Raw genomic sequence first — 56898 nt, forward strand, 5'->3', positions numbered from 1 at the left:
TGCGCAGCAGCCAGTGGGAGGCAGGTACACGGCTCGACAGCTGGCTGTTTCGGATAATGAAGAATGCGTGGATCGACGAAGTGCGCAGCCGCATCCGGCGTGACCGTGTTTTTGCGCCGGAGGAAGCAGGCGAGCACGTGGGCGATGATTTCGCCGAGGCGCACCAGCAGCGGCTTGCGATCCAGAAGGCCATCAGCCTGCTATCGGAAGACCACCGCATGGTGATCGGCCTGGTGCTGGTGGACGGGCTGCCCTACAAGGAAGCGGCCGAGGTATTGGAAATACCGATGGGAACCTTGACCAGCCGGCTGGCGCGTGCGCGCGAAGCCCTGCAAGGATTGTTGTCCGATGAGGCGAGGACCATGACATGAAATTTGCTGACGAAATACTGATGGCCTATGCCGATGACGAACTGGGCGAACCGCAGCGCAGCGAGCTCGAACGGGCGCTTCTGTCAGATACTGAACTGGCAGCGCGCGTTGCCCGGCACCGGGCGCTGCGCGCCGACGTCTTCGGCGCCTTTGCCGGTGTGCTGGACGAACCGGTCCCGGCGCGGCTGACAACGCGCGCTGGCGCAGTCGACTCGGCGCAGGAGAAGGTCGTTCAGTTCGACGTTGCCCGCCAGGCGCGGCGTACGCCGCCGTCGCCGTCGCGCTGGACCTGGGCGCAGTGGGGCGGCATGGCCGCGTCGCTGGCGATCGGCGTGCTGGCCGGCAGCCTCGGCCTGCGCGGCTTGCAGGACCAGCCTCAACTTGCGGCACTGTCCACCAGCAACGGCACACTGGTTGCCCAAGGCCAGCTGGAACGCGCCTTGTCGCAGCATCTGGCAAGCACCGCCGCCGCGCGCGACGCGGTCCGGATTGGCGTCAGTTTTGTCGACAAGGGCGGCAACTTCTGCCGCAGCTTTCAGCTCGGCGGCTCCGCCGGACTGGCGTGCCGCGACGGCGCGCAGTGGCAGCTGCAGCTGCTGGCCCAGGGCGAGGGCGCTACCGGCGGCAACTATCGTCAGGCGGCCAGTGCGATGCCGCCCGCCGTGCTCGACGCGATCGACGCGCGCATCGCCGGCGCGACGCTCGACGCCAGCGCCGAACGGGCAGCGCTCCAGCGCGGCTGGGCGCGGTAGGCAGACGCGGTGTTGTCGGGCAAAGTTGCGAGTGCCGCTACGCCGCCTCGCATACCCAGCGTTGCCAGCGCGCGGACATAAACTTCACGTTGCAGAGTTTGATATTAAACAAACCGAGGTAGCGGCACGCGCTTAGTATTTTCCGATAGGCATTTCTCGTCGGTTCACTTAGCGCAGGCGCTACCTCCTTATGACTTCTACTCTCGCAGGGCAAGTTTTGTCGGCGCTCGCCGATTTCTCGAGCCAGACCAGGCTCTATGAGGTCACCTTCAGGGACCAACGCAAGGATCCCGGGCTGCTGGTGGAGGCGTTTGCAGCGGACGAGCAGCTGATGGGAACCGGTGGCTTCGACGTCATCGCGTTGTCGATTCGGTCGAAAATCGCCCACGCGTCCCTGCTTGGTCAGGAAGCGTGCCTTCAGATCAGCTTGGCGGACGGCACCCGTGCCCGCTACAGCGGCTACGTCAGCAAGATAGCGTCGCTCGGCAGCGATGGCGGGCTGTCGCGCTACCGGCTGCAATTGTCGCCATGGATCTGGCTGCTCAGCCAGACGCGCAACAGCCGCGCGTGGCAGGATAAGACGGTTGTCGACATCATCGATTCGGTGTTTGCCGAATACCAGCCGTATGCGCAATGGGCGTGGAGCGGCGACGTCAACTTCTTCATGAGCGACGCGCTCGCGCGCAGCTACTGCTGCCAGTATCGCGAAACCGATCTCGAGTTTGTCATCAGGCTGCTGACCGAAGAGGGCCTTGGCTGGCGCTTCGAGGAGCACGAGGGCGGCAGCCGGATGGTGCTGTTTGCCGACAGCAGCTACCTTAGCGCCGCGCCGCACGACCCTGGCAGTGAAGATGGCGGCGGCATTCGCTACCACGCCGCCAGTTCGGTCGAAAAGAGCGACAGCATTCAGTACCTGCAAGCGTTCCGTAAGCTCGGCGTCGCTGTGGTGACGGTGCTCAGCTACAACTACAAGACGAAGCAGACGGTGTCGGTCAGCGTGCCGACCAAGTATCCCATCGGCGGAAAGAATGCCCAGGCGGTCGAACGTTTCGATTCGCCGGGCCAGTACGCCTACGCGGACGCACGCCAGGCGCGCCGCTATGCCGGCCTGAAGATGGAAGCGCATGAGGCGCGTGGCTTCGTTTGGCAGGGTAGGTCGACCGTGCGTACCTTGCGCCCTGGCACGCGCATCTGCATCACCGACATTCCGATGAAGAAGTATCGCCATGATGCGCCCGAGTTTGTGCTGACGCGGGTGGCAAGTATCGGCGTGAACAACCTGCCGGTCACTGCCAAAAATGGATTGACCGAATTGTTTGGATCACTGCCGGAGCTGCTCGAAGAGTCTACCAGGGGAATTCCCCTTGCCGAATTTGACCGGGCAATAGAGCAGGCGCAGAAAAGCGGCTATGCCAACTGCTTCGAGGCCATCCCCGCCGAGCGCCCGTGGCGGCCGAAGATGGAAGTGAAGGCAGTCCCGACTGCGCACGGTAGCCAGACCGCAATTGTCGTCGGCCCGGATGGATCGGACGAGCCGAACGGCGCCGATGAAATCTATTGCGACAAACTTGGACGGGTGCGGATCCGCTTCCACTGGCAGGAGAGCGATGCCGGCTGCTGGGTGCGCGTTGGCCAGCGTTCAACGGCTTGCCAGTTCCTGCCGCGGATTGGGCAGGAAGTGCTGGTCAAGTTCATCGAAGGCGACATCGACCGCCCCGTGATCGTCAGCGCGTTGTACAACGGACGAGGCGAGGGCGGTGTTTTGCCGACCCCGGGCGGGGTATCAGACCGCGACAGCAGCAGCGCCGCCTTTGAACGCGCGCACGATCATATGCCATCGGGGCAGGTCAACCTTGCTGGCGGCAACAGCCCGGTATGGCACGGCGCGTCGGCGAGCAGCGCAGGGCATCGCAACAATTCGGCGCAGTGGGGCGTGCGCAGCAAGGAGTTCGGCGGCCGCGGCTACAACCAGTTGCTGTTCGATGATACTGACGGACAGGGCCGTGTGCAGCTCAAGACCACACACGCTACAACCGAGCTCAACCTCGGCCACTTGATTCACACAGCAGATAACTATCGCGGCAGCTTCCGCGGCAGCGGCGCCGAACTGCGCACCGATGCATACGGTGCCGTACGCGCCGGCGCAGGCCTGCTGATATCCAGCTACAAGGTCAGCCATTCTTCTGCGGTTCGCGAAGCGGCCGGCGAGAACGCAGCCGGCAACGCTTTGTTGAAGCAGGCGATGAAACTTGCCGAAAGTTTTAGCGCCGCCGCCAAGACCCACGAGACGGTCGGTCTCGCAGGCCACCTCGGCGCGACCAAGGCTGCAACCAGCACGATCGACGACGAAGCAGCGCCGCTGAAGGCGTTGTGGACAGCATCAGCCGGAATGCTCAGCAAAAATAGCATTGACGAGGCGCGCTCAGACGCCGGATCCAGAAATGTCGAGGCTGGTACCGACAAGTTGCCTCACGTCGGCGCTCCAATGATCGGCATTGCCGCGAAGGCGGGGCTGGGCGTGGTGGCTGGCCAGGATGTCCAGCTGTCCACTGGCGAAACCGTGACGCTTGCGAGCGGAGCCGACACTCAGTTCACTACCGGCGGCCAGATGCGCGTCCACAGCGGCCAGGCCATCGGCGTACTCGCCGGCGCCGAAAAAGCCGGCGAAGGCAACGTCGGCTTACAACTCGTCGCCGGCAAAGGCGCGGTCTACTACCAGGCGCAGGCGGACGAACTGAAGGTGCAAGCGCGCGACGAGATCAACGTCATCAGCGCCAACGCCCACATCGACTGGGCCGCCGCAAAAAGCATTAGCTTGTCGACCGCCGGCGGCGCCAACATCACGATCGACGGCGGCAACATCACCGTCCAATGCCCCGGCAAGATTACGGTTCACGCGGGGGTGAAAAAGTTTAACGATCCGTATAAGTTGAGCTATCCGATGCCTGCGCTGCCCCGAAGCATCTGTGTCGAGTGTCTCAAGAAGTCTCTGGCTGCCGCTCCGGCTTTCACCATGGTGGAATGAATATGCTGATCGATATGTATGACGAGCGTTGGCTCGACCATTTGAACGTTGCCGCTGATGGCGCGACCAAGTACCTGTTGATCGATGGCGCCTTCATTCCTGGCATCCACCGCCAGTTCTCTGCGGCATTGCCATCGGCCCAGACTGCGACACTGCTGTTCGAAACCTTGCCGTCGTGTACGGACAAGACGCGGGACGTATCGCCCTTCATCGCGCCATATCACGTGTCAAACAAAGGTTTGCAAAGCCTGCTGGAGCGGTGCAGCGGTTGGCCAATGATCACTGCGATCGAGACGGCGGAAACCCAGGCCGATCTGAGCGCGCGTCTTGCAGCCTGGTGCGTGGTCGAAATCGCCGACCATCGCTTCAACTTGCGCTTTCCTGATACGCGCCGGCTACCGGCCATCTTCGACTCACTGACGACGACGCAACGATCAGAATTCGCCGGGCCGGCTACGCGCTGGTCGTATATAGACCGGGGTGGGCGGTGGGCTGAGCTCAATGTTCCGGCCTCATTGAGCGCGATAGCAGACCGTCCAAGTCTGGATGATCAGCAATTTGCTCGTTTGGTTAGCGAAAGCGAAGTGGATGAGGTCATCTCGATTCTCCGGCACCGAAGTAATCAGAGGACTCAGAAATACTCGGAAATCTATGCCGTACTTGAAGTCGCGCTGAGGGCGGCAAACCGACGAACAATCGACATGGCGCTGAAAGTCGAGTGGTGCGAGTCGTGTCTGCGTGAGGCCCTGCTGAATGACATATCGGAGGCTGACGAATGTCTCAGGACGTGGCTCGAACAAATTGAAAATTTGCCGCCAAACGAAGGAATCCCTAAATGAATATCCATCCATTGAACTGGTTGAAGTTGCGGGGCGTCGTTTGCGCGATTTTATTCATTTCTCCGCTCCTTGCCGCATGTTCGAAACCACTGCCTGTCAGCATCCATGGCGTGAACTACACAGTGGAGCCGTTTAGTTACGTGCTCACTGATCCAAATGATCCCAAGAACACTGGCGGTGGCGAGTTAATCGACTCGTACGCCGCTGGGGGCACGATGTGCTGCTATGACTTGCCACGCAAATGGCAGCCGGGGATCAAAGTGTCGGTCCGCGTGGCGCATTGGAAGGGGAAGTATGAGGAGAAGAGCCTGCAACAGATTGTCTCGACGCATCTAGCAGAAGTGCCGCGCTATGCGGATGGCAAGCCCGGCGAGCTTTGGGTACTTCGCTCGGCGGATGGCAGCATAGATCTCGTTTCGAGCGACTTTCAACCGAACCACCCGCAGTGGCCGGGTAAGGTGAAGGGCTGGCCAGTTCCCTCCTTGTCATATAAACGCGAACGCTGGGATATATATATCCGCGAAGAACAGGGTACGGTTAGACTTTACCAAAAGCTGTTATCCGAATTTATGGAATCCCCAATTTTTAGGGCGAAAGAAGCGTGGGATTTTTCGGTTAAAAATGATCGAAAATCGATAGAGGGGTACAGCGGGCCAGACGATATCAAATACCTCGAAGCGCTGCGGCGGGATTATGAAAATGGGCTCGTTCGCTCCAAGCAGGATTTGGTCAAACTGGAAAAAGGGGCGGCCATGAGTACGTTTTTGTGCCCACGTTTGCCAATAAGCTATTCTAGCGCGGCTGTTTTCGAGGAGTGTTTTGATAAACTTGAAAGTAAGACAGTTCTTGACTATAAAGAGCGTGAACGACCGATCTTGAACGTCGCGAGTGGTTCGTGTAAAACGAATATATTTTTTGGGTTCTTCTTCGACGGTACGCGAAATAACTATGTGCTCGCTGAAAAAAGGCTGAACCATTCTAACGTGGCGCGACTATACGACTGCTATCCCGGCCTTAGCGTCCCCAATGTGCTGCCAAAAAGTACGGACTGGGAGGACAAGGATTCAAAGTATTCCCACTACTTCAAAACCTACATACCCGGTGTCTCGTCGCCGTTTAAGGAAGTCAATGACAGTGGCGATGGGGCGGAAGGCACTCGGGGTGCAGCAATGGGGTTCCGGGGCGAAGCGCGCATTATCTGGGCATTGCTCCAGTCGATAAATAATATTCATCGATTTTTTTACCATGCACCGTTGGTATCGGCGGCGGAAGCGACAAAATTAGCTATGCTGGTCGACCTAGGTGCCCACCGGCGCCGAGCGATGGACGTACGATCGTCGTTGCCAACAGCCGGTTCAAATGAGGATGGTAGAACACGTGATGAGTTTGCGAAAATCTTAAGGAGGCTTCACTTTGCGCTTGCGCAGCACTGGCCAGATAAAAAAACAGGATGGCCGAATAAGTTTGCTCCTTCAATTGTGCAAACAATACACGTTTCGATATTCGGATTTTCGCGCGGTGCTGCCCAGGCTCGTGCGTTCGCTAACTGGTTAATCGAGTTGTGCAGGCTTGACGCCCAGTTGTCCGGCCGCGGCGACGCGATGACTTTGGGCGGATTCAAGCTGGAGATCGACTTTCTCGGGTTGTTCGACACAGTTGCTTCGGTAGGTGCGGGCAATACATTTGGCAATAGCTGGCTAGGCAGGCTGTTTGACGGGCATGGGACTTGGGCCGATACGGAAGGGAGCTTGCGTATCCCGCAGGGAATCCGATGCGTTCATCTTGTCGCAGCCCATGAAATTAGGCGCAGCTTTCCACTCGACTCGATCGCGGTAGGCCAGGTCACACCGGAAAATTCCGAAGAGGTGGTTTTTCCTGGAGTGCATTCCGATCTAGGCTGCGGGTATAGTCCCCGGGAGCAAGGCCGTGGTCTTGATGTATCTGGTGAGGACATGCTCGCCCGTATTCCGCTGCTCTATATGTACAAAAAAGCCCGGTTAGCGGGGGTGCCATTAAAACTCGAGGAAGCGAGCGGGATCGCAAAGAAACGTTTCGAGCTTACGCCGTCCACAATTCATGCTTTCAATGCCTACTTGGCTCAATCGACGATCAAAGTCGGTACTTTGACGGCAATCATGCGTGAGCAAGCCAGACTGCAGATGGAGTGGCGCTTGGCCCGTCGCTCCAACGCCGCCATGCCGCTCGAAACCAGTCGCAGTTTCGAGCGCGCCAGCATATTCGATCAGAACGATCTGCACAGCGCCAATCTAGAATTCGACAACGAAGTCGCGGCCTTCGAAAACTGGCGAAAGCAGAAGGGCCCAAGGTTTGTGCCGGTGGCGCAACCGGCCGGCTTCGCCAACGAACACGACAATGAATGGGAAGAGATCGCAACATGGTGGGACAAGGCACGTGCGCCGCATCCAGCTGTTTCAAACTTTTTTGATGAGTATGTGCACGACTCGCGCGCCTGGTTCAAGCTGATTCCAGGCAACCCTGACAACGAACCAGACATGATTGCAAAGTTGGCGAACTGGGCGAAAACGTGTCAAAGAGTTAAAGAAAGCAATCTTCGGGAACAAAAGAAATATGAGGAAAATCAGCGGTCTATGCATCGACTTTTTGCTCGAAAGCCAGATGCCAGTGCTGCTCAATTCCAGCCGATGCACGATGGTCTAACGGATGATCAGCGTCGGGCAGCCGAGGAATACTCCCGCACCGGCAAGATCCCGCGCATGCTCACCGAAGGGCGCGAACCATTCAATCTGGTCGCGATCGCCGGTAGAGCCGGCTACCTGCGCTTTCGCAAGATCTACGGTGGCCATGATAGCGTCCTTATCTCGCAGGCGGAGGAATCCGACCCGAACCGCAAAGAAATGGCATGAAACGCCGCGTAAACAAAAAGCGCCGGGGCTAGCCCGGCGTTTCTGTTCGGCGTTGCAGGAATCTTTTACGCCGCCTCGCGCACCGGGAACATTTCCTTGTCCTCTTCCATGTGGGTCGGATGCTTCAGTTCGCGTTCGAGGCGATCATGGTCGAGCTCCTTCTCCCACTTCGACACGACGATGGTGGCCACGCCGTTGCCGATGAAGTTGGTCAGCGCGCGCGCTTCGCTCATGAAGCGGTCGATGCCGAGGATCAGCGCCATGCCGGCCACCGGCACGCCAGGCACCACGGCCAAGGTCGCGGCCAGGGTGATGAAGCCGGCGCCAGTAATGCCGGAAGCGCCTTTCGATGTCAGCATCGCCACGCCGAGGATGGTCAGCTGCTGGCCGAAAGTGAGATCGGTGTTGGTCGCCTGCGCAACGAACAGGGCCGCCATCGTCATGTAGATGTTGGTGCCGTCCAGGTTGAAAGAGTACCCGGTCGGCACCACCAGGCCGACCACCGATTTGGAGCAGCCGAGCTTTTCGAGCTTGCGCATCAAGGCCGGCAGCGCGCTTTCCGATGAGCTGGTGCCGAGCACGATCAGCAGTTCTTCCTTGATGTACGAAATGAAGCGGAAGATCGAGAAGCCGGTGAAATAGGCAATCGTGCCGAGGACAACGAAGATGAACAGGGCGCACGTCAGGTAGAACGAACCCATCAGCTTGGCCAGCGGCAGCAGCGACGCGATGCCGAATTTGCCGATGGTGAACGCCATCGCGCCGAACGCGCCGATCGGGGCCGCTTTCATGATGATGCCGACCACGCCGAAGATCGCATGCGAGAGGTCGTCGATGAACTTGGTGATTGGCTTGCCGCGGTGGCCAAGGCTCGACAGCGCCACGCCGAACAGGATCGCGATCAGCAGCACCTGCAAGATGTCGCCTTTGGCGAACGCGTCGACGAAGGTGTTCGGGATGATGTTGAGCAGGAAGTCGACCGTGCTCTGCGACTTCGCTTTCAAGGTGTATTCGGCGATGGCCTTGGTGTCCAGCGTGGCAGGGTTGGCGTTGAAGCCGTCGCCCGGACGGATGACGTTGGCGACGACCAGGCCGATCGCCAGCGCGATCGTCGAGACGATCTCGAAGTACAGCAGCGCCTTGCCGCCGACCCGGCCGACCTTCTTCATGTCCTGCATGCCGGCGATGCCGGCGACGACGGTACAGAAAATGACCGGTGCGATGATCATCTTGATCAGCTTGATGAAGCCGTCGCCGAGCGGCTTCATGTCCACTCCCAGCTTCGGATAAAAAATGCCGAGCAGGACGCCGAGCACAATGGCGAACAGAACCTGTACGTATAGAATCTTATAGATGGGTTTTTTCATGGTTGTCTCGCGTTGGTGTTTTTTGGATGTATCCATTATTGCTGAATTCGCCACGACCTTCTATTGTGGATTTCCACACCAACCGGGCAGGCAATTTTTGCCGCCGTCATAGGGGCGCGCGAAAAAGCGCCACACGATACGAATAACTGTTGTTATATTTGAATCGGCAAAATATACTCAGCGCTAATAAGTATTGATGATGTGCATCTTTCGGTTTGACACGGAAGGCGCGTGATGCTGTGCTTCCATACGAACTTGCGAACCGATCTATGACCCGACACCTGCATGAGCCAGCCAACGCGCTGCTGTACCGCGCGCTCGACCTGCCGACCGATCAACGCCAGCAGTTCATTGCCGATGCATGCGAGGGCGACGCTGAGCTGCTCGCGCTGGTCAGAACGCTGCTGGCGCGCATCGAGGAACTCGACGATTTCATCGAGTCGCCGCTCAACGTGCTGGCCGTTGCGCCGGCGATGCAATCGGCTGCGCCGCTGTTGGCCGAGCCGGCGGCGCTGCAAGCCGACGCGCCGCCACCGGCGCAGTTCAGCGCGCCCGACATCACGCTGGCCGCACAAAGCGCCATTGAACATGCACCAGTCGAGCCTGCCGTTGCCGTCCCTGAGCGGGGCATGTGGCAGCGCCATCCGTTAGGGATGACCACGGCCGCGGTGTGCGCTTGCGCGCTGGTGCTGGTCACGTCCGCCGCGCTGTGGCATGCACGCCAGTCCGACCTGGCGCGCACGAGTGCCGAGCAACGCGTGCAAGCACCCGGCAAACCGGTACGTGGCGCGCAGTCCGATGGCAGCGCTGCGCTCGACAAAATTCCCGTTGCCGCGCGCGACCGGTTCGTCAACACTGCGCAGGCGTATCAGAGCCAGCTGGCCGAAGTACGCCGCGCCGGCGGCGACCTCGACGGTGCGTTGCAGGCAGCGCAAGTGTCGCTCGGTTTCGCCGAGCAGCAGGCGAGGGCGCATCTGGCAGAGGTGCGCTGGCGCGTCCAGCTCGCCGCCGTGCGTGGCCAGATCGGCACCATCCTCGTCGAGCAGGGCCGCACCGCGGACGGGCTGGCCGAGTTGCGCAAGGCGCTGGCGTTGCGGCAGGAAATCGCCACTAGGGACGCCGGCAACGAACAGTTGGCGCGCGACGTTGCCGATGCCAACGCGGCGATCGGCAACGCCTTGATGGCGACGATGGACAACGCCGCCGCCGAGCCGGCATTCGCCGCGGCGCGCGTCACGTATGCGGCGCAACTGCGCGACACGCCGGGCGCTACGGTGCTGCAAGCCGGCTTGATCGACCTGGAACTGGCGCGCGCCAATGTGCAGAACCTGCAGCGCCACGGGCGCGACGCGGTTGCCACGCTGGCCTCGCTGAAGGCGTTGGTGCGCGACGCCGGCAAGGCTGGCGCCGATCCGTTCCTGGCGGTGCGGGTGGCCTTGCTCGACGCCCATATTCAGCCGCGCGGCACACCGGCCCAGGCGTACGCCGCGGGCCAGCAGGCCTTGTCCGAGCTGCTCAAGCAGACCGAGAAGGATCCGCTCGACACGGCGCGATTGCGCGAGAGTGCGATCGCATGGCAGACCATGGGCGAAATCGGCCTGCGCGCCGGACAGACCGAGTCCGCCTGTCGCTACCTGGGCTTGGCGGTGAAGCGCTACGAGGAGCTGGAAAAATCGAAGCGCCTGAATGCGATCGACAAATTGCGGCTGGGGCAAGTACAGGCTCAGCGCAAGGCTTGCGGTTAACTTCCTTGCGCTTGCTGCTCATTTCTTTGTTCTAAGGGGTGACCAAGACAGGAATCTGTTCTGTTGCGGTGGCCATATTCCCCCTCAAAAAAATCGTGCATGCACTTACACGACCAGTTTACGTGAATCGGAGCGCACTTCAATCGCGCTTCGACACCGGCCGTTGAGGTTCCTTAAGCAGAGCGTGTGATCACAGGTGTCGCAGCTTTTCGATCAACTGGTCGACAAGCATGATCTGGTGGAAGTCGTGCGCCGTCCCCTCGAGCTTGGCGTGCACCTCGGCGGCGCTGGCAAATGGCGCGGCGATCGCGGCGTAACGCTGCTGCAGAAGCGGCTCATTGGATAACTCCAGGAACCGCAAGTGCGTGTACAGGTGAATCAGATCCTTCGTGTGATGAGTGCCGATACTGGTGCCGCCGATGTGATACGCGCTGCCGGCGCCGTCCGCGTCGAGCTGCGTCACGCCGAGTCCGTCCGCGTAGGCGAGGGCCAGCAGCACGTGCAGCGTGTCGTAGAAGACGTGATAGCTCTTCATCGTGGCGCCGTCGCGCAGGCCGATGCTGGCCAGCCGGCTGCGCGCCGGCTCGGGCACCTGCCGATACGGCTGGGCGCCGACGCCATATTGCGCCATGAGCCGCTTGAACACGTCGATGCGCAAGTACAGGAAATGCGTCAGCGGGTAGATCCAGCGGCCGTCGCTGCTGGCGTCCTTGTATAGACACAGCAGAAAATCCTGGTCGTCGAAACGCAGCTGCTGCAAGATGGTGCGGTCGAAAACGTACAGGTCGTGGTCGAGCACGCCAAAGTCATGTTCGCTGTGTTGCACCAGCAGGTTGATCATCGCGCCGTGGTTGACGCTCGAGTTCGGCAGCGAGGCGACGCGCATTTGCGGCATCGACGGAAAACGTTCGCGCAGCAAGTCCGCTTCCCAGCGACGCGCGCCGTTGAGCAGCAGCAACACGCGCAGGTCGGCAGCTACCAGGCGCAGGCACGGCAGCAGGAAGTGCAGCGTCTGCGGCATGACAATGACGTAAAAGATGCCGTCCAGCGAACCCGGCTGGCGGGCGAGGAAACGGCGAAAGCGCGCCGGCGTTACCCAGCGCTGCAGCACGCCGTCGTTGACCGCGTACGCCAGTTTCCGGTACGCGCGCAATCCGACTGCCTGCGGCATGCGCCGCAGCAGCACGTCCCAGTGCGAGTGGCCGCGCGCGCTCAGGCGCTGGTACAGCAGCCGCGCCGCGCGCGCATTGGCGCGAAGTTGGGTCAGCAAGGCCATCGCTATTGGCGGCGGTAAATGACTCCGCCTTTCATGACGAAGCCGACGTTGCGCACCGCGGCGATATCGGCGGTCGGGTCGCCATCGACGGCGACCAGGTCGGCCAGCATGCCCGCTTTTAATTGTCCCAGGTCTTTCGACTTGCCGAGGATGGCGGCGCTGACCGTGGTTGCCGAGCGCAGCGCTTCGGTCGGGGTCATGCCGAGCCGCACCATCCACTCCAATTCGCGCGCGTTGGTGCCGTGCGCAAAGACGCCGACGTCGCTGCCGTTGCCGATGATGACGCCAACCTTGCGCGCCAGCCGGAATGCTTGCGCTGCCTGCTGCATGGCGGCCGTTGGCGCGCCGCCGCGAACGTGCTTCTGGAAGTATTCGCCGATCGCTTCGGACGCGGTCAGGGTCGGCACGTAGGCGGTGCCGCGCTCGGCCATCAGACGGAAGGTGGCCTCGGTGATGCCGTAGCCGTGTTCGATGGTATCGGCGCCGGCCAGCACCGCCATCCGGGTCGCCTCGTCGGTGCTGGCGTGGACGGCGACCTTGCGGCCAGTCACGTGCGCCGCCTGGACCATCGCCTTCATCTCCTCGGACGTGAATGTCGGGCGGGCGCTGCCGTCGATGCCGGTGCGGTAGTCGGCGTAGAACTTGATCCAGTCGGCGCCGCGCGAGGACTGCTCGCGCACCGCGCGCGTGACGCCGTCGACCCCGGTCGCTTCCTGCGCGCCGTGCGGCAAGTCCATGTCGGGACGGAAGTTGCGCCCGGCCGGGCCGTAACTGCTGCTGGCGACGATCGCCAGCGTGGCGATGTACAACCGCGGGCCGGGAATGGCGCCGTCCTCGATGGCGCGCTTGACGGCGACGTCGGCGTAATTGGCGCCCTCGGTGCCCAGATCGCGCAAGGTGGTGAAGCCGGCCTGCAGGGTGGCGGCGGCGTGCTTGCCGGCCAGCAAGGTGCGGTATTCGACCGCTTCCTTCATGACCTGGTCGTCCCAGCTCGTCTCGTTGTACGGGTGCAGCAATACGTGCGAGTGCAGGTCCATCAGGCCCGGGATCAGCGTCTTGCCTGGCAGGTCGATGCGCTCGGCGTCGGCCGGCGCGGCCACGCTGGCCACCGGGCCGACGGCCTGGATGCGGCCCTGCGCCACCAGCACGGCCCAGCCCGTGTGCGCGGCGCCATCGCCGGTCCACACGCGGTCGGCGGTCAGCAGCACGGGGCGCGGGTCGGCCGCGTGCGTGGTCGCCGCGATCAGCGCCAAGGCGGCGAATGACAGTTTGGACAGGATCCGCATCGGTGTATTCCAGGAGATTGGGAGGAGGCAATCATATAGGAAGAAGTGAAACAACGCAGCGTGACTTTTCGCGCATTTTGCGGGCCGCGCGGGCTGCTAGAATGGGTATTCTGCAAATTGCCGAAGGAACCACGTGCGCCTACTTCACCACGCCTTGCTCGCTGCCGTCTTCGCCACCGCGCCTGTTGGGGCGGCGGACCTGAGCAGTTACTTTCCGCCGCGCGATGCGGCGCAATTCCTCGTGGCCAATTTTGACCTGGCGTCGATTCGCAGTTCCTTCGGTCCGAAGCGTACGCTTGCGCAGCGCAGCTTTGCTTCGCTGGGATTGGTGCCCACGAAGGTGACCCAGGACGAAGTCGAATTCGATGGCGCCGACTGGTACTACAGCGTCAAGGTGCTGCGCCGGGGCGACCTCAACCGCGACGGCATCGAAGACCTCGAAGTGTGTTTCGTCGACAAGGCGAAAGGTGCGAGCTACAACAGCCAGCAGGCGTTGCTGGTGATGCGCTATTCCGACAGTTCACTGGCGGTCGCGTTGAGCTTCGAGGTCAGCGGCTGCGAAACGTTCGCCCAATAACATGAAGTGCGGGAGAATGATCCCGAAACTGCGCGAACAAAGCCCCGGGCAGGCTACTGTGCCGCCCAGCCGCCGTCCATGTTCCATGCCACGCCGCGCACCTGGTTGCCGGCCGGGCTGCAGAAGAACACCGCCAGAGCGCCGAGTTCTTCCGGCGTGACAAATTCGCCCGACGGCTGCTTTTCCGCCAGCAGCGCCTTCTTGGCGACATCGTTGCTGCTGCCTTCGCGCGCGGCGCGGTCGTCGACCTGCTTTTGCACCAGCGGCGTCAGCACCCAGCCCGGGCAGATGGCGTTGCACGTCACGCCGGTCTGCGCCGTCTCCAGCGCGGTAACCTTGGTAAAGCCGACCAGGCCGTGCTTGGCGGCGACATACGCCGACTTCTGCGCCGAACCGACCAGTCCGTGCACCGACGCCAGGTTGATGATGCGGCCCCAGTTCTTTTGCTTCATGCCAGGCAGCGCCAGGCGCGTGGTGTGAAACGCCGACGTCAGGTTGATGGCGATGATCGCATCCCACTTTTCAGCCGGGAAGTCTTCGATGTTGGCCACGTGCTGAATGCCGGCATTGTTGACCAGCACGTCGACGCCGCCGAATTTTTCGGTGGCGAACGCCATCATCGCCTCGATTTCGGCCGGCTTCGACATGTCGGCATTGTGATACGCGGTCTGCACCCCAAAATTCTCGCCGATCTCGGTGTAGAGCTTTTCGATCTGCTGGGCATCGCCAAAACCGTTGAAGACGATGTTGGCGCCCTGTTCGGCCAGCGAACGGGCAATGCCCAGGCCGATGCCGGAGGTCGATCCGGTGACGAGTGCTGTCTTACCGCTTAACATGCTGCTTTTCATTGTTTCCTCTATAAAAAAATGGAGATGGCGAAGGTGGGCAGCACGACAGGCTACACTTGCCCAAGATTTTAATCGCAACGACCGGTAAAATGTCGGTTGTAGACAAAATTGAAGCATCGCGTTGAATCTGGGAGCCGGCATGACCGCAGCAAGAATCAAATCCGTTCAGTGCATTTCGCCCGCCGGGCTGCACCATATGGCCTACAAGGAGTGGGGCGCGCCCGACAATCCGCGCGTGCTGGTGTGCGTGCACGGGGTCACCCGCGTCGGCGACGACTTCGACGCACTGGCGCGGGCGCTGTCCGACCATTACCGCGTGGTGTGCCCCGACGTGGTCGGGCGCGGCCGCTCGGGCAAGCTGGGCAACCCGCAGCTGTACCAGATTCCGCAGTACGTCAGCGACATGGTCACCCTGATCGCGCGCGTGACCGCACACTCCGACGAGACCGGCCAGGTCGACTGGTTCGGCACGTCGATGGGCGGACTGATCGGCATGGCGCTCGCTTCGCTGCCCGGCAATCCGATCGGCAAGCTCGTTCTCAACGACATCGGCCCGACGCTCGATCCGGTCGCGCTGCAGCGCATCGGCGACTATATCGGCCAGGATCTGCGCTTTGCCAGCTTCGCCGAAGGGGCCGCCTTCGTGCGCGAGGTATCGGCCTCGTTCGGCACCCATACCGACGAGCAATGGCACAAGCTGGCCGCCGACGTGCTGCGCGAAGGCGGCGACGGCCAGTGGGTGCGCCACTACGACATGGGCGTGGCCGTGCCGCTGCGCGGCGCCACTGCCGACAAGGCCAAGGCCGACGAAGCGGCGCTGTGGGCGGCCTACGACGCGATCCGCTGCCCGACCTTGCTGGTGCGCGGCGCCAATTCGGACCTGCTGTCGCGCGCGACGGCCGAGCAGATGCTCAAGCGCGGACCGCACCCGCAGCTGGTCGAAATCGCCGACACCGGCCACGCGCCAACCTTCATTAACGCTGACCAGATTGCGATCGCACGCAAGTTCCTGGTCGGCTAAAACAACAAAAGGCTTTTGAATACCATGGAAATTACCCGACTGCACGTAGGCAAGCGATTGTCCGAAGTGGCGATCCACAACGCAACTGTGTACGTGGCCGGCCAGATTGCCGACGACACCACCGCCGACATTGGCGGCCAGACGCGCGAAGTGCTGGCCCACGTCGACCGCTTGCTGGCCGAGGCCGGCAGCGACAAGAGTTGCATATTGATGTGCCAGATCTACATCGCCGACATGGCCGATTTTCCCGGCATGAACGACGTGTGGGACGAATGGGTGCCAAGCGGCCACACGCCGCCGCGCGCGACGGTCGAAGCGAAGTTGGCCAATCCGGCCTGCCTGGTCGAAATCGTCGTCACCGCGGCATTGCGCTGAATTCCCCGTGGTAGCAATTGCCGCGCTGGGCAGCGCAACAGCTGAACTCGTACAAGGCCTCGGACCCGAGGACGCCGCGCGCGTACAGGCAGCGCTGGCCTACGCCAGCGAAGTCTACCAGGACAGCGTGTGCAGTTCCGGCCAGGGCGCGCTCGAGTTCTCGGTCGGCGTCGCCAGCACCCTGGCGTTTCTGCGCAGCGACGCCGAAACGCGCATAGCCGGCCTGCTGTTCGAGCTGGCGGTGATCGATCCGGCTGCCGCCGGCGGGCTCGAAACGCGCTTCGGCAAGGAAGCGACCGACCTCGTCACCGGCGTGCGCCAGCTGATGCGCCTGCGCGACATGACGGTCGGCCACCAGGTCGCCGGTCCGCAGACCGGCCGGCTTGCCAAGGGCGCCGCCCAGCAGGCGGTGGCCCAGGTCGAAACCTTGCGCAAGATGCTGCTGGCCATGGCCACCGACATGCGCGTGGTGCTGGTGCGGCTGGCCTCGTGCGTGACCACCTTGCGCTACTTTGCCGAACTGCGGCTGTTCAACGAGATGACGCGTGCGTACGGGCGCGAGACGATGGACCTGTACGCGCCGCTCGCCAACCGGCTCGGCATCTGGCAACTGAAGTGGGAGCTGGAAGACCTGTCGTTCCGCTTCCTGGAACCGGAAACGTACCGCCGCATTGCCAAGATGCTCGAAGAAAAGCGCATGATGCGCGAAGGCTTCGTGCAGTCGGCCATCACGCGGCTGGAGAATGAACTGGCCGCGGCCGGCATCAAGGCCGAGGTATTCGGCCGGCCCAAGCACATCTACAGCATCTGGAACAAGATGCGCGGCAAGGAGCTCGACTTCACCGAGTTGTACGACGTGCGCGCGTTTCGCGTGATCGTCGAGGACGACCGCACCTGCTACGCGGTGCTCGGCCTGGTGCACAACATCTGGACGCCTATCCCGAAAGAATTCGACGACTACATCTCGCGGCCGAAGCCGAACGGCTACCAGTCGCTGCACACGGTGGTGACCGCCGACGACGGCCGGCCGCTGGAAGTGCAGATCCGCACCCAGGAAATGCACAACTTTGCCGAGTACGGCATCGCCGCGCACTGGCGCTACAAGGAAGAGGGCGGCTCGAACTTCAAGGGCCAGAAGTACGACGAGAAGATCGCCTGGCTGCGCCAGCTGCTGGCGTGGAAGACCGACGTCGCCGACGCCGTCGTCGGGCAAGACGACATCCAGCGCGAGTGGGTCGAAAAGCTCAAGTCGGCGACCCTGGACGATCGCATTTTCGTGCTGACGCCGCAGGCGCGGGTGCTCGAGTTGCCGGTCGGCGCCACGCCGATCGACTTCGCCTACCACCTGCACAGCGAAGTGGGCCACCGTTGCCGCGGCGCCCGCGTCGACGGCGTGATGGTGCCGCTCAACACGGCGCTGCGCAATGGCCAGACGGTGGAAATCATCACCGCCAAGGGGGCCCCCGGCAGCGCCGGTCCGTCGCGCGACTGGCTCAGCCCGGAATATACGGTCAGCACGCGCACGCGCGCCAAGGTGCGTGCCTGGTTCCATGCGATCGATCTGGAAGAAACCCTGGCGCACGGCCGCGCCCTGGTGGAAAAATCGCTGCAGCGCGAAGGCAAGACTGCGGTCAATCTGGACACGCTGGCGCACAAGCTTGGCTTCTCCAAGGTCGACGACTTGTTCGTGTCGGTCGGCAAGGAAGAATTCAGCCTGCGCCATGTCGAGCAGGCGCTGCACGATACCGGCGAAGTGGTGGTGCCGGACGACGAGGTTGTGCTCGGCAAGAGCCGGGCCTCGAGCGTCGAGTCTGGCGCCAAGTCGGGCGTGCTGGTGGTTGGCACCGAAGGGCTGATGACGGCGCTGGCCAAGTGCTGCCGGCCGGCGCCGCCCGACGGCATCGTCGGCTTCGTCACGCGCGGCAAGGGCGTCTCGATTCACCGCGCCAACTGCAAGAACTTTGCCGAGATGCGCACCAAGGCGCCGGAGCGGGTGATCCACACGGACTGGGGGCGGGCCGGGCAGGACACTGTGTATCCGGTCGACGTGTTCATCCTCGCAGGCGACCGCCAGGGCTTGCTGCGCGATATCTCCGAGGTGTTTTCGCGCGAGAAAATCAACGTCATCGGCGTGAATACGGCGACCACCAAGGGCCAGGCGCGCATGACGTTTACGGCGGAGATCAGTTCCACCGCGCAGCTGCAGAAGGCGCTGCTGGCCATCGGCGAAGTCACCGGCGTGCAGGAAGCGCGCCGGCATTGACCTCGCACGGCCGGGGTCAGGTCTGACATTCGACCATTTCAGCGACAAAATGTCCGAATGTCAGACCTGACCCCTGGGTTATCATTCGGGCATGCGCGCCAATTCCTTCCTTTACACCAAGCCGAGCCAGTGGGGCCGATGGGCCACGCACAAGGCCGCCAGTTGGTGGCGAATGCTGTTTCTCGGCGCGATTGCCCTGGTGCTGGCGTTCTCGCCGTCGACCTACACGCGCGCGCACCGTGTCGCCACCGCGCGCCAGATCTACCTAGGCGCCTGGCAAGTGCTGCCGTGGTTCACCGCGCTGTCGGCGCTGGTCAGCCTGGTGATCATCCGCATTGTGCTGGTCACCGCGTTCAGCTACGGGCTGTCCGGCTTCGCGCTCGAGATGGTGGTGCGCGTGCTGGTGCTGGAACTGATTCCGCTGTCGGCCGCGCTGTTTGTCGCACTGCGCGCCGGCATGGCGTTCAACACGGCCGCGCTCGAACCGCTGGCCGCCGATCAATCGTCCGATGCCGCATGGCGCCTGCGGCGCGATCTGGTGGCCGAAGTGTCCGGCAACGCGTTCGCCGTGTTGACGCTGGCCATGGTCAGCAGCGTCGTCGTGCTGGTGCTGGCCTATCTGAACGTTTACGGCCTGTCGCCATATGGCGTGGACGACTACACGCGCACCGTCGGCCGTGTCTTCGAACCGGCCGTGACGGTCGGTTTCGCCATCAAGACGGTGCTGTTCGGCCTGGCCGTGGCGGTGATTCCGGCCGCCGCGATCCTCGAAATCCAGCGCTTCGGGCGCGACTCCACTTCCACCATGCAGCCGGGCGCGGTGCGCCTGTTGTTCGTGCTGCTGGTCATCGAGGCCGGCTCGCTGGCCGTCAAATATTTCTGAGAGAATGCAACCCATGACCATACCCGAGCCAGAATCGCCGCCCAAAGTCGAGGTCAAGGCCGTCATCCTGCTGGTGCTGATGGTGTCGCTGGTGACCGGCTTCCTGCTGTACGTGATGTACGCGCGCGGCGTGTTCGAAGTCACCCAGCGCCTGGTGCTGGTGTCGGACGACTCCGAAGGGGTGCGGCCAGGCATGGATATGACCTTCACCGGCTTTCCGATCGGCCGCGTCAGCCAGGTCGAGCTTGCGCCGGACGGCAAGGCGCGCATTCTGCTCGACGTGCCGAAAAAGGATGCCAAGTGGCTGCGCATATCGAGTGTCTTCACGCTTGAGCGCGGTCTTGTCGGCGAGACGCGGATCAAGGCTTACAGCGGTATCCTCACCGATCCACCGTTGCCCGACGGCGCCGAGCGCACTGTGCTGCGCGGCGACACGGCCGCCGAAATTCCGCGCCTGGTCGCCACCGCGCGCTCGCTGCTGGAAAACCTCGAATCGATGACGCGCAGCGATTCGAGCATCAATGCCAGCCTGGCCAACGTGCAGGCCGCCACGGCGCGCTTTGCCGGCAAGTACGGCTTGCTCGGCGGCGCCCTCGGCAGCGACGAAGAGGCGAAAAAGCTGATGATCACACTCGACCGCGTCAACGCCTTGCTGGCCAATGCCGACAAGCGCGTGTTCGGCAAGAATGGTGTCATGGACGAGACCCAGGCTGCCGTCATCCAGCTCAATGTTGTACTGAAAGACGCCAGCGATACGTTGAAAAAAGTCGACGCCGTGCTGGTCGAAGCCCAGGCGGTCGGCAAGAATGCGCGCGTGGCCACCGATGACCTCGGTGCGCTGCGTGCCGAGGTGGACAGCAGCCTGCGCAAGGTCACGCGGCTGGTCGACGAAATCAACCGCAAGTGGCCTTTTGCCAAAAAGACGGAGCTGAAACTGCCATGAACAAGACCCTTTCCGCGGCCCTGATCGCGCTGGTGCTGGCCGGCTGCGCGAGCAAACCGGTCGAGCCATCGTGGCGCAGCAACGCCGTCAGCGCGCTCGATAGTTTTCGCGATGCCTACCTGAAGGGCGACACCAGCATTGCCGCCAGCGACTTCGCCCGCGCGCGCTCCGAACTGGCCAGCACCGGCCGCGCCGACATGGTCGCCCACGCCGAGCTGGTGCGCTGCGCCGTGTACACCGCCAGCCTGGTGGTGGGCGAATGCAGCGGTTTCGCCGCGCTGGCGGGCGACGCCACGCCGGCCGAGCGCGCCTACGCCGCCTACCTCGCCGGCCAGTGGCGGGGACTCGACGTGACGCTGCTGCCGGAGCAGCACCAGGTCATCGCGCGCGGCGGTCCGCTCGCTGGCGTTGCCGATCCGCTGTCGCGGCTGGTTGCCGCCGGCGCCATGCTGCAGGCGGGACGCACCGCGCCACCCGACATCGTCATCGCCGTCGACACCGCGTCGAGCCAGGGCTGGCGCCGGCCGCTGCTGATGTGGCTGGGCGTGTCCGAGCAGCGCGCGCGCGCCGCCGGCGACACCGCCGAAGTGGAGCGCATCCAGCGCCGCATCGCGCTGGCGTCGTCAAAGTGAAGTGCCAATGAAGATTTCCAGGATTCTGCACGCAGGCTATGTTTTCGAACATGGCGGCACGACGATCGCGTTCGATCCGATATTCGAAAATCCCTTCAGCCGCAATTGCCACGCTTTTCCCGATGTGCGCTTCGATCTTCAGCAGATCGGCCAGCTGAAGCTCGATGCGGTGTTTATCTCGCATTTTCATGACGATCATTGCTCGCTCGAGAGCCTGGATCACCTTGATCGAAATACTCCGCTGTATATCTACTGCCTGTTCGACGAACTGTTCGCCATGGTCAGGGAACTGGGCTTCGCCAACGTCGAGCAGTTGAAGACGAATGTACCGGTCGTTGTCGGGCCGTTCGACGTAATTCCGCGCGAAGCGCTTGATGCGGATGTCGACTCGATGTTTCAGGTCAAGGCGGGTGGATTGAATGTGCTCAATGTCGTCGATTCGTGGATCGATCCCGACGCACTGGTGCTGCTCGCGCGCGATGCGCCGTGGGACATCGTGCTGTGGCCATTTCAGACGATGCGCGAAATCGACGTGCTGTCGCCATCGCGCGCTTCGCCCGCGCCCACTGAATTGCCGGCCGAATGGTTCGAACAGCTCAGGCTGTTAAATCCGCGCTACGTGGTGCCCAGTTCGTGCCAGTTCCAGCAGGAGCCCTGGTCCTGGTACAACCAGGCGTTTTTCCCGATTGCCTATCGCCAGTTTCAACAGGAAGTCGAGGCTGCGCTGCCCGGCGTGCAGGTGGTGCGGATGAATCCCTCGGTATCGATGGAGTTGGACGCCGATACGTTGACGCCCTCTGCGCCGCTTGGCTGGGTCGTGCCGGTCGGCGAGCAGGACGTTGATTATCGATACGATCCTGGCGCGAAGGCGCCGCCGACGGCGGAAATCGCGCGTCGCTTTTCGCCATTGGGCGACGCGCAGGCCGAGCGGGTATTCGACTACTGCCGGTCCGGCCTGCTGGAAAAATACCGTGCGATGGAGCTGCCCGAGGACAGCTTTTTTGAAAATGCGCGCATCTGGCGCTTATCGGTTTTCGCCCATACGGGCGCGGAGTCGCAATTTCATTATCGGCTCGAGGGCGACGCCATCACTGTGCTGCCTGGCGCGGTCGATCGCCTGGCGTGGACCACCGAAGTGCCGATTTCAAAATTCTACGCGGCGCTGGAATTGGGCGAGTCGCTCACGTCGATGTACATGCGGATCAACGACGCGGTGTTCGCCGCCGATATCGAAGCCGATCAGGCGGCGGCCGACATCGTCGACGATCCGCTGATTCGCTGCCTGTTCAACGATGTCTTCGGCGCTTACCAGGCCGCGCAATTGCGCCGGCTGAAGGATCGTTAACCGTCCTGGAGCGCGACCGCAAAGGTTTGTCACTCCTGTGTTGTGCCGTTTATGGTTTTGCAGCCGGCAATGCAAGTGGCCGGTCCTGTGGAATGGTAGTTTCGGGCTTGCCGCGGCGCGCGCGGCTTGCGGCGACCACGTCGACACCCAGCAGCGCCAGGCCGAGCATGGTTCCGACCGACGGCGTTGCCAACCAGCGCAGCGGCTGGCCCGGCACCTCGGATGGCTCCTCCGGCTGCGGATCGGACTGTGCCGCAAGCCGCTGCCTGATCACTTCGGGCTCGCCGGCCAACATGGGCACCATTTCACGGGTAACTGCGGCAATGTCCTGCGATCCTCTGCTAGAGAGCCAGTTGCCGTCGCGCACGCCGTTTCCCAGCCAGTTTTTTGAGCGCGCTCATGGCATCCTCCGATTGACATACTTCTCCATACAGAGTTGGCCGGCCATTGTTCAGTTCCTTGACATTCGACCGACGTATGTCGGCGTCCTTGCGACACAAGACATTGAAGTTGCCGAGACCTGTGTGTCGCCACCGATCCGGTGATCGTCAACGGTGAAATGGTCGCGGAATATCACAAGCTGTTGGCTCGGCGGCACTAACTGACGTTGGCGATCGTTGCCTGCATGATCGCCACCACTTTCCATTCCGCGCCCGTCAGCGCCCGCACTTCGCCGGTGCACACTGTCAGCTGTTTGCCGGCGTTGACCACTTTGCCGATCGCGAGGAAACGTTCGCCCACTGCCGGCCGCACGAAGTTGACCTTGAATTCGGCGGTGACGACCTCGCACCCGGGCGGTGCCAGGCTCAGCGCAGCGTAGCCGCAGGCATTGTCGACGATGGTGGTGATAGCGCCGGCATGGACGAAACCGTGCTGCTGCGCGACGTGGGTCGAGAACGGCAGCGCAATATGCACCTCGCCATCGGCAACCGAAACGAGTTCGGCGCCGAGCGTTGCCATCAAACCCTGCGCGTTGAAACTGAGCGAGATTCGCTCGTGCATGTCATTCATGTGGAATAGCCCGGCCGCGGCAGTTGACGTGAGCTGGCCAGTATAGCAACGTCGGCTCAGGCCTTGGGCCGCAAGGTCCACGGCAGGGTGTTGTGGATGCGCGTGGCGGCGACGGCGGCCTGGCCGGTGGCGACGCTGATCTGGTTCAGGCCGAGCACCACGTCGCCAATTGCGTACAGGCCGGGGACGCCGCTGGCCTGGAAAGCGTCGACCACCACGTCGCCGCAATCGGCCGTTTCGGCGCCGAGTGCGGCTGCAAGTTCGGAGCGCGCGGTCTCGCCCAGCATCGGATACATGACGTCGAATTCGTAGGACTTGCCATTGCTGGTGTTGAGCACCGGCTTCATGTCGGCGGTCATGGTGACGCCGCACACGGCCGAGCTGATGTAGCGCACCCCGGCCGCGTCGAGCTGCTGCTGCTCGTCCGGGCTGAGGATAGAGCCGTGGCTGCGGTCGAACAGCGTGACGTCGGCGCTGAAGGTGCGCATGAACATGGCATGACCGGTCGGGTTGGTTTCCGACGACACCACGGCGATGCGATTGTCCATGACGTCGTAGCCGTCGCACACCGGGCACAGGCGCACCGCGCCGCAGGCCACCGCCGCGCGCCAGCTTTCGACCGGCAACCCCATGTCCTGGATGCCGGTCGCCAACAGTACCGTCAAAGCGCGTACTTCGCCACCGTCGTACTCGCCGACAAAGGCGCCATCGTCGATGCGCAGGCGCACGATCTCGGCGTTTGTTACTGAACCGCCGTAGCGGGCGAGCTGGCAGCGCAGGTTGTTCAGCAGGTCAGTGCCGGCGACGCCATCCGGAAAGCCCGGGTAGTTGTGCGACACGGGAATCCAGCTGAGGCGGCTGTTGCCTTTGTCGAACAGCGCGACATTGCGGGTGAAGCGGCGCAGGTAGATCGCGGCGGTGAGGCCGGCCGGTCCGCCGCCAATGATCAGCGTGTCGTAGACGAGGGGAGAAGATTGAGTAGACATTGTGAGATTATTGCAACATATGCCTGGCTGGTATATCGGGATTCGCGCCGAGCGCGGGTAAGACAGAGCTTACATGGCGTGCGCGCGGGCGTCCGGCGTTTCCGGTTGCAGCGTCACGTGGTCGATGCCGTGCTTGGCCAGCAGCATGTCCTGCACCGCGCGCAGCACCTGCGGCCAGCGCGCCAGGTCGGCAATTTCCAGGTGGCCGATCAGCGCCGGCTCGCCGGGCGACATTTCCCAGATGTGCAAGTCGTGCACCGACTTGACGCCGTCGAGCGCGGCCAGGTCGGCGCCGACCTGGACGTAGTCGATCTGATCGGGCACGCCTTTCATCAGGAAGTGGTATGACTCGCGCAGCACGCCGATGGTCGACTTCAGGATCAGCAGTGAAACGAACACCGACAGCAGCGGGTCGATGCGTACCCAGCCGGTGAAATGGATGACCGCGCCGGCCACCACCGCGGCGATCGAGCCGAGCAGGTCGCCCATGACGTTGACCATTGCCGCGCGTGTGTTCATGTTCTGGTGGTCGCGCGACAGCATCCACGCAACGAGCAGGTTGATGACGATGCCGACGGCGGCCACGCCGAGCACAATGGCGCCTTGCACCGGCTGCGGATCGGCGAAGCGGCGCACCGCCTCGTACACGATCCAGCCCACCAGGGCCAGCATCGCCAGGCAGTTGACGAACGCGGCGAGCGCCTCGGCGCGGCCGAAGCCGAACGAGTGGCGCGCCGACGGCGGGCGCTTGGCGATCAGCTGCGCCAGCAGCGCCAGGCCAAGTGCGGCGGCGTCGGTAACCATGTGGCCGGCGTCGGAAATGAGCGCCAGCGAATTGGAGATGAAGCCGGTGACAACCTCGATGACGGCAAACAGCAGCGTGAGCACGAGGGCGCCGGCCAGCGCCTTCTGGCTGCGCGCTTCGATGAAGTGGGCATGCTTGGCGTCGCCGGCGCGGTGGGCGTGCAGGTGGGCGGAGGAGGGGGCGGGAGATTCTGCGTTCATGGACGAAGTATATTAGAAATCGGACACCAGCCTCGGGCGCGCAAAATACCCCTTGTCATTCCCGAACCGGCTATCTATAATGCTGGTCTTCGGGCGGTTAGTTCAGCTGGTTAGAATACTTGGTCGACATCCAAGGGGTCGGGGATTCGAATTCCTCACCGCCCACCAGAATTTAGCAGTAAGCAATGTAAGAGCGAGAAAGGCACCATGGTTATGACACCGCGAACTACGACGGAGTTGTTCCAGCGACGTTAGTCGAGGTGGATTCTTTCGCTCAACGAAAAGATCAAGCGCGGCTAGCCCGCGTTTTTTTTCGTCCGCATTTTTGTTTGTGCATTTTTGTACCCTATTATTCGTAATTATTCGGCGCCCCGCGCCAATGGAGAACAGCATGGTTTCAGTCCGCCTTCCCGATGGTTCCACCCGTGAATTCGACGGTCCTGTCACCGTGGCCCAGGTTGCCGCCAGTATCGGCGCCGGCCTGGCCAAGGCGGCGCTGGCCGGCAAAGTCGACGGCAAGGTGGTCGACACCTCGCACCTGATCGAGCAGGACGCCGACCTCGCCATCATCACCGACAAGGACCCGGAAGGGCTGGACGTGATCCGCCACTCCACTGCCCACCTGCTGGCGCACGCCGTCAAGGAACTGTTCCCGGAAGCGCAGGTCACGATCGGCCCGGTGATCGAAAACGGTTTCTACTACGACTTTGCGTACAAGCGCCCGTTCACGCCGGACGACCTGGCCGCCATCGAAAAGAAGATGGTGGAAATTTCGAAGAAGGACGAAAAAGTCTCGCGTTCGGTCATGCCGCGCGACGAAGCGGTCGCCTACTTCAAGTCGATCGGCGAAGCCTACAAGGCTGAGATCATCGCGTCGATTCCGGCCGGCGAAGACGTGTCGTTGTATGGCCAGGGCGGTTTCACCGACCTGTGCCGCGGCCCGCACGTGCCGTCGACCGGCAAGATCAAGGTGTTCAAACTGATGAAGCTGGCCGGCGCCTACTGGCGCGGCGACTCGAAAAACGAGATGCTGCAGCGCGTCTACGGCACCGCCTGGGCCAAGAAGGAAGACCAGGAACTGTACCTGCACAACCTGGAAGAGGCGGAGAAGCGCGACCACCGCAAGCTCGGCAAGCAGCTCGACCTGTTCCACTTCCAGGACGAGGCGCCTGGGCTGGTGTTCTGGCATCCGAAAGGCTGGACCATCTGGCAGCAGGTAGAACAGTACATGCGCCACAAGTACCAGGTCAACGGCTACCAGGAAGTCAAGGCCCCGCAGATCCTCGACCGCACCTTGTGGGAGAAGACCGGTCACTGGGAAAATTATCGTGAGAACATGTTCTCGACCGAGTCGGAAAACCGCTCGTATGCGTTGAAGCCAATGAACTGCCCGGGCCACGTGCAGATCTACAACGCCGGCATGAAGAGCTACCGCGACTTGCCGCTGCGCTTTGGCGAATTCGGCCAGTGCCACCGCAATGAGCCGTCCGGCGCGCTGCACGGTATCATGCGGGTGCGCGGCTTTACCCAGGACGACGGCCACATCTTCTGCACCGAAGAGCAGATCAAGCCGGAGGTGATTGCCTTCCACGCGCAGGCGATGGAGGTGTACCGCGATTTCGGCTTCGAGAACATCGACGTCAAGATCGCCTTGCGTCCGGATAACCGGATCGGCTCGGACGAAGTGTGGGATGAAGCTGAAGCGGCATTGCGCGCGGCGCTGTCGGCCTGCGACGTCAAGTGGACCGAGCTGCCGGGCGAGGGCGCATTCTACGGCCCGAAGATCGAATACCACCTGAAGGACAGCCTCGGCCGTCCATGGCAGGTCGGCACGATGCAGGTCGACTTCTCGATGCCGGGCCGCCTCGGCGCCGAGTATGTCGCAGTCGACAATTCGCGCAAGGTGCCGGTCATGCTGCACCGCGCGATCGTCGGGTCGATGGAGCGCTTCATCGGCATCCTGATCGAAAACTTCGCCGGCGCACTGCCGCTGTGGCTGGCGCCGGTGCAAATTGCCGTTCTGAACATCTCGGACGCGCAGTCTGAATTTACGCAACATGTCACCGACCAGTTGAGGAAAGCCGGGTTCCGCGTTCACGCTGATTTGCGAAACGAGAAAATAACCTATAAAATACGTGAACATTCCGTGCAAAAATTGCCATATATCCTAGTGATCGGCGATAAGGAGCGGGATGCCAACACTGTGGCCGTGCGAGCACGTGGCAATGTCGATCTGGGCGTAATGTCCGTCGAAGCCCTCGTGGAGCGTCTCAAGCAAGAGATTGCATCCAAAGCTTGAAGCAGCATGGCCGAATACCAAACTTTATAAGGAAACACCATAGCTACTGACAAGTCGCATCGCATCAATGGCGAAATCACTGCCCCCGAAATGCGTTTATCCGGGGTAGAAAACGAGCCGCTCGGCATTGTGAGCCTGGCCGAAGCATTTCGTCTGGCCGAAGAGGCCAACGTCGACCTGGTGGAGATTGCGCCGACCGCGCAGCCACCGGTATGCCGCCTGATGGACTACGGCAAGTTCAAGTATTCGGAGCAGAAGAAGGCCCACGAAGCGAAGCTGAAGCAGAAGATCATCCTCGTCAAGGAAGTCAAATTCCGTCCGGGTACCGATGATGGTGACTACAACATCAAGCTGCGTAACCTGATCAAGTTCCTCGACGAGGGCGACAAGACCAAGATCACGCTGCGTTTCCGTGGCCGCGAAATGGCGCACCAGGACATTGGTTTCCGCATGCTCGAACGCCTGAAGGCCGACCTTGAGCCGTATGGCCAGGTCGAACAGTTCCCGAAGATGGAAGGCCGCCAGATGATCATGATTCTGTCGCCGAAGAAGAAAAAAGCATAACGCTGGCCGGCCTCTCGGCTGGCGAAACAACAAGGGCGGGTGAGTTTTCTCACCCGCCCTTGGTATTTGCGCGGGGATGTATGTTAAAATCCTCGGCTTCCTTCCCCAGCGGAATGGAAACAATGTGAAAGCAGGCATCTAAGCGCAGCGAGTTGCTGCCACCTGCAATCCTATAATGGAGCTGTCCGACAGGACATAACTGCTATGCCTAAAATGAAGACCAAAAGCTCTGCGAAAAAACGTTTTCGCGTGCGTCCAGGTGGAACCGTCAAGTCGGGCCACGCTTTCAAGCGTCACATCCTGACCAAGAAAACGACCAAGAGCAAGCGCCAGCTGCGCGGTATCACGAATGTCGATAAGGCAGACGTCAAGTCCGTGTTACGCATGATGCCATCGGCTTAATCTCACACTCAATTTAAGGAGTTACTATGCCTAGAGTAAAACGTGGGGTTACAGCTCGTGCCCGTCATAAGAAAATTCTTGTCCAAGCTAAAGGCTACCGTGGTCGCCGCAGCAAGGTATACCGTGTTGCCAAGCAAGCAGTCATGCGCGCTGGCCAGTACGCGTACCGTGACCGCCGCAACAAGAAGCGCGTATTCCGCCGCCTGTGGATCGCCCGTATCAACGCCGCTTCCCGTGAGCATGGCGTAACGTACAGCGTATTCATGAACGGCCTGAAAAAAGCATCGATCGAACTGGACCGTAAAGTCCTGGCCGATATGGCAGTGATGGACAAGCCGGCTTTCGCCGCGATTGTCAACGCCGTCAAGGCAAAGATCGCTGCGTAAGCAACGATGTTGCCAAGCGCTGCCTCCGGGCGGCGTTTAAAGAGCGGGGCAGAGGTTCAAACCTGTGCCCCGTTTTTGATTGTGGCGCGACACGCGCCGCACCCAGACAGGAAACCACACACGCATGAACTCCCTGGAAGAACTCGTCGTTGCCGCGCAGGCTGACTTCATCGCCGCCGAAGACGCTGCCGCACTGGAAAATGCCAAGGCCAAGTACCTTGGCAAGACCGGCCAGATCACCGAACAGATGAAGGGCCTGGGCAAACTTGACCCGGACCAGAAGAAGGCGCAAGGCGCGTTGATCAATGCGGCCAAGATGCAGATCGAGACCGCGCTCACCGCGCGGCGCGACGCGCTGGCCAACGCCCAGCTCGAAGCGCGCCTCGGCGCCGAGGCGATCGACGTCACCTTGCCAGGCCGCGGGCGCTCGATGGGCGGCATCCATCCGGTGATGCGCACCTGGGAGCGGGTCGAGGAAATCTTCCGCTCGATCGGTTTCGACGTGGCCGACGGCCCCGAGATCGAAAACGACTGGACCAATTTCACCGCGCTCAACAGCCCGGAAAACCATCCGGCCCGCTCGATGCAGGACACGTTCTACATCGAAGGCAACGACAGCACCGGCAAGCCTTTGCTGCTGCGCACTCATACCAGTCCGATGCAGGTGCGCTACGCGCGCACGCACACGCCGCCGATCAAGGTGATCGCCCCTGGCCGCACCTACCGCGTTGACAGCGACGCGACTCACTCGCCAATGTTCCACCAGGTCGAAGGCCTGTGGATCGCCGAGGACATCAGCTTTGCCGACCTGAAGGGCGTGTACCTCAATTTCGTCAAGGCCTTCTTCGAGACCGACGACCTGCAGGTGCGCTTTCGGCCCTCGTACTTCCCGTTTACCGAGCCGTCCGCCGAGATCGACATCGCGTTCGGCAGCGGCCCGCTGAAGGGCCGCTGGCTGGAAGTGTCGGGCGCCGGCCAGGTGCATCCGACGGTGGTGCAAAACTTCGGACTCGATCCGGAAAAGTTCATCGGCTTCGCGTTCGGCTCCGGCCTCGAGCGCCTGACGATGCTGCGTTATGGAATCAATGACCTGCGCCTGTTCTACGAAGGCGATCTGCGTTTCCTGAAGCAGTTCAACTAATAACACTACGTCGCAAGGCACGCATATGCAATTTTCCGAAAAATGGCTCCGCACGATGGTCAATCCGGCGATGACGTCGGATGAACTGTCCCACCTGCTCACCATGTCCGGCCTCGAGGTCGAGGAAGTGGAGGCCGTGGCGCCGCCGTTTTCGAACGTGGTCGTCGCGCAAGTGCTGGAAGTGACGCGCCATCCGAACGCCGACCGCCTCAACGTGTGCACCGTCGATGTCGGCACCGGCACGATGCTCAACATCGTCTGCGGCGCGCCAAACGTGCGCGCCGGCATGAAGGCGATCTGCGCGATGGCCGGCGCCGTGCTGCCGCCTGGCGCCGACGGCAAGCCGTTCGAGATCAAGGTCGGCATGCTGCGCGGCGTCGAGTCGCAAGGCATGATGTGCTCGGCGAAGGAGCTGAAGCTGTCGGAAGAAAGCAGCGGCCTGATGGAACTGCCGGCCGACGCACCGGTCGGCCAGAACATCCGCGACTACCTGGCGCTGAACGACCTGAAATTCACCATCAAGCTGACGCCGAACAAGGCCGATTGCCTGTCGGTGCTCGGCGTGGCGCGCGAAGTGTCGGCACTGACCGGCACGCCGCTGGTGCAGCCTGCCGCGCGCATCGTGCCGGTCAACAGCGACGAAGTGCTGCCGGTAAAAATCAGCGCGCCCGAGCTGTGCGGCCGCTTTTCGGGGCGCGTCATCCGCGGCCTGAACGCGCGCGCGCAGACGCCAGGCTGGATGGTCCAGCGCCTCGAGCGCAGCGGCCAGCGCTCGGTGTCGGCGCTGGTCGACATCTCGAACTACGTGATGCTCGAGCTGGGCCGGCCGTCGCACGTGTTTGACCTCGACAAGATCCACGGCGGACTCGACGTGCGCTGGGGCGTCAAGGGCGAGTCACTGACACTGTTGAACGGCAATACCGTCGCGGTCGACGACTGGGTTGGCGTGATCGCCGACGACCAGCAGATCGAGTCGCTGGCCGGCATCATGGGCGGCGACGCCACCGCCGTCACGCTCGACACCGCCAACATCTACCTGGAAGCGGCGTTCTGGTGGCCGAATGCGATCCAGGGCCGCGCGCGCCGCTTCAATTTCTCGACCGATGCGGCGCACCGCTTCGAGCGCGGCGTCGACTTCGCCACCACCGTCGAACACCTCGAGCGCATCACCGCGCTGATCGTCGAAATCTGCGGCACCGGCGCCACCGTTGTCGGCCCGGTCGACGACCAGGCGGTCAACCTGCCGCAGCGCTCGCCCGTGGTGCTGCGCACCGCGCGCGCCCAGAAGGTCATCGGCGTGCCGCTGACCGATGAACTGATCGCCGATATCTTCACCCGCCTCGGCCTGGCGTTCACGCAAGAGCCCGGCAAGTTCGCGGTGACGGCGCCGTCGTTTCGCTTCGACATCGAGATCGAGGAAGACCTGATCGAGGAAGTGGCGCGCGTCTACGGCTTCGAGAACATCCCGGCGCTGCCGCCGGTGGCCGCCAGCGCGATGATCGTCGCGCCGGAACACATCCGCTCGCTGTTCGCGCTGCGCCACCGCATGGCCGACCTTGGCTACCAGGAAGTGGTCAACATGAGCTTTGTCGAGTCGTCGTGGGAAACGGATTTTTCCGGCAACACCGACCAGATCAAGCTGCAGAACCCGATTGCCAGCCAGATGAGCGTGATGCGCTCGTCGCTGATCGGCAGCCTGGTGGCCAACGTGCGCTACAACCTGAACCGCAAGGCCGGGCGCGTGCGCGTGTTCGAGGTCGGCGCCATCTTCCTTCGCAATCCGTACGCGGTCGACGGCGCGTTGTCGATCGCCGGCTTTGACCAGCCAAAGCGGCTCGCCGCGATTGCCTACGGGCCGGCGCAGGACGAGCAGTGGAGCGTGCCGTCGCGCCCGGTCGACTACTTCGACGTCAAGGCGGACCTGGAAGCGATGTTCGCGCCGCTGCCGCTGCGCTTCGTCAAGACCGAGCATCCGGCGCTGCACCCGGGGCGCTCGGCCGTCGTCGAGCTGGACGGCAAGGCGGTCGGCTTCATTGGCGAACTACACCCGCGCTGGTTGCAAAAGTACGAACTGGCGCAGGCGCCGGTGCTGTTCGAGGTCGACGCCGCCGCGCTGCAGCAACGGCCGGTGCCGAAATACGACGAGATTTCGAAGTTTCCAGGCGCTACCCGCGACCTCGCCATGGTGGTGCAAAGCGGCGTCGCGGCGCAAGATCTGCTCGACGCTTTCTTCGCGCAGAAACATGTCAATCCTGCCGGAAACATCGTGCAAGCCATTGTTTTGTTTGATGAATATCGCGGAAAAGGTTTGCAGTCGGATGAAAAAAGTCTTGCATTCCGCTTTAGCTTGCAAGATACTCAAACCACCTTGCAGGACGATGTCGTCGACGCCTTGATGTCGGCGATGGCGGATGCTGCCAAGCAAAAACATAACGCAACCATGCGTACGTAAGTTTCTCCAAAACGCAGCTAGAATTAAAAGGCAGGGCTGGAAAATTAATAATAACGACGTTGATTCGGCCGTACTCCAATCGGCATTGGCGGCCGACCTGCATCGCGCGATGCTCGTCGCCAAGGTGCGCCAGGACGCCGAGAAGGACTTGCCGACCCTCACCAAGGCCGAGCTGGCCGAGTTGCTGTTCGAGCAGGTCGGCCTGAACAAGCGCGAAGCGAAAGACATGGTCGAGACGTTCTTCGACGAGATTCGCAATGCGCTCGAACGCGGCGAAGCGGTCAAGCTGTCGGGCTTTGGCAACTTCCAGTTGCGCGACAAGCCGCAGCGGCCGGGACGCAATCCGAAAACCGGCGAAGAGATTCCGATCACCGCGCGCCGGGTCGTCACTTTCCACGCCAGCCAGAAACTTAAAGGCATGGTCGAAGCGACCAGCCCGCTAGCCCGCGCGGCGTGAACCATCCATGAACGATCGTCCGAGCAAGACCGATCTCATCGTGCTGCCCGCTATCCCGGCCAAGCGCTACTTCACCATCGGTGAAGTCAGTGAGTTGTGCGGTGTCAAACCGCACGTGCTTCGCTACTGGGAGCAGGAATTTACTCAACTGAAACCTGTCAAACGACGAGGGAATCGGCGTTACTACCAGCACCACGAGGTGCTGTTGATCCGCCGGATTCGCGAGTTGTTGTATGAGCAGGGCTTCACCATCAGCGGCGCGCGCAACAAGCTCGACAGCCGCGGCGGCGAAGCGCTGTCGCCGGCAGGCGAAGACGGATTCGATCCGGCAGGCGGCCAGGACGGCGGCGCCGGTCGCGGACAGCATCCTGACAATGCAATGATTCGCGCCGAGCTGTCGGCCATCCTGGCGCTACTGAAACAGGGCGTGTAAGCGTTCTGCCGGGCTCGCTGTCAGTGCGCTGGCTGTATGCTGCTGCTAGGTGATAGAATATTGATATGTAGGGTAGCATCGAACGCATGCGCAGTACCGGGCGTGAGGTTCGCCTCGGCTCTTTCCTAGCCAGGAAAATATAAGGGAAGACAATGATACGCGTTGCCATTTGTGACGATCACCAAATTGTACGAGCAGGTTTCAAACAGATTTTTTCGACCTCAGGCGACGACTTTACCGTTGTTGCCGAAGGCGCAACAGGGCGTGAAGCCCTTGACATCGCACGCCGCGAAATTTGCGACGTGCTGTTGCTCGATATCGCCATGCCCGACCAGAGCGGCATCGATATCCTGCGCACCATCCGCCAGGGCCAGCCGAACCTGCCGGTGCTGATTTTGTCCGGCTATCCGGCGCAGCAGTACGCGCTGAACCTGTTCAAGATGGGCGCCAACGGCTACCTGAACAAGGAATGCGAAGCGGACGAACTGAAAACGGCCGTGCGCACCGTATTCCAGGGCCGCCGCTACGTGTCGTCGACCGTCGGCGAACTGCTGGCGCAAAGTTTTGACCGCGACCCGAATACGGCGTTGCACACAGAGCTGTCCGACCGCGAGTTCCAGGTGTTCCTGCGCCTCGCCAAGGGGGCGACCGTGTCCGACATCGGTGTCGCGCTGTCGTTGTCGATCAAGACGGTGTCGACCTACCGCACGCGCATCATGGAAAAAATGGGCCTGCAGTCGAACAGCGACCTGACCTACTACGCTATGAAAAACAATCTTCTCGACTAAGCGCCCGGCGCCTTGATCCTGGCAGCCTTGCACATTTCATAGTTGTGCTTGGCTGCAACGCTCGCAGTCCCGGTCTAGAATGCGGATAGAATGACTCTGCAGTGCGCAAAGGAAACCGAGGATGTATTTCACCACCGACTCCGCGGCCAAACCGGGTCTGCCGTTTTATAAAACTCTGTTGTGTCTGCTGTGCGTCCTGATCCTCGTCGTCAACGGCATCAGCCTGGCGCGCAACCTGCAGTCGCTGCGCAGCGCCAATGAGCTGCAACACCAGGGTGCGCGGGTCAGCGACAAAGTTCAATATCTCAACGTGCTGATGATGGATGCGGAAAGCAGCCTGCATGGCCATTTCCTGTCCGGCGCCGAGTCCTATCTCGGCCCGCTGCGCACCGCCCGCGCCGAGATCAATACCCAATTTGCCGAACTCCAGAACCTGCTGGCCGACAGCCCGTCGCAACTGAAGAACCTGGCGCAGCTGCGCTCGCTGACGGACCGCAAACTGGCGAGCATGGACCAGACGCTGGCGGTCTACCGTTCCGGCGGTCTTGGCGACGTGGTCAAGATCGCCGAAACGGCTGAAAGCCAAAGTGTGATGGACGAGATTCGCCTGCTGGTGGTGATCATCGCGCGCGAGCAGAGCGAGCTGACGGCGGCCCGCAGTGCGGCCTTCTACAAGGAATACCACAACGCGGTGGTGCTTGGCATCGGCATCAACTTGACGGCAATCCTCGTCATCGCGCTGTTCTACCGCCTGATCCGGCGCAGCGTTTTTTCGCGCGTGCTGGCCCAGCGCGCGCTCGAACACGCCAACGACACGCTCGAGTCGATGGTGGTGCTGCGCACCGAGCAGCTGGCGGTGCTGTCGCGCCACCTGATCAGCGTCAGCGAGGAAGAAAAGGCCAAGCTGGCGCGCGAACTGCACGACGACATGGGCGCCAACCTGACGGCGATCAGCATCGACATCAACGCCGTCACCGAACGGCTGCGCCCTGAACATGCGCCGCTGGCGGCCATGCTCGAGCGCGCGCGCGCGACACTGGTCGATACGGTGCAGCTGAAGCGACGCATCGTCGAAAACTTGCGACCGAGCCTGCTCGACAACCTGGGCCTGGCGGCGGCGCTGCACAGTTACTGCGACGAGTACACCCAGGTCACCGGCGTTGACTGCGAAGCGCTGATCGACGGCGACGTCGATGCGGCCGGGCCGATGCAGGCGATCGCGGTGTTTCGCATCGTGCAGGAGGCGCTCAACAATGTCGCCAAGTACGCGCACGCGCGTCACGTCATCGTGCACCTGGCGCGCGAAGGCGACGACCTGGCGCTGGAAGTGAGCGATGACGGGGTGGGCATTGACATAGGCGCCGCGCGCGAACCGAAATCGCACGGTTTGCTGGGCATGCGCGAACGGGCGTTGCTGCTGGGCGGCAGCCTGAAAATAAAACGCGGGGTCAATGGCATCGGCACGTGTGTCGAAGCGTTGATCCCGCTTGTTCAGCAGGGTGCCCCGCAGGGCGCCTCAGCGGGCATGATCAGCGCGCCACATCCGCAAGCAGGCGATCGTATTCCGTCTTCGCAACCTTGTAGCACTCTCCCGCATATTCCTCAAGGCCTTGACGGTCAATTACGGTGATGTTGCCGCGACGGTATTGAATCAGGCCGTCATCCTGCAACTTGCCGGCGGCAGCGGTGATGCTTTCGCGGCGCACACCCAGCATGATCGAAATCAGTTCTTGGGTCACCTTCAGTTCATTCGATGGCGACCGGTCGAGGCGGTCGAGCAACCAGCGGCACAGCTTCTGTTCGATCGAGCTGTGGCGGCCGCCGACGGCGTTCTGCGCCATCTGGGCAAACAGCGCGTTGGTGTAACGCATCAGCAACTGGGGCAGGGCGCCACCCTGGTTGAAGGCGTCACGCAGGTATTGCGTTTTGAGGCGGTAGCCGTAGCCGGCGCTCTGCACGACGGCGCTGCACATGGCGCGCTCGCCCATGAACAGGGACATGCCGACGACGCCTTCATGGCCGATCACGGCGATTTCGGTGGTGGCGCCGTCTTCCATCACGTACAGCAGTGAGACGATGGCGGTGGTGGGGAAATACACGTTCTCGAGCTTGCTGCCGTACTCGAACAGTTCCTTGCCAAACGGCAGGGCAACCAGTTCCAGGTGGTCGAACAGGGTTTCGAGGTCATGGCGTGGCAGCGCGGCAAGCAATTCGTTCTGCTGGGTGCCGCTATAGCTGACGACGGGTTTGGACGCAACTTTTGATTCCAGCGGATTGCCGGAAATCTGGTTTACCGATGGAGCTTTTTGCGCGGTACCACCAAGTTGAGTGCTGTTCATTTTTATCCTCATTATCTCTACATGACATCGGGAGCGTTACGGCTTTTTCTGACTGTTGCCGATTCGCGATGTATGAACGATACGGGCTTAGTCTGTTGCCGAACATAAGATTAGCAGTCGCCCCCGTGTAGGCTGCATTCATAGAACTTTGTGGTCCTAGTCCTACTGGGGGGCGCCGCCAACGCGGCGGGTATTTTGTTGGGATTGAGAACCGAAATGCCCCATAATGGGCGCTCTCCCGCTTCCCATTCCGTACTCATGCATGTATTACTGGTCGAAGACGACGCCGTGCTCGCCGATGGCCTGTCGCGCATCCTGGAAACCCACGGCATGGCCGTCGAGGTGCTCGGCGACGGCCTGCTGGCCGACCAGTTGCTGCAGCGCCCCGAAGCGGCGGCGATCCATGTCGCCGTGCTCGACATCGGCCTGCCCGGCATCGACGGCTTCGAAGTGGTGCGCCGCCTGCGCGCGCGCGGCAGCGCGCTGCCGGTGCTGCTGCTGACGGCGCGCGACGCCGTCGAAGACCGCGTGCGCGGCCTCGAAACCGGCGCCGACGACTACCTGGTCAAGCCGTTCGCCACCGCCGAGCTGGTCGCGCGCATCAAGGCGCTGGCGCGCCGCAACGCGCCGCCGCCGGCCCTGCTGGCGCTGGGCGAACTGCGGCTCGATACGTCGGCCCGCCGCGCCCGCATCGGCGAACGCGCCATCGACCTGTCGGTGCGCGAGTGGGCGGTGCTCGAATACCTGCTGCAGCACGGCGGGCGCGTCGTGTCGAAGCAGCAGATCATCGAAGCGATCCTGCCGTGGGGCGACGACCTGACGCTCAATGCGGTGGAAGTCTACATTTCGCGCCTCCGCTTGAAAATTGCCGACGCCGGCGTGGCCATCCGCACCATCCGCGGCTTCGGCTACATGCTGGAGGCGGCGCATGACTAGCATCCGGCTGCGCCTGCTGAAGTGGCTGATCGGGCCGATCCTGCTGGTCAATGTGGCCGGCGCGGCGCTGGCGGCGATGCTCGGCTGGACTCCGGCGCAGCTGCGCCTGGAACAGGACCTGTCGGCCACCGTCGGCGCCCTGGTCGCGCTCGAAGCGTTGTTTACCCTGGTGCTGGTCGGCCTGATCTGGTTTTCCGTCACCAACGGCTTGCAGCCGCTGGCGCGCCTGTCGGCCCGGCTGCGCGCGCGCGACGCCGACGACCTGGCGCCGGTCGGCGCGGCCGACGTGCCGGTCGAACTGGCGCCGGTGGTGGCCGCTTTCGACGATCTGCTGGCCAAGCTGCAGGCCGGCGCCAGCGCCCAGCACGATTTCCTCGCCAACGTCGCCCACCAGCTGCGCACGCCGTTAGCCGGCGTCAAGCTGCAACTCGAGTGGCTCGCCGCGCGCCACGGCGGCGACGCCGACAGCGTCCATTCGATCCGCCTGATGCTGTTGTCGAACGAGCGCATGATCCGCCAGACCAACCAGCTGCTGGCGCTCGCGCGCGCCGAGCCGAGCCACTTTGAAAAGACCCGCCTCGAGCCGCTCGACCTGGCCGCGCTGGTGGAGGAGTCGATCCAGCACTTCGTCGACCTGGCGTTGAAGAATGGCATTGACCTCGGCTTCGAACTGGCGCCGGTGCCGATCGCCGGCGACCGCTTCCTGCTGCGCGACCTGATCGACAACCTGGTCGACAACGCGCTGCGCTACACGCCGGCGCACGGAACGGTGACGGTCAGCTGTTATCGCGACGGCAAGGTCGGCGTACTGGCGGTGGAGGATTCCGGCCCCGGCATCGCGCCGTCCCAGCGCGAGCGCGTATTCGACCGCTTCGTGCGGCTTGACGACAGCACCACCGGCAGTGGCCTGGGCCTGGCGATCGTGGGCGATATTGCGCTCGCCCACGGCGCCAGCATCGCCATCGACAGCCGCGCCAGCGGCGACGGCGCCATCTTTTCCGTGCGTTTCCCCAACTAATTCTTCCTGCGCGGCATCTTTTTTATCGTTGTCAGGGATTTGTCAGCATTTCCTCAGGGAAATGACAGCTTCAACGGTTATTATTTCCTTCGAGAAAGTCAATTTACCGTCGAGGAGCCTGCAATGGGTCGTAGCGCCAAAGGATTTACCCTCATCGAAGTGATGATTGTGGTGGCCATCATCAGCATTCTAAGCGCGGTGGCCTTGCCCGCCTATTCGAAATACCTGGTGCGCGCCAAGCGCGTCGCCGCGCAGTCGTCGATGTTGGACCTGGCCAATCGCGAAGAGCAGTTTTTGCTGGCGAACCGGGGGTATGCCAGCCTGGCGACACTCGAGGCGAACGGCTTCACCACGCCGGCCGATGTGGCAGCCAATTACAGCTACGACGTCGTCCTCGGCACGGGCCCATCGCCCAGCTATGTCATCACGCTGACCGCAACCGGTGCGCAGGCCGGCGATGGCAATCTTGCGCTGACCAGCGGCGGCGTGAAAACGCCCGCCAACAGGTGGTAAGCATGGACGCCCGATCGAGTCAGCGCGGCAGCTCGATGCTCGAGGTGCTGGTGACGGTCGTCATCCTCGCCGTCGGACTGCTGGGCCTGGCCGGCATGCAGGTCCGCCTGCACGTGTCGGAAATGGAAGGCTATCAGCGGGCCCAGGCGATGATCCTGCTGACCGACATGGCGAACCGATTTTCTCTGAACCGCAATTTTGCCGGCGATTACGTCACCGGTCCGGCCGCCCCGCTCGGTGCGGCAATGACCTGTCCGAGTGTGGCGGCGACGCTGCAGCAGAACGATGCGCGCGAGTGGTGCAGCGCGCTGCAGGGCGCCGGCGAAAAGTCCGGCACCGGCAACGTGGGCGCCATGATCGGCGGGCGCGGCTGCGTCGAGAGACTTGGCAACAGCGAATACCTGATTACCGTCGCATGGCAGGGGACGGCCGCAGTGTCGGCGCCACCGGCCAGCGTCGCCTGCGGCAAGGACCTGTACGACAGCACCGAAGCGCGCTGTAGCGGCGACCGCTGCCGACGCGTCGTCACCACCATCGTCCGTTTCGCAGCGCTATGACGTGCTCACCATCAACCGTGCCACCGCGCCACGCTCGCCACCAAGTCGGCTTCTCGCTGGTCGAGCTGATGATTTCGCTTACGATCGGCCTGATCATTCTGATCGCCTTGGGGGCGATGTTCGTCAACGTGTCAAGTTCGAATAACGAATTGGCCAAGGCCAACAGCCAGATCGAAAACGGCCGACACGCGATCCAAATCCTGGAGAACGATGTCGTGCACGCCGGCCTGTGGGGTGCTTTCGTGCCTCAGTTCGACGACCTGAACTGGCCTTACGCGCCGAACGACACGCCGTTTGCGATCCCCGACCCGTGCCTTGCCTACAGTGCGGCTGCGTGGGACTTCAACCACGTCAACAACCTGGTCGGCATCGTGCTGCAGAGCGGCGAGGGAGCGCCCGGCACGTGCGTGCTGGCCGACAAGAAAGGCGCTACCGACGTCCTGGTGGTTCGGCATGCCGCCACCTGCATGCCGGGCGAGGCGGGCTGCGACGCCGATGTCGCCGGCAAGCTGTATTTTCAGTCGTCCCAGTGCGCTTCCGGCACCGCCGGCACCGCTCAGGCGGCGGGCAACAGCCCGCTGACGATCGCCTTGCGCCCGGCCTTGCCCGCCACCACCACGTCGCCGATCGACAATGCGTACGTCGGCATGCGCATCCGCACCACCGGCGGCACCGGTGCCGGCCAGACTCGCGTCATTGGCGCCTACAACGGCACCACCTTCATCGCCACCGTCACGGCGACCTGGGACGTCATTCCGGATGCGAGCACGACTTACAGCATCGTCGAAGACCTGCTCGCCACCAGCGGATTTACGCTGCACGGCCGCGGCGCCAATTGCGCCGCCGCGCCGGTCGCCGCCAAGCGCAAGTTTGTCTCGAATATCTATTACGTGCGCGACTACGCCAGCGTTGCCGGCGACGGCATCCCGACCTTGGTGCGTTCGTCGTTCGATCCAGCCGGGCCAGTGGCGCTGGCGCACCAGGGCGCCGAAGCTCTGGCCGAGGGCATCGAGAAGTTTGCGGTCGAACTGGGCATCGACAACGCCGTCGCGCGCTGCGGCCTCAATACCGCGGTCGACTTCAGCGGCGCCGTCGCCAAGGTCGATCCGGCCGCCTGCGCGGCCAACGTCGACCCTGTGTTGAACACGCTGCCGACCAATCGCGGGGACGGCAACCCCGACGTCTTCATCCGCTGTACCGCCGCGGCGCCATGCACGGCGGCGCAATTGACCAACGTGGTGGCGGCCAAGCTGTACGTCCTGGTACGCAATACCGAACCGAGCGCCGGCTATGTCGACAGCAAGACCTATTGCCTGGCGACGGTGCCGGCCGGTGGCGCGTGCCCGGCTGCCGGCCTGGTCGGCCCTCTCAACGATCGCTATAAACGCCACTTGTTTTCCACCACGGTTCGCCTGACCAACATCGCCGGCCGGCGCGAAAGTCCATGATGACGCACCTTCCTTTTCTGCAGCGCCAGCGCGGCACCGTCCTGGTGATCGGCTTGATCATGCTGGTGCTGATTACGCTGATGGTCACGGTGGCCTACAAGTTCAGCACCACCAACCTCAAATCGGTGGGCAACATGCAGTCGCGCAACGAGGCGACCGCCTCCGCCACCAAGGCGATCGAGCAGGTGGTGGGGTCGTGGAATTTCGGTACCGCGCCGGTGGCTGACGAAATCAATGTCGACATCGACAACGACGGCGTGACCGATTACATCGTCAAAGTCGCCGCGCCGGTGTGCGTGAAGGCCACCGCGACTACCATCACCGCTGACCTTGGCGGCGACTGCCCGCCCGGCTCCGATGGGCTGTTCCATCCGGAGAATTGCCCGAAGGAGTCGACTTCGATCTTCAACACCGTGTGGGACATCGATGCGACGGCCACCAGCAGCAGCGGCACGCGGGTGCGGGTGCGCCAGGGGATCAGCAAATCGATTTCGAAAGACCAATGCGACGCGGCATGCCCGCCGGCCCCTGGCGCGCAGTGCGCCTGACCGAACAATGACAGGAACCGAACGATGAAAAGCACTCTCCTTAAAGGCGTTCTGGCTGCCAGCTTGTTGGGTATCCAGCTGGCGGCGCCGGCCACTGACCTGGATCTCTATACCAATATCGGCAGCACCGTGGCCAGTGACTTGCCCAACGTGCTCTTTGTCATTGACAACACGGCTAACTGGAACAGCGCCTTCACCAATGAGATGGCGGCGCTGGCCAATACGCTGCACAATCTCCCGCCCAACAAATTCAATGTCGGCATCATGCTGGCAACCGAGACCGGTACCGGCAATGCCGGCTTCGCCGGCGGTTACGTGCGCGCCGCGATCCGCACCATGAATCCGGCCAACCTGGCCAAGTACGAGGCGCTGGTGCGCAGTTTCGACAAACTCAACGACAAGAGCAATGGCGGCGCCTCCGGCGTGTCGATGGCGGAAGTGTACCTGTACTTTTCCGGCGGCACGCCGTATTCGGGCAACCAGAAAGTCAAGACGGATTATCTCGGCAACATCGCCGGCACCACGCAAAGCAAGGCGGTGTACAGCATGGCCGGCAACGCGTTGGCGACGATGAGCGGCACCACCTACCGCTCGCCGGTTATCGAGGGCAGCTGCGGCAAGAACTATGTCATTTATATCAGTAATGGCCCCAACCAGGAAAGCGCCAGCCAGGATGCCATCGCCAACAACATGCTGGCCGCCGCCGCCGGCGGTGGCGCCGCTGGCACGGCGGCGATCAGGCAGATCAACCTGACACCAAGCGGATCGCAGGGCAACCCGAGCGATGAGTGGGCGCGCTTCATGAAGAAAAGCAGCCTCGGCGTGATCACCTACACGATCGACGTCGACCCGACGACGAACGGCCAGGGGCCGGGCTGGACCGCATTATTGAAGAGCATGTCCGGCCTGAGCAACTACACTGCCGTCAGCAGCAGCAGCGGCAGCGCGGCGATCTCGACGGCGCTGAACGAGGCGCTGTCGAAGATCCAGTCGGTCAACAGCGTGTTTGCAGCGGTCAGTCTGCCCGCTAGCGCCAACGTCCAAGGCGCCTATCTCAATCAACTGTTTGTCGGCATGTTCCGCCCGGACCCCGATTCCAAGCCGCGCTGGATGGGCAATCTGAAGCAATATAAACTCGGCTCGCTCGACAACCTGGTCGACGCCGACGACGCCCCGGCGATCAACTCGCAGACCGGGTTCGTGTCGGAATGTGCGCGCAGTTTCTGGACGCCGGGCAAAGGCAGCCCGGACAGCTATTGGGCCAACGATCCGAAAGGCAAGTGCATCCCGCCCGGCTCGGATCCGGATCTGTATGCGCAGTCGAACACCCCGGACGGCAATATCGTCGAGAAGGGTGCGCAGGGCTATGTGATGCGCTCTGGCACGCCGGCGTCGCGCCGCGTGTTCACCTGTTCGGGCGGTGCCTGCACCAGCTTGATCAATTTCGACAGTGCCGTTTCCGCCGCCAGCGTCGGCGCGGCCAACACGGCCGAACGCGACCTGCTGGTCAACTGGGCGCGCGGCCAGAACGTCGACGGCGAGCTTGACAAGAGCAGCACCGAGATGCGGCCGTCGGCCCATGGCGACGTGATCCATTCGAATCCTCTGGCGCTGAGCTACGGCAACGATGTCGTGGTGTTTTATGGCAGTAACGACGGCATGCTCCATGCGATCAACGGCAACCGCAGCACGGCCTACAGCGGCTATGCCGCCGGCGAAGAATTGTGGGCGTTCATGCCGCCGGAATTTTACGGCAGCATCAAGCGGCTGCGCAGCAATACCCAGCTCATCAGCGTGACGCCACAGGTGGGCGGTACCGCCAGCGGCATTGCCAAGCCGTACGGCATCGACGGCCCGATCTCGGCCTACAAGTCCGGGACCAGCACCTGGCTGTATGCGGCGATGCGACGCGGCGGGCGCAGCCTGTATTCGTTCGACGTCAGTTCGCCAGCCAGCCCGTCGCTCAAATGGCGGATTGGCTGCGCCAGCGCGCTCGACAGCTCCTGCACGACCGGCACGTCCTCCCTTGGCCAGACCTGGTCGACGCCGCAGCCAGTGCGGGCGAGCGGCTATTTCGGCGGCGCCGCGCCGATGCTCATCATGGGCGGCGGCTACGACGATTGCGAAGATAGCGACCAGCACAGCTGCACAACCTCCAGCAAGGGGCGCAAGATTTTCGTGCTCGACGCCGCCACTGGCACAGTCCTGACCACCCTCGCCACGGACCGTGGCGTGGTCGGCGACATCAAGCTCGTTCCTGGTAGCAACGGCTACGCCAAGTACGGCTATGCCGCCGACTTGGGGGGCAATCTGTACCGCATCACCATCGATGCCCTCGCGCCGGCAAGCTGGACAATCACCAAGATCGCCTCGCTCGGCTGTGATACCGCCGCAGCCTGCAGCAGCAACCGGAAATTCATGTTCGCCCCGAGTGTCGTTGCCGAGTCCGATGGCAGCTACAGCCTGTATATCGGTTCCGGAGACCGAGAAAAGCCGCTTGGGGCAGCCTATTTCCCGAATACCGCCAGGGTCGCCGACTACTTTTTCAAGGTCAAGGATAAGCCGACCGACCCGACCTGGCTGTCAGCCGAATCGACGGCCAACTGCCCGGGCCAGTCGCTGCTGTGCTTCGCCTCGCTGACGTCGGCGGGGGCAGTCAACGGCCAGTGCGGCGCCAGCGCGGCGCTGACCGGCAAAGGCTGGGTACTGCGGCTGCGCGGCACTGAAAAAGTGGTGACCCTTGCCGCCACCCGGTTTGGCGTGACGACCTTTTCGACTCACATGCCGGCCGTGCCGGTGGCCGGCTCCTGCAGCTCGAACCTGGGTACGACCCACGTCTACAATCTTGCCTTGAGCACGGCTGCGCCGACGCCCGGCTCAACGTGCGACGCCGTGGTCACCGGCGGTGGTCTGCCGCCGCCACCGGAAAAAATTGACGTCTGCATCAACAGCAGCTGTAGCGTCAAGAAGTCGATCTGCATCGGCTGCAGTACCGAGTCATCGATCCAGTCGCAGGAAAACGGCATCCCTGGCAGCTTGCTCAAGCAAAATGCCAAGCGCCGGGTTTACTGGTATATCCAAAAATGACCAGTCCACGCACTTGGCGGGGGCGACTAGCGACCGGCTTCACGCTGATCGAACTGCTCGTCGTGCTGGCCATCGCGTCGATCATGCTGTCGATCGCGGCGCCATCGTTTAACTCGTTGACCTTGAGCATGAAATTGTCGGGCTATGCGAACAACCTGGTGTCGAGTTCGATGTTGGCGCGCGGCGAGGCGATCCGGCGCAATGCCGCCGTGTCAATGTGTGTGTCGAGCAACGGCGCCAGTTGCGGCAGTGGCGGCTGGGAGCAGGGCTGGATCGTCATGTGCAACACGGTCGACAATGCCAGCTGCGACCCGGCTGGCACGGCCGTCCTGGTGCTCCAGTCCCAGCAGGCGCTGGCGGCCGGCTGGAAGTTTACCGAGACGGGCGGGCGCAGCACGATTGCCTTCGACCCGACCGGCACCGGCGCCACCAGCGCATCGCTAATTGTCTGCCGCGCCGAGCCCACGGTCGGTCGGCAGCAGCGTACCGTCAACATCAGCGCGACCGGCCGGGCGTCGGTTGTCAAGACCACCGCCTCCACCTGCGGGTGAGGCGTGCGGGGTGATTCTACCCTTCGCACAGTGAGGATCGGCCGCCAGCTGGCCGGAACTGCGGCGCGATGACGGTGACCGCTACCGGCCCGGGTATCGTGCATCGGCGTGCGCGTATCCAAGCCGCTTGGTGCAGTCGGCGGCAGCGGCCCACGCCGGGTAGCCACACCGCTATCGAACTCGACCTACGGCTGTCTCGGATGCGGTTGCCGGCACGAAGGCGGTCGGTTCAAGCGATCCAGGCGCCGGCCTGCTGTTTAACGGCAGCCCGAATTCGGATGGGGAATATGTGGAACTGGCCCCTGGCACGGTCGGTGCTGCCGGTCGTCACCAATCCTGACGGCAGCACCACCACCATCGTGACCACCGCAGGCGCCAGCACGGCGTTACCCTCATCGAAGTGATGATCGTGGTGGCCATTGTCAGCGCGCTGGCGGCGGGCGCAGACGCCGGCCACCGGCCGCTGCTGGTAGGCGTGCAGGCGCCAGGCGCGGTACCGGCCGGCGCAAATGAGTTCACACGGGTGGCCGCGGAATCGGTAAAATTATCGGTTTTCCTGCATGGGCCATCCGATGGGCTCCAATATGGCCACCGATTCTGATCTGAACACGCCGGATACGTCCGACACCATTGCCGCCAAGCCGGCCGCCGTCATCGCCCGCGAGGTGGCGCGCCGCCGCACCTTCGGCATCATCTCCCACCCCGACGCCGGCAAGACGACGCTGACCGAGAAGCTGCTGCTGTTCTCGGGCGCGATCCAGATGGCCGGCACCGTCAAGGCCAGAAAGAGCGGGCGCCATGCCACTTCCGACTGGATGGAGATCGAAAAGCAGCGCGGCATTTCGGTCGCCTCGTCGGTGATGCAGTTCGAGCACCGCGACCACGTCATCAACCTGCTCGACACCCCCGGCCACCAGGACTTCTCGGAAGACACCTATCGGGTGCTGACGGCGGTCGACTCGGCGCTGATGGTGATCGACGCGGCCAAGGGCGTCGAGGCGCAGACCATCAAGCTGCTGGCGGTGTGCCGCATGCGCAGCACGCCGATCGTCACCTTCATGAACAAGATGGACCGCGAAACGCGCGATCCGCTCGAACTGCTCGACGAACTCGAATCGGTGCTGAAGATTGAATGCGCGCCGGTGACCTGGCCGATCGGCATGGGCAAGAACTTTCGCGGCGTGTACCACCTGCTGCGCGACGAGATCATGCTGTTCAAGGCCGGCGAGGAAAAGGCCGACGGCGCCTTCGAGATCATCAAGGGCATCGACAACCCGCGCCTGACCGACATGTTCCCGCTCGAGATCGAGCAGCTCAAGACCGAAGTGGAGCTGGTGCACGGCGCCTCGCATCCGTTCGACCTCGAACGCTTCCTGGCCGGCATCCAGACGCCGGTGTTCTTCGGCTCGGCCATCAACAACTTCGGCGTGCGCGAGATCCTGTCGGCGCTGGTCGACTGGGCGCCGGCGCCGCGCGAGCGCGATGCCACGGTGCGCGTGGTGACCCCTTCCGAGCAGCCGTTCACCGGCTTTGTCTTCAAGATCCAGGCCAACATGGACCCGGCCCACCGCGACCGCATCGCCTTTTTGCGCGTCTGTTCCGGGCGCTTCGAGCGCGGCATGAAGGTCAAGCACCTGCGCCTCGGGCGCGAGATCAAGGTGTCGTCGGTGGTGACGTTCATGGCGTCCTCGCGCGAACAGGTCGAGGAAGCCTACGCCGGCGACATCATCGGCCTGCCGAACCACGGCAACATGCAGATCGGCGACAGCTTCTCCGAAGGCGAGATGCTCACCTTTACCGGCATCCCGTACTTTGCGCCGGACTTCTTCCGCTCGGTGCGGATCCGCAATCCGCTGAAGATCAAGCAGCTCCACAAGGGCCTGCAGCAGCTCGGCGAAGAGGGCGCGGTGCAGGTGTTCAAGCCGGTGCAGGGCAGCGAACTGGTGCTCGGCGCGGTCGGCGTGCTGCAGTTTGAAGTCGTCGCCAGCCGCCTGCTCAACGAGTACGGCGTCGACGCCGTCTTCGAAGGCACCAGCATCAGCAGCGCGCGCTGGGTCAGCGGCGAAGACAAGCGGGTGCTGGCCGACTTCGAAGCTGCCCTCGGCCACAACGTCGCCTACGACGCCGCCGGCAACCTGGCCTACCTGGCCACTTCCAATGTCAACCTGCGCCTGACCGAGGAGCGCTGGCCGAAGCTGACGTTCCACGCCACGCGCGAGCACGCGGCCAAGCTGGTTTAAGCGGCGTCGGTAACAGGTCCTACTTGCCGGCGCGCGCCAGCAGGTAGGCGTCGACGGTCGCGCCGATCCAGCACACCAGCATCACGCCGGCCGCCACCGTCCCCACGGTGGAGGCGCCGCCGCTTTGCTCGAGGCGGGCGGCAATCGCCACCGGATCGGGCGCCACCGTGCCGGCCATGATCTGCCCGGCGATCTCGGTGGCCTGGCCGAACGCCTGGCCGAGAAACAGCACGACCGCCGCCAAGGTCGGCAGCAAGAACAGCAGGGCGCGCCCACCGCGCTTGAGGTAGAGGTGGCCCGCTCCCGGGAACACCAGTGCCGACAACAAAGCGGCAATCACTGGACGGCTCATTTGACTCCTTTTTCTTCGCGTTGCACGCGTACTTGATTGCGGGAACTGTTTGCGCGGGCGCAAACCGGGGCTGCGCCGAGGGGGTAGATTTACCCATGCGTTTAAGCAATAGAAACGCATGCCGTACACCGGCCCCAGCCATGATACCTGCCCGCGCCAACGACGGCGTGCACGTTGACCGAACCGGAGGACACACCTTGAACGTGCTCTCGAAACTGAAGATCGGCCCCAAGCTGCTGCTCGCCCCCGGCGTGGTGCTGCTGCTGCTGGTGCTGCTCTCGTGCGGCGCCTATTATGCGATGCTGCGCCAGAACGCCTCGCTCGACACGATCGTCGAGCAGCGCGCCGCGCGCATGCGCGACGCCGCCGAACTGGTCGCCGCCGCCCAGCACGCGCACACCGAAATGTACCAGCTGCTGACGTGGATGAGCGCCAGCTTTTCGACCGCCCGCGTCGACGCGCTGATCCGCGACATCCACCAGCGCCACAATGATCTGCAGCGGCGCTTCGGCAACCTGACGCGGGTGACCGCGGCCGGCAGCGCCGAACGCCGCTTCGTCGAGCAGGCCGAAGCAGCGCACGCCACCTACGTGCGGGCCATCCGCGACGTCATCGAGCTGTCGCAGCAGGACCATTCGATGAGCGCCAGCGCGATGTCGAAGGCCGAGCGCGCGTTCGACCTGGTGGCGCTGCGCCTGGGCGAGCTGTCGCGCCTCGAGCGCGAACTGAGCGAGCAGGCGTCGACCAGCGCGCAGGACGACTTTCGCGCCATTTCGATGCTGATGCCGATCGTGATCGTGCTGTCGATCGTGCTGTCGCTGGCGATCACGATGGCGGTGCGCCGTGCGCTGCTCAAGGAAGTGACCGAGATCGGCGAGGCGGCGCTGGGGCTGGCCAACGGCAACCTGATGGTCGGGCCGCGTAGCTACGGCAAGGATGAAATCTCCGACACCAGCCGCGTGCTCGACACCAGCATCCGCAACCTGAACGCGACCTTGAAGGGCATCCTCGAGTCGGCGCGCTCGATCGACAGCGCCTCGCGCGAGATGGCGATCGGGAACGCCGACCTGTCGAACCGCACCGAGGCGCAGGCCTGTTCGCTGCTGCAGACTGCCTGCTCGATGGAGGAGCTGACCGCGGTCATCAGCCAGACCGCCAGCAAGACGCAGGCGGCCAACCGGCTGGCGGAAAACGCCACCAGCGTGGCCAGCAAAGGCAGCGACGTCGTCGGCCGCCTGCTGACGACGATGGCGTCGATCCGCGCCAGTTCGGCCAAGGTGGTCGACATCGCCGCGGCGATCGACGCCCTCGCAGGCCAGACCGGCATGCTGGCGCTGAACGCGGCGGTGGAAGCCGGGCGCGCCGGCGAAGAGGGGCGCCGCTTCGCGGCCGTGGCGTCGGAAGTGCGCGCGCTGTCGCAGCAAAGCGCCGGCGCGGCGCGCGACATTCGCGACCTGATCGCCCGGTCGGTGGCCGAGATCGACGGCGGCTGCGCGTCGGTGCTGGAGGCGGGCCACAGCATGGCCGACCTGGCCACGTCGGTGCAGCAAGTGGGCGATATCATCAACGAGATCAGCCACGCCAGCGCCGAGCAGGCCAGCGGCATCTTCGAAGTGAGCCAGGCGATCGTGCAGATGGACCAGATGACGCAGAAGAATTCGGCGCTGGTGACCGAAGCGGCGGCGGCCGCCGAGAGTCTGCAGCAGCAGGCCGTCAGCCTGGCGCGGGCGGTGGCCGGCTTCAACCTCGACGAGGCGGCGCTGCTGCCGCTGCCGTCGCCGCTGCGGCACGGCGTCAACGGCCGCAAGAGCCACCTGCGGCTCGCCTCCAAGCGCGCCTGACTGCAGCCGAGAACGCTGGGGTCAGGTCTGACATCGGTACACGAGGCCGCCAAGAATCAGGCAGGCTCTTGTACTAATGCCAGACCTGACCCCAGGATTGCAGACGAAAAAAATGGGCCCGCAGGCCCATTTTTCATTGGCGACACGAGATTTACTCGTAGTCGCTGACCGGCGCGCAGCCGCAGAACAGGTTGCGGTCGCCGTAGGCGTTGTCGGCGCGGCCGACCGGCGGCCAGTACTTCTGGCGCCGCAGCGACGCCACCGGGAACGCCGCCACTTCGCGGCTGTACTTGTGCTGCCAGTCGTCGGCCATCACCACTTCGGCGGTGTGCGGGGCGCCTTTCAGCGGATTGTCCTCGCGGTCGTACTCGCCGCGCTCGACCTTGACGATCTCGGCGTGGATGGCGATCATCGCATCGATGAAGCGGTCGATCTCGATCTTCGATTCGCTCTCGGTCGGTTCGATCATCAGGGTGCCCGGCACCGGGAAGCTCATCGTCGGCGCGTGAAAGCCGAAATCCATCAGGCGCTTGGCGACGTCTTCGTTGCTGATGCCGGTGGCGTCGGTCAGCGGACGCAGGTCGAGGATGCATTCGTGCGCGACCAGGCCGTCGTGGCCCGAGTACAGCACCGGATAGTGAGGCGCGAGCCGGCGCGCGATGTAGTTGGCGTTCAGGATCGCCACTTCGGTCGCCGCGGTCAGGCCTTCGCCGCCCATCATCGCGATGTACATCCACGAAATCGGCAGAATCGAGGCCGAGCCGTACGGCGCCGCGCTGACCGCGCCGATGCCCGCTTCGTCGCGCGTGTAGCCGGTCGAGCGCTGGTTCGGCAAGAACTTCGCCAGGTGCGCGCCGACGCCGATCGGGCCGACGCCAGGACCGCCGCCGCCGTGCGGAATGCAGAACGTCTTGTGCAGGTTCAGGTGGCTGACGTCGCCGCCGAAAGCGCCCGGCGCGGCCACGCCGACCAGCGCGTTCATGTTGGCGCCGTCGATGTAGACCTGGCCGCCGTGCGAGTGGATCACCTCGCACAGTTCGTCGATGCCTTCCTCGAACACACCGTGGGTGGACGGATAGGTCACCATCACGCACGCCAGGTTCTTGCTGTGCTGCTCGGCCTTCGCCTTCAGGTCATCGAGGTCGACGTTGCCGCGCGCGTCGCATGCGGTGACAACCACCTTCATGCCGACCATGTTGGCCGACGCCGGATTGGTGCCGTGCGCCGATTGCGGGATGAGGCAGATGTTGCGGTGACCTTCGCCGCGCGACTCGTGGTACGCCTTGATCACCAGCAGGCCCGCGTATTCGCCCTGCGAGCCGGCGTTCGGCTGCAGCGACACCGCGGCGTAGCCGGTCAACGCGCACAGCATGTCTTCCAGTTGGCCGATCATTTCGCGGTAGCCGATCGTCTGCGCATCCGGCGCGAACGGGTGAATGTTGGAAAACTCGGGCCACGTCACCGGAATCATCTCCGACGTCGCGTTCAGCTTCATCGTGCACGAACCGAGAGGGATCATGGTGCGGTCCAGCGCCAGGTCCTTGTCGGCCAGGCTGCGCAGGTAGCGCAGCATCTCGTGTTCGGCGTGGTAGCGGTGGAAGGTCGGGTGGGTCAGGTAGGTGCTGGTGCGCGCCAGCTGCGCCGGGAAGGCGTCGTCGCCGAGCGCGTCGAAGTCCGCCTCGCCGGCGCCGAAGATTTTGCACAGCAGCGCGATGTCTTCGCGGGTGGTGGTTTCGTCGAGCGAGACGCCGACGTGGCCGCCATCGACCTTGCGCAGGTTGACGCCGTGTTCTACCGCGCTGGCGTGCAGCGCGTCGGCGCGGTCGGTGGCGATAGTGAGCGTATCGAACCAGGTCCGGTTGGCGAGCGCGAAGCCGGCTTTTTGCAGGGCGCCGGCCAGGATCGTGGTGAAGCGGTGCGTGCGGTTGGCGATCTGCGCCAGGCCCGCGGGACCGTGATATACCGCGTACATCGACGCCATCACCGCCAGCAGCACCTGCGCGGTGCAGATGTTGGAGGTGGCTTTTTCACGGCGGATGTGCTGCTCGCGCGTTTGCAGCGCCAGGCGGTACGCCTTGTTGCCCTGCGCGTCGATGGTCACGCCTACCAGGCGCCCGGCCATGCTGCGCTTGAATTCGTCGCGCGTGGCCAGGTAGCCGGCGTGCGGGCCGCCGAAGCCGAGCGGCACGCCGAAGCGCTGGCTGTTACCGACAACGACGTCGGCGCCCCATTCGCCCGGAGGCGTGAGCAAGGTCAGCGACAGCAGGTCGGCCGCCACGACGACCATCGCGCCCGAGGCATGCAGCTTCTCGCAGGCGGCGCGGTAGTCGCGCACGTCGCCATTGACGCCAGGGTACTGCAGCAGCACGCCGAAGCAGGCGTCGCTGATCGACTCGACCTCGCCGGCGGCGACGCTGCGCACTTCGATGCCGATCGGGCGGGCGCGCGTCTCGATCACTTCGCGCGTTTGCGGCAGCACGTCGTCGGCGACGTAGAACACGTTCGAGGCGGACTTGCCGACGCGCTGGATCAGCGTCATCGCCTCGGCGGCGGCGGTGCCTTCGTCGAGCATCGACGAGTTGGCGATGCCCATGCCGGTCAGGTCGGTGACGACCTGCTGGAAGTTCAGGATCGCTTCAAGGCGGCCTTGCGAGATCTCCGGCTGGTACGGCGTGTACGCGGTGTACCAGGCCGGGTTTTCGAAGATATTGCGCAGCACGACAGGCGGGGTGATGGTGCTGGCGTAGCCCTGGCCGATCATCGACTTCATGACCTTGTTCTGGCCCGCCAGGCCTTTGAGCTTGGCCAGCGCCGCACTTTCCGTCATCGGGTCGTAGAACTGGCCTAGTTCGAGCCGGCTGTTGTTGCGGATGTTCGGCGGCACGATGGCGTCGATCAGCGCGGCGCGCGACGCGTAGCCGAGGGTCGACAGCATCGACGCCTGCTCGGATTCGGTAGGGCCGATATGGCGCGGGATGAACGCGCCGCGTGCTTCAAGTTGGGTCAGGCTGGTACGGGTCATTGTAAGGGCCAAAAATATTCGCCCGCGGCGCATGGGCGCCGTGGGCCGGGGTCAGGGGAGGGCGGGGGACTGCCGGTCAGTCCGCGGTGTTTTTGCCGTAGGTGTCGGCGTCGAGCAGGCCGTTGACTGCGTTCGGGTCGCTCGGCTTCAATTTGAACAGCCATGCCGCGTAGGCATCCGCGTTGATCGACTCCGGCCCTGCGGCAACGGCGTCGTTGACCGCGGTGACGGTGCCGCTGACGGGCGCGTAGATGTCGCTGGCCGCTTTCACCGACTCGACCACCGCGGCGTCGTCGCCAGCGGTGAACGACTTGCCGACCGTTGGCAGTTCGACGAACACGATGTCGCCCAGCGCGTCCTGCGCGTACTCGGTGATGCCGACGGTCAGCGTGCCATCGACTTCGGCGCGGACCCACTCATGGGATTCGGTGTATTTCAGGTCGGCTGGGATGTTCATGTATGGCTCCAAAGGTGAGTTCTAATTAGTGTTAGTGACGATTCAGGCAACGAGGATCTTACCGTTTCGGACAAATGGCAGCTTGACGACGGTGGCGGCGAGCTGCTTGTCGCGGATTTCAACCTTGACGGTATCGCCGACGGCCACGCTCATCGGCACGCGCGCCAGCGCAATCGCCTGCTGCATGCTTGGGCTGAAGGTGCCGCTGGTGATTTCTCCAACCGAGCCGTCGGCGCCGATGACGTTCTGGTGGGCGCGCAGCACGCCGCCCTTTTCGCGCAGGATCAGGCCGAGGAACTGGAAGCGCTGGCCCATGCTCTTCAACGCGTCCTTGCCGATGAAGTCGCGCTCGGACACCAGGTCGATCGTCCATGCCAGGCCGGCGTCGAGCGGGTTGACCGTCTCGTCCATGTCCTGGCCATACAGGTTCATGCCAGCTTCCAGGCGCAGCGTGTCGCGCGCGCCCAGGCCTGCCGGCTTGACGCCGGCCGCCACCAGCGCGTTCCACAGCGCGTCGGCCTGCGTCGCGGGAAAGGCCAGTTCGAAACCGTCTTCGCCGGTGTAGCCGGTGCGCGCCACCATCACTTCGCCGAACGCGGTGTCGTGGACGATGACGGCGTTGAACGGCTTGAGCGGTTCCGACGCAGCTTGCGCCGTTGACAGCACCTGCCACACCTTGGTGCGCGCGTTCGGGCCCTGCACGGCGACCAGCGCCATCGCGTTGGCGCCATCGCGGCGCTGGGTGACCGTAACGGCGCTGCCGGTGGCGGCGTTTTGGGCGGCGATCCATTCGATGTCTTTTTCGGCGGTGCCGGCGTTGACCACCAGGCGGAACCAGGTCTCGCTGAAGAAGTAGACGATCAGGTCGTCGATGACGAAGCCTTGCGGGTTCAGCATGCACGAGTAGAGCGCCTTGCCGGCGACCTGCAGCTTGTCGACGTTATTGGCCAGCAGGCCGCGCAGGAAAGGGCGCGCGTTGGCGCCCTCGATGTCGACGACGCACATGTGCGAGACGTCGAACATGCCGACGTCGGTGCGCACGGCGTGGTGTTCCTCGATCTGCGAGCCGTAATTGACGGGCATGTCCCAGCCGCCGAAATCGACCATCTTGGCGCCGGCGGCGCGGTGGGCGGAATTGAGCGGGGTCGTTTTGAGCGTCATGGAATCCTCGAGGCAGGGTAAACAAAAGGGTCGCAGACCAGCGCGGACAAGCGTTTCCGCCGCCGACCTCTGATCGCGCCCCTCTGTCCTTGATACCTGAGAGATAGCGGAAACAATTCCGCCTGCCCCTTCGGTGGGCCGCCGGCTGTGCGCCGCGGCCGCTCTCCAGAGTTTGATGCAGCGGCACCTACACCGCCGACCCTTGACCGGTCCTTTTGCCTGAGAGTTTTTGGGTGATGCCCCTTCGGCGGCAGCGCGTGGCTGCCCTCTCCCGATCAAGATTGTGGAGGATATGCCAGCGGGGCCGCGGTGTCAACCTGTCGGCGCCGCCGGCGGCGGTAAAGAGCGCCCTCAAAGCAAGCAATCTGCTATGCAAAAAGAATAATCGGCACGCCGCTTGACAACGGTTAAATGGCGCCATGTGACATAACACAATCTGCAGTGCGCGATCAAGACAAGTGCTGACGGAAACCGTTATCCATTGAATGCTGGCAACGCGCGCACGAATGCGGGGAGCGCGAGCCTTTCTCCAGCTCTGTTTGTTAAAATGAGGCATCCACCATGCGGGCAAAATCATCATGACCGAAGAATCGACAAGACATCCGAAAGAAGCGTGGTTCACCCTGTCCGGTGACGTCAACAGCGATATGGTCCACCGCGTGTTCGAAGCGGTATCGACCATGACGGAGGAGGGCATCGACACTGCCCACGTCCTGGTGCAGTCAAATGGCGGCTACGTCAGCGATGGCTTGTGCCTGTACAACTTCATGGCGCGCTCGCCGATCAATTTTGTGATGTGCAACGGCGGCGCGGTGGCGTCGATCGCTGTCATCGTGTTCCTGTCAGGCACGAAGCGCTATGCCAGTGAAACTGCCCGGTTCATGGTGCACAAGTCGCACGCCACAGCTTCGCCTGGCGCGCGGCCGGACGCGCTCAACATCATCGTCGAAGGACTGCGCGCCGACGATGCCCGCACGGAGGCGATTCTGCGCAAGCATATCGAACTGGCGCCGGAACAGTGGGCGATCCACCAGTACTCCGACCTGCACCTGACGTCGCGCGACGCCAAGATTGCAGGCATGATCACCGACATCGGCGACTTCGCTCCGCCGAAGGGCGCGCACCTGCGCAACATCTAGCCGAACCACGCACATCCGCCGCATCGTGCGCGCATCTGCAACCACGATGTAAAAGAGTCTGTCAACGGCTTGGCCGCTGCAGACTCTTTCGGTGTTCCTGTTTGGCGACTGTTGGCAGGGCCCGGAAACCCGGCGCTGCCCAGCGAACCTACCTGTTCAAACTACTGCGCTGGAAGTTAGCGCTTGTCGTCGTTCTTGTGGCTTTGGCGGCCGGCAGCGGCATGCTGCTCCGGGGTTCCGCCGCGCGTGCCTGCCGATCCGGAAGCATTTTGCTTACTGTCCGATCCTGATGAACCCGCCTGCTTGCTGTCCGATCCGGATGAGCCGGACTGCTTGCTGCTGCCGCTGTTGCTGGCGTCGTTCTTGTGGCTTTGACGGCCCGTTTCCACATGCTGCTCATGGGTGCCGCCCTGTCCGCCGGAACGCGAGCCCGATGAACCGCTGCCCGCACCTTGTGAATTGGACTGCTGGATCCCGCTGGAACTGTCGCTTTGCTTGCTCGATTTCGAGCTGGCGCTTTGTGTGGTGCTGCCCTGGTCTTTTTGGTTCGACTTCATGTTCATTCCTTTACAAAGTTTGAAATGTCGTACGCCGGTTTCTAGCGGAAACAATTATTTTCGTTAGCATTTCCGGAAACACAATCATGCAATTGACATCCATGCATCGGTATCAGAAAACTGCTTGGTCGCTTGTAGGAGATAGGCCTACCGGTTTGAAATGTTTTAGAAGCGGAGCGCAAACGAAAATGGGGTCAGACCTAGGTCTGACCCCATTTTGGAAGTTCAAGCTCGGGAGATTAAAACTCTTCCCAGTCGACGTCCGGCTTGGTCACCGTGTTGCGCTTTGGGGCGGCGGCGCGCACTGGCGGCACGCCGCGGGCGCGCCGTGGCGTTTCGGCCTTTGCGCTGGCCGGCTTGGCCGGATTGCTCGCGATCAAGTGGATCTGCGCGGCCGGGCGCGTGTGCTCGGCGCCCAGCACGAACGTGCTGAGGACCCGGTTCAGGCTGCCTGCATGGTCGCGCATCGACGCCGCCGCGGCCGCCGCTTCTTCGACCAGCGCCGCATTTTGCTGGGTGGCCTGGTCCATTGCCGCGATCGCCTGGTTGACCTGCTCGATGCCGGTGGTCTGCTCGGCGCTGGCGTCGGCGATCTCGCCGATGATGCCAGTCACCCGCTTGACGCTGGTGACGACCTCGTTCATGGTGTTGCCGGCTTTGTCGGCCAGCAGCGTGCCGGCGTTGACTTTCTCGACTGAATCGTCGATCAGCGCCTTGATTTCCTTGGCCGCCGCCGCCGAGCGCTGCGCGAGGTTGCGCACTTCCGAGGCGACGA

Annotated in this window: 51 protein-coding genes, 1 tRNA gene and 2 riboswitches (2 of these 54 running past the window's edge); of the genes, 37 read left to right on the top strand and 15 right to left on the bottom strand. The window is 63.1% G+C overall.

Translation table 11 applies throughout. The features are described from left to right. The 5 genes from ACP7DD_RS14080 to ACP7DD_RS14100 all read left to right on the top strand — a co-directional run. Positions 1–371, top strand: partial view of an RNA polymerase sigma factor gene (locus ACP7DD_RS14080; RefSeq protein ID WP_426175439.1) — the 3' portion only. It extends 127 nt beyond the left edge of the window; only the last 371 of its 498 coding nucleotides appear in the window; its start codon lies off the left edge, out of view; it ends in the stop codon at positions 369–371. Next, complete coding sequence (locus tag ACP7DD_RS14085; RefSeq protein WP_426175440.1) at positions 368–1123, top strand: anti-sigma factor family protein; 756 nt, start codon at positions 368–370, stop codon at positions 1121–1123. Before ACP7DD_RS14080 ends, ACP7DD_RS14085 begins: the two co-directional genes overlap by 4 nt. A gap of 217 nt (positions 1124–1340) precedes the next feature. Continuing rightward, a complete protein-coding gene (locus ACP7DD_RS14090) occupies positions 1341–4148 on the top strand; it encodes a type VI secretion system Vgr family protein (protein WP_426175442.1) in 2808 nt (935 codons plus the stop codon). Between the two features lie 2 nt (positions 4149–4150). After that, positions 4151–4987 (top strand): DUF4123 domain-containing protein, encoded by an 837-nt coding sequence (locus tag ACP7DD_RS14095; RefSeq protein WP_426175443.1) that lies wholly within the window; start codon positions 4151–4153, stop codon positions 4985–4987. After that, positions 4984–7872 carry a phospholipase effector Tle1 domain-containing protein gene (locus ACP7DD_RS14100; RefSeq protein ID WP_426175445.1) on the top strand — a complete coding sequence of 963 codons (2889 nt, stop codon included), beginning with the start codon at positions 4984–4986 and terminating at the stop codon, positions 7870–7872. Before ACP7DD_RS14095 ends, ACP7DD_RS14100 begins: the two co-directional genes overlap by 4 nt. Positions 7873–7937: 65 nt before the next feature. On the opposite strand, the gene ACP7DD_RS14105 is transcribed toward ACP7DD_RS14100, so the two are convergent. Beyond that, positions 7938–9239, bottom strand: a complete 1302-nt coding sequence (locus ACP7DD_RS14105; RefSeq protein WP_426175447.1) for a dicarboxylate/amino acid:cation symporter — start codon at positions 9237–9239, stop codon at positions 7938–7940. Positions 9240–9508: 269 nt separating this feature from the next. Here ACP7DD_RS14105 and ACP7DD_RS14110 point away from each other — a divergent pair, with 269 nt between their 5' ends. Then, positions 9509–10984, top strand: coding sequence for a hypothetical protein (locus ACP7DD_RS14110; protein ID WP_426175449.1), 1476 nt, complete (start codon positions 9509–9511; stop codon positions 10982–10984). Between the two features lie 190 nt (positions 10985–11174). Here the strand turns inward: ACP7DD_RS14110 and ACP7DD_RS14115 are convergent, their stop codons facing one another. After that, positions 11175–12260 (bottom strand): hypothetical protein, encoded by a 1086-nt coding sequence (locus ACP7DD_RS14115; RefSeq protein WP_426175451.1) that lies wholly within the window; start codon positions 12258–12260, stop codon positions 11175–11177. A gap of 2 nt (positions 12261–12262) precedes the next feature. Then, the gene (locus tag ACP7DD_RS14120) at positions 12263–13546 is read right to left on the bottom strand and encodes an amidohydrolase family protein (protein WP_426175453.1); all 1284 of its coding nucleotides are present in this window, start codon (positions 13544–13546) and stop codon (positions 12263–12265) included. A 133-nt stretch (positions 13547–13679) separates the two neighbouring features. Between ACP7DD_RS14120 and ACP7DD_RS14125 the strand changes: the two genes are divergently transcribed. Then, positions 13680–14123, top strand: a complete 444-nt coding sequence (locus ACP7DD_RS14125) for a hypothetical protein (protein ID WP_426175455.1) — start codon at positions 13680–13682, stop codon at positions 14121–14123. 53 nt (positions 14124–14176) lie between these two features. Here ACP7DD_RS14125 and ACP7DD_RS14130 read toward each other — a convergent pair whose 3' ends face one another. After that, on the bottom strand, positions 14177–14971 hold the full coding sequence (locus ACP7DD_RS14130; protein ID WP_426175457.1) for a 3-hydroxybutyrate dehydrogenase: 795 nt from the start codon (positions 14969–14971) through the stop codon (positions 14177–14179). Positions 14972–15110: 139 nt separating this feature from the next. Between ACP7DD_RS14130 and ACP7DD_RS14135 the strand changes: the two genes are divergently transcribed. The 7 genes from ACP7DD_RS14135 (at position 15111) to ACP7DD_RS14165 (ending at position 22433) form a co-directional block, all read left to right on the top strand. Beyond that, positions 15111–15992 (top strand): alpha/beta fold hydrolase, encoded by an 882-nt coding sequence (locus ACP7DD_RS14135; RefSeq protein WP_426175459.1) that lies wholly within the window; start codon positions 15111–15113, stop codon positions 15990–15992. Between the two features lie 24 nt (positions 15993–16016). Continuing rightward, on the top strand, positions 16017–16367 hold the full coding sequence (locus ACP7DD_RS14140) for a RidA family protein (protein ID WP_426175461.1): 351 nt from the start codon (positions 16017–16019) through the stop codon (positions 16365–16367). 7 nt (positions 16368–16374) lie between these two features. Further along, entirely contained in the window at positions 16375–18630 is a 2256-nt protein-coding gene (locus ACP7DD_RS14145; protein ID WP_426175462.1) for a RelA/SpoT family protein, read from the top strand. A 91-nt stretch (positions 18631–18721) separates the two neighbouring features. Next, on the top strand, positions 18722–19513 hold the full coding sequence (locus ACP7DD_RS14150; RefSeq protein ID WP_426175463.1) for an MlaE family ABC transporter permease: 792 nt from the start codon (positions 18722–18724) through the stop codon (positions 19511–19513). Between the two features lie 13 nt (positions 19514–19526). Next, the gene (locus ACP7DD_RS14155) at positions 19527–20456 is read left to right on the top strand and encodes an MlaD family protein (RefSeq protein WP_426175464.1); all 930 of its coding nucleotides are present in this window, start codon (positions 19527–19529) and stop codon (positions 20454–20456) included. Further along, positions 20453–21088 (top strand): lipoprotein, encoded by a 636-nt coding sequence (locus tag ACP7DD_RS14160; RefSeq protein ID WP_426175465.1) that lies wholly within the window; start codon positions 20453–20455, stop codon positions 21086–21088. Before ACP7DD_RS14155 ends, ACP7DD_RS14160 begins: the two co-directional genes overlap by 4 nt. Positions 21089–21095: 7 nt before the next feature. Next, the gene (locus ACP7DD_RS14165) at positions 21096–22433 is read left to right on the top strand and encodes an MBL fold metallo-hydrolase (RefSeq protein WP_426175466.1); all 1338 of its coding nucleotides are present in this window, start codon (positions 21096–21098) and stop codon (positions 22431–22433) included. Between the two features lie 49 nt (positions 22434–22482). Here ACP7DD_RS14165 and ACP7DD_RS14170 read toward each other — a convergent pair whose 3' ends face one another. The 4 genes from ACP7DD_RS14170 to ACP7DD_RS14185 form a co-directional block, all read right to left on the bottom strand. Next, positions 22483–22800, bottom strand: a complete 318-nt coding sequence (locus tag ACP7DD_RS14170) for a hypothetical protein (protein ID WP_426175467.1) — start codon at positions 22798–22800, stop codon at positions 22483–22485. Between the two features lie 230 nt (positions 22801–23030). Further along, positions 23031–23444, bottom strand: coding sequence for a PaaI family thioesterase (locus ACP7DD_RS14175; RefSeq protein WP_426175468.1), 414 nt, complete (start codon positions 23442–23444; stop codon positions 23031–23033). 56 nt (positions 23445–23500) lie between these two features. Further along, a complete protein-coding gene (locus tag ACP7DD_RS14180; RefSeq protein ID WP_426175469.1) occupies positions 23501–24430 on the bottom strand; it encodes an NAD(P)/FAD-dependent oxidoreductase in 930 nt (309 codons plus the stop codon). Positions 24431–24499: 69 nt separating this feature from the next. Continuing rightward, complete coding sequence (locus ACP7DD_RS14185) at positions 24500–25435, bottom strand: cation diffusion facilitator family transporter (protein ID WP_426175470.1); 936 nt, start codon at positions 25433–25435, stop codon at positions 24500–24502. A 91-nt stretch (positions 25436–25526) separates the two neighbouring features. Between ACP7DD_RS14185 and ACP7DD_RS14190 the strand changes: the two genes are divergently transcribed. The 11 genes from ACP7DD_RS14190 to ACP7DD_RS14240 all read left to right on the top strand — a co-directional run bounded on the left by ACP7DD_RS14190 (position 25527) and on the right by ACP7DD_RS14240 (position 35987). After that, positions 25527–25603 (top strand) — tRNA-Val (locus ACP7DD_RS14190). Between the two features lie 223 nt (positions 25604–25826). Then, positions 25827–27734, top strand: a complete 1908-nt coding sequence (thrS, locus tag ACP7DD_RS14195) for a threonine--tRNA ligase (protein WP_426175471.1) — start codon at positions 25827–25829, stop codon at positions 27732–27734. Positions 27735–27773: 39 nt separating this feature from the next. Further along, complete coding sequence (gene infC / locus ACP7DD_RS14200; RefSeq protein ID WP_099787738.1) at positions 27774–28298, top strand: translation initiation factor IF-3; 525 nt, start codon at positions 27774–27776, stop codon at positions 28296–28298. Positions 28299–28502: 204 nt separating this feature from the next. Next, complete coding sequence (gene rpmI / locus ACP7DD_RS14205; RefSeq protein WP_099787739.1) at positions 28503–28700, top strand: 50S ribosomal protein L35; 198 nt, start codon at positions 28503–28505, stop codon at positions 28698–28700. A gap of 26 nt (positions 28701–28726) precedes the next feature. After that, on the top strand, positions 28727–29086 hold the full coding sequence (gene rplT, locus ACP7DD_RS14210; protein WP_038493023.1) for a 50S ribosomal protein L20: 360 nt from the start codon (positions 28727–28729) through the stop codon (positions 29084–29086). 124 nt (positions 29087–29210) lie between these two features. Next, the gene (pheS, locus tag ACP7DD_RS14215; protein ID WP_426175472.1) at positions 29211–30227 is read left to right on the top strand and encodes a phenylalanine--tRNA ligase subunit alpha; all 1017 of its coding nucleotides are present in this window, start codon (positions 29211–29213) and stop codon (positions 30225–30227) included. Positions 30228–30252: 25 nt separating this feature from the next. Continuing rightward, positions 30253–32679 (top strand): phenylalanine--tRNA ligase subunit beta, encoded by a 2427-nt coding sequence (gene pheT, locus ACP7DD_RS14220; protein ID WP_426175473.1) that lies wholly within the window; start codon positions 30253–30255, stop codon positions 32677–32679. A 109-nt stretch (positions 32680–32788) separates the two neighbouring features. Further along, on the top strand, positions 32789–33136 hold the full coding sequence (locus ACP7DD_RS14225) for an integration host factor subunit alpha (protein ID WP_099787929.1): 348 nt from the start codon (positions 32789–32791) through the stop codon (positions 33134–33136). Positions 33137–33143: 7 nt separating this feature from the next. After that, a complete protein-coding gene (locus ACP7DD_RS14230; protein ID WP_426175475.1) occupies positions 33144–33569 on the top strand; it encodes a MerR family transcriptional regulator in 426 nt (141 codons plus the stop codon). Between the two features lie 152 nt (positions 33570–33721). Further along, a complete protein-coding gene (locus ACP7DD_RS14235) occupies positions 33722–34357 on the top strand; it encodes a response regulator (protein ID WP_099787743.1) in 636 nt (211 codons plus the stop codon). Between the two features lie 121 nt (positions 34358–34478). Beyond that, a complete protein-coding gene (locus ACP7DD_RS14240; RefSeq protein WP_426175477.1) occupies positions 34479–35987 on the top strand; it encodes a CHASE3 domain-containing protein in 1509 nt (502 codons plus the stop codon). On the opposite strand, the gene ACP7DD_RS14245 is transcribed toward ACP7DD_RS14240, so the two are convergent. Beyond that, positions 35887–36696, bottom strand: coding sequence for a Crp/Fnr family transcriptional regulator (locus ACP7DD_RS14245; RefSeq protein ID WP_426175479.1), 810 nt, complete (start codon positions 36694–36696; stop codon positions 35887–35889). The two genes, ACP7DD_RS14240 and ACP7DD_RS14245, sit on opposite strands and share 101 nt — an antisense overlap. A 258-nt stretch (positions 36697–36954) precedes the next feature. Between ACP7DD_RS14245 and ACP7DD_RS14250 the strand changes: the two genes are divergently transcribed. The 10 genes from ACP7DD_RS14250 to ACP7DD_RS14295 all read left to right on the top strand — a co-directional run bounded on the left by ACP7DD_RS14250 (position 36955) and on the right by ACP7DD_RS14295 (position 47594). Beyond that, entirely contained in the window at positions 36955–37632 is a 678-nt protein-coding gene (locus tag ACP7DD_RS14250) for a response regulator transcription factor (RefSeq protein ID WP_426175481.1), read from the top strand. Beyond that, complete coding sequence (locus ACP7DD_RS14255; RefSeq protein WP_426175482.1) at positions 37625–38650, top strand: sensor histidine kinase; 1026 nt, start codon at positions 37625–37627, stop codon at positions 38648–38650. The genes ACP7DD_RS14250 and ACP7DD_RS14255 overlap by 8 nt, the downstream gene beginning before the upstream one ends. A gap of 39 nt (positions 38651–38689) precedes the next feature. After that, a complete protein-coding gene (locus ACP7DD_RS14260; RefSeq protein ID WP_426175483.1) occupies positions 38690–39163 on the top strand; it encodes a type IV pilin protein in 474 nt (157 codons plus the stop codon). A 2-nt stretch (positions 39164–39165) separates the two neighbouring features. Then, the gene (locus tag ACP7DD_RS14265) at positions 39166–39720 is read left to right on the top strand and encodes a type IV pilus modification PilV family protein (protein ID WP_426175484.1); all 555 of its coding nucleotides are present in this window, start codon (positions 39166–39168) and stop codon (positions 39718–39720) included. Further along, entirely contained in the window at positions 39717–41168 is a 1452-nt protein-coding gene (locus ACP7DD_RS14270) for a PilW family protein (RefSeq protein ID WP_426175485.1), read from the top strand. Before ACP7DD_RS14265 ends, ACP7DD_RS14270 begins: the two co-directional genes overlap by 4 nt. Further along, positions 41168–41716, top strand: coding sequence for a pilus assembly PilX family protein (locus ACP7DD_RS14275; RefSeq protein ID WP_426175486.1), 549 nt, complete (start codon positions 41168–41170; stop codon positions 41714–41716). The genes ACP7DD_RS14270 and ACP7DD_RS14275 overlap by 1 nt, the downstream gene beginning before the upstream one ends. A gap of 24 nt (positions 41717–41740) precedes the next feature. Further along, positions 41741–44803, top strand: coding sequence for a pilus assembly protein (locus ACP7DD_RS14280; protein ID WP_426175487.1), 3063 nt, complete (start codon positions 41741–41743; stop codon positions 44801–44803). After that, positions 44800–45354: a GspH/FimT family pseudopilin gene (locus ACP7DD_RS14285; RefSeq protein ID WP_426175488.1), complete on the top strand. Its 555-nt coding sequence runs from the start codon at positions 44800–44802 to the stop codon at positions 45352–45354. The genes ACP7DD_RS14280 and ACP7DD_RS14285 overlap by 4 nt, the downstream gene beginning before the upstream one ends. A gap of 403 nt (positions 45355–45757) precedes the next feature. Next, complete coding sequence (locus tag ACP7DD_RS14290) at positions 45758–45955, top strand: hypothetical protein (protein ID WP_426175489.1); 198 nt, start codon at positions 45758–45760, stop codon at positions 45953–45955. Beyond that, positions 45939–47594: a peptide chain release factor 3 gene (locus ACP7DD_RS14295; RefSeq protein WP_426175490.1), complete on the top strand. Its 1656-nt coding sequence runs from the start codon at positions 45939–45941 to the stop codon at positions 47592–47594. The genes ACP7DD_RS14290 and ACP7DD_RS14295 overlap by 17 nt, the downstream gene beginning before the upstream one ends. 19 nt (positions 47595–47613) lie before the next feature. Here ACP7DD_RS14295 and ACP7DD_RS14300 read toward each other — a convergent pair whose 3' ends face one another. Continuing rightward, complete coding sequence (locus ACP7DD_RS14300) at positions 47614–47946, bottom strand: hypothetical protein (protein WP_426175491.1); 333 nt, start codon at positions 47944–47946, stop codon at positions 47614–47616. A 203-nt stretch (positions 47947–48149) separates the two neighbouring features. Between ACP7DD_RS14300 and ACP7DD_RS14305 the strand changes: the two genes are divergently transcribed. Further along, a complete protein-coding gene (locus ACP7DD_RS14305) occupies positions 48150–49787 on the top strand; it encodes a methyl-accepting chemotaxis protein (protein WP_426175559.1) in 1638 nt (545 codons plus the stop codon). A gap of 151 nt (positions 49788–49938) precedes the next feature. Here ACP7DD_RS14305 and gcvP read toward each other — a convergent pair whose 3' ends face one another. The 3 genes from gcvP to gcvT all read right to left on the bottom strand — a co-directional run bounded on the left by gcvP (position 49939) and on the right by gcvT (position 54427). Further along, positions 49939–52809 carry an aminomethyl-transferring glycine dehydrogenase gene (gene gcvP / locus ACP7DD_RS14310; protein ID WP_426175492.1) on the bottom strand — a complete coding sequence of 957 codons (2871 nt, stop codon included), beginning with the start codon at positions 52807–52809 and terminating at the stop codon, positions 49939–49941. Positions 52810–52885: 76 nt separating this feature from the next. Then, positions 52886–53266 carry a glycine cleavage system protein GcvH gene (gcvH, locus tag ACP7DD_RS14315; RefSeq protein ID WP_426175493.1) on the bottom strand — a complete coding sequence of 127 codons (381 nt, stop codon included), beginning with the start codon at positions 53264–53266 and terminating at the stop codon, positions 52886–52888. Positions 53267–53308: 42 nt separating this feature from the next. Next, positions 53309–54427, bottom strand: a complete 1119-nt coding sequence (gene gcvT / locus ACP7DD_RS14320; protein WP_426175494.1) for a glycine cleavage system aminomethyltransferase GcvT — start codon at positions 54425–54427, stop codon at positions 53309–53311. A 73-nt stretch (positions 54428–54500) separates the two neighbouring features. After that, positions 54501–54606: riboswitch (glycine riboswitch) on the bottom strand. An 18-nt stretch (positions 54607–54624) separates the two neighbouring features. Further along, positions 54625–54711: riboswitch (glycine riboswitch) on the bottom strand. A gap of 294 nt (positions 54712–55005) precedes the next feature. Here gcvT and ACP7DD_RS14325 point away from each other — a divergent pair. Continuing rightward, positions 55006–55566 carry an ATP-dependent Clp protease proteolytic subunit gene (locus ACP7DD_RS14325; protein WP_426175495.1) on the top strand — a complete coding sequence of 187 codons (561 nt, stop codon included), beginning with the start codon at positions 55006–55008 and terminating at the stop codon, positions 55564–55566. Between the two features lie 176 nt (positions 55567–55742). On the opposite strand, the gene ACP7DD_RS14330 is transcribed toward ACP7DD_RS14325, so the two are convergent. Together ACP7DD_RS14330 and ACP7DD_RS14335 are read right to left on the bottom strand one after the other, a co-directional pair. Then, positions 55743–56123, bottom strand: coding sequence for a hypothetical protein (locus ACP7DD_RS14330; RefSeq protein ID WP_426175496.1), 381 nt, complete (start codon positions 56121–56123; stop codon positions 55743–55745). A 239-nt stretch (positions 56124–56362) separates the two neighbouring features. Continuing rightward, positions 56363–56898: the 3' end of a methyl-accepting chemotaxis protein gene (locus ACP7DD_RS14335; RefSeq protein ID WP_426175497.1), read on the bottom strand. 787 nt of this gene lie beyond the right edge of the window; only the last 536 of its 1323 coding nucleotides appear in the window; its start codon lies beyond the right edge, outside the window — the gene reads right to left on this strand; the stop codon is at positions 56363–56365.

It is taken from the genome of Massilia sp. TWR1-2-2, from assembly GCF_049897565.1.
Classification (GTDB): domain Bacteria; phylum Pseudomonadota; class Gammaproteobacteria; order Burkholderiales; family Burkholderiaceae_D; genus JAFCUW01.

Bases quoted from the DNA above. Each gene is read 5' to 3' on its own strand.
- ACP7DD_RS14085 (WP_426175440.1), top strand. From the start codon at position 368: ATGAAATTTGCTGACGAAATACTGATGGCCTATGCCGATGACGAACTG.
- ACP7DD_RS14095 (WP_426175443.1), top strand. From the start codon at position 4,151: ATGCTGATCGATATGTATGACGAGCGTTGGCTCGACCATTTGAACGTT.
- ACP7DD_RS14100 (WP_426175445.1), top strand. From the start codon at position 4,984: ATGAATATCCATCCATTGAACTGGTTGAAGTTGCGGGGCGTCGTTTGC.
- ACP7DD_RS14105 (WP_426175447.1), bottom strand. From the start codon at position 9,239: ATGAAAAAACCCATCTATAAGATTCTATACGTACAGGTTCTGTTCGCC.
- ACP7DD_RS14110 (WP_426175449.1), top strand. From the start codon at position 9,509: ATGACCCGACACCTGCATGAGCCAGCCAACGCGCTGCTGTACCGCGCG.
- ACP7DD_RS14115 (WP_426175451.1), bottom strand. From the start codon at position 12,260: ATGGCCTTGCTGACCCAACTTCGCGCCAATGCGCGCGCGGCGCGGCTG.
- ACP7DD_RS14120 (WP_426175453.1), bottom strand. From the start codon at position 13,546: ATGCGGATCCTGTCCAAACTGTCATTCGCCGCCTTGGCGCTGATCGCG.
- ACP7DD_RS14130 (WP_426175457.1), bottom strand. From the start codon at position 14,971: ATGAAAAGCAGCATGTTAAGCGGTAAGACAGCACTCGTCACCGGATCG.
- ACP7DD_RS14135 (WP_426175459.1), top strand. From the start codon at position 15,111: ATGACCGCAGCAAGAATCAAATCCGTTCAGTGCATTTCGCCCGCCGGG.
- ACP7DD_RS14140 (WP_426175461.1), top strand. From the start codon at position 16,017: ATGGAAATTACCCGACTGCACGTAGGCAAGCGATTGTCCGAAGTGGCG.
- ACP7DD_RS14150 (WP_426175463.1), top strand. From the start codon at position 18,722: ATGCGCGCCAATTCCTTCCTTTACACCAAGCCGAGCCAGTGGGGCCGA.
- ACP7DD_RS14155 (WP_426175464.1), top strand. From the start codon at position 19,527: ATGACCATACCCGAGCCAGAATCGCCGCCCAAAGTCGAGGTCAAGGCC.
- ACP7DD_RS14160 (WP_426175465.1), top strand. From the start codon at position 20,453: ATGAACAAGACCCTTTCCGCGGCCCTGATCGCGCTGGTGCTGGCCGGC.
- ACP7DD_RS14165 (WP_426175466.1), top strand. From the start codon at position 21,096: ATGAAGATTTCCAGGATTCTGCACGCAGGCTATGTTTTCGAACATGGC.
- ACP7DD_RS14175 (WP_426175468.1), bottom strand. From the start codon at position 23,444: ATGAATGACATGCACGAGCGAATCTCGCTCAGTTTCAACGCGCAGGGT.
- ACP7DD_RS14180 (WP_426175469.1), bottom strand. From the start codon at position 24,430: ATGTCTACTCAATCTTCTCCCCTCGTCTACGACACGCTGATCATTGGC.
- ACP7DD_RS14185 (WP_426175470.1), bottom strand. From the start codon at position 25,435: ATGAACGCAGAATCTCCCGCCCCCTCCTCCGCCCACCTGCACGCCCAC.
- thrS (WP_426175471.1), top strand. From the start codon at position 25,827: ATGGTTTCAGTCCGCCTTCCCGATGGTTCCACCCGTGAATTCGACGGT.
- rpmI (WP_099787739.1), top strand. From the start codon at position 28,503: ATGCCTAAAATGAAGACCAAAAGCTCTGCGAAAAAACGTTTTCGCGTG.
- rplT (WP_038493023.1), top strand. From the start codon at position 28,727: ATGCCTAGAGTAAAACGTGGGGTTACAGCTCGTGCCCGTCATAAGAAA.
- pheS (WP_426175472.1), top strand. From the start codon at position 29,211: ATGAACTCCCTGGAAGAACTCGTCGTTGCCGCGCAGGCTGACTTCATC.
- pheT (WP_426175473.1), top strand. From the start codon at position 30,253: ATGCAATTTTCCGAAAAATGGCTCCGCACGATGGTCAATCCGGCGATG.
- ACP7DD_RS14225 (WP_099787929.1), top strand. From the start codon at position 32,789: ATGCTCGTCGCCAAGGTGCGCCAGGACGCCGAGAAGGACTTGCCGACC.
- ACP7DD_RS14230 (WP_426175475.1), top strand. From the start codon at position 33,144: ATGAACGATCGTCCGAGCAAGACCGATCTCATCGTGCTGCCCGCTATC.
- ACP7DD_RS14235 (WP_099787743.1), top strand. From the start codon at position 33,722: ATGATACGCGTTGCCATTTGTGACGATCACCAAATTGTACGAGCAGGT.
- ACP7DD_RS14240 (WP_426175477.1), top strand. From the start codon at position 34,479: ATGTATTTCACCACCGACTCCGCGGCCAAACCGGGTCTGCCGTTTTAT.
- ACP7DD_RS14245 (WP_426175479.1), bottom strand. From the start codon at position 36,696: ATGAACAGCACTCAACTTGGTGGTACCGCGCAAAAAGCTCCATCGGTA.
- ACP7DD_RS14250 (WP_426175481.1), top strand. From the start codon at position 36,955: ATGCATGTATTACTGGTCGAAGACGACGCCGTGCTCGCCGATGGCCTG.
- ACP7DD_RS14255 (WP_426175482.1), top strand. From the start codon at position 37,625: ATGACTAGCATCCGGCTGCGCCTGCTGAAGTGGCTGATCGGGCCGATC.
- ACP7DD_RS14265 (WP_426175484.1), top strand. From the start codon at position 39,166: ATGGACGCCCGATCGAGTCAGCGCGGCAGCTCGATGCTCGAGGTGCTG.
- ACP7DD_RS14270 (WP_426175485.1), top strand. From the start codon at position 39,717: ATGACGTGCTCACCATCAACCGTGCCACCGCGCCACGCTCGCCACCAA.
- ACP7DD_RS14275 (WP_426175486.1), top strand. From the start codon at position 41,168: ATGACGCACCTTCCTTTTCTGCAGCGCCAGCGCGGCACCGTCCTGGTG.
- ACP7DD_RS14280 (WP_426175487.1), top strand. From the start codon at position 41,741: ATGAAAAGCACTCTCCTTAAAGGCGTTCTGGCTGCCAGCTTGTTGGGT.
- ACP7DD_RS14285 (WP_426175488.1), top strand. From the start codon at position 44,800: ATGACCAGTCCACGCACTTGGCGGGGGCGACTAGCGACCGGCTTCACG.
- ACP7DD_RS14290 (WP_426175489.1), top strand. From the start codon at position 45,758: ATGATCGTGGTGGCCATTGTCAGCGCGCTGGCGGCGGGCGCAGACGCC.
- ACP7DD_RS14295 (WP_426175490.1), top strand. From the start codon at position 45,939: ATGGCCACCGATTCTGATCTGAACACGCCGGATACGTCCGACACCATT.
- ACP7DD_RS14300 (WP_426175491.1), bottom strand. From the start codon at position 47,946: ATGAGCCGTCCAGTGATTGCCGCTTTGTTGTCGGCACTGGTGTTCCCG.
- gcvP (WP_426175492.1), bottom strand. From the start codon at position 52,809: ATGACCCGTACCAGCCTGACCCAACTTGAAGCACGCGGCGCGTTCATC.
- gcvH (WP_426175493.1), bottom strand. From the start codon at position 53,266: ATGAACATCCCAGCCGACCTGAAATACACCGAATCCCATGAGTGGGTC.
- gcvT (WP_426175494.1), bottom strand. From the start codon at position 54,427: ATGACGCTCAAAACGACCCCGCTCAATTCCGCCCACCGCGCCGCCGGC.
- ACP7DD_RS14325 (WP_426175495.1), top strand. From the start codon at position 55,006: ATGACCGAAGAATCGACAAGACATCCGAAAGAAGCGTGGTTCACCCTG.
- ACP7DD_RS14330 (WP_426175496.1), bottom strand. From the start codon at position 56,123: ATGAAGTCGAACCAAAAAGACCAGGGCAGCACCACACAAAGCGCCAGC.